This is a genomic window from Mesoplasma corruscae (genome assembly GCF_002930145.1).
Lineage (GTDB): Bacteria > Bacillota_I > Bacilli_A > Mycoplasmatales > Mycoplasmataceae > Entomoplasma > Entomoplasma ellychniae.
In genome coordinates this window covers 1-57671 of the sequence record NZ_PHNF01000002.1, presented here as the reverse complement: position 1 = coordinate 57671, position 57671 = coordinate 1, and the positions used below count along the sequence as shown (strand labels likewise).

Sequence of the window (57671 nt, the reverse complement as noted above, 5' to 3'; positions counted from 1 at the left end):
TTTTATTCCATAAGTTACATCATTTGCATTTACAACAGTTTTAATAGCATTATTAACATAAGAAGTTGAAACTTCTATTTTAGCTGTTAATCAAGTTGCAGTAAATGTTGTTTTAGCACCAGCTACAAATTTATAACCTGGACTAGGTTTAACTTTCAAAGTAATTGTATTTTCTTGATTGACAATTTTTCCATCAATAGATACACCGGCTTTAAATTTTACTTCTCTTGCGGCATTAGAAGCAGCTTCAGCATCAGCAAACTCTTGATTTTTAACAGCATTATCTAGTGATTCTTGAATATAATCAGTTGAAATATTTGAAGAAGAACTTTCATCACCAATTCATAATTTACGTGTAGTTCCATTTTCAAGATCACTAGCTAATTTGTAACCTGTTTTGACGTTTACTGGAATTTTGAAAGTTACTTCTCTATAACCATTACCACTAGAAGGATCATCGTAATTTAAAATTTCTGAAAACTCAAAACGTGAATCTTTGATATTTGTTATTGCTTCTACAGCATCAACTAAATTGTTAAAAGGACCTGAAATTTTTGCCAACACTTCATCAACATCTGCTTTATTAATTTCAATATCTTCTTTACCAATTTCTAAAACTAATGATGTTCCATTTTCAATATCAGCAGCTAATTTATAACCTGTTTTTGCACTAACTTTAACTGTAAAAGTAACGCTAGTAAATGCTCGGGTATTTGAAGTCACATCAACTACTAAAAATGTATCATTTACAATTGCTTTAATTGCATTAATAGCAAGTTCATTAGATTCATATGGTCCAGTAATTATTTTTAATGCATTATCAACATTTGCTTTATTAATTTCTAGTTCAGTAGGAACTTTAATAGTAATAGTTGTTTTACCATCTCAAGTTCCTAAACTATATTCATCATTAGGTGTAACAGTCACATTTAAAGTTACATCTTTTGTTGCTGTTGATGGAACTTCAGCAACAATTGTTTTGATTCCAGTAATTTTTTTACTTTGAACTTTATCAATAGCATCTTGTAAAGTTGCAAAATCTTGATCTTTAACTTTTTTTTCTAACTCAGCAATTGTAGTATCTTTATCAATTGGAGTAGATTCAACTAATCTTCATTCAACACTAAATTCAGTTTTAGATCCTTCAGTAAGATTGTAACCTGTATCAGCTTTAACTTTAATTGTAATAGTTTTTTCAACATTTGTTGGTTCACCATCTAAAATTAAACATTCAGCTAGTTTAACAGTTTTAGCTGCTTCAATTGCTTTTTCTACACTAGAAAATTCTTTATTTTTAATAACTGTATCTAATGCAGCTTGAACACCATTTGTACCAACTTCTGGTGTAACAACAGGTCCTGATAAAATATCTTTTAATTCAAACTCTTGTTTATCAATTTTATAACCTTTAATTAAGTCAAGTTTAAAATGCACATTTTTTGAACCAACAATTTCATTAGCTTTAACTGATTTAATACCAGTAATAAATATTTTTTTTAATTGTTCTTGTACAGCTTCTATTGAATCAAATGGTTGTTCACCTAATTTACTTGCAATTGCTTTACTTACTTCAGCTACATTTAATTCATATTTTTTATCATTTTTGCATTGAACTACTAAAGTTGTGGATGCAGCAACTAATCCAGCAGCAAATAATAATCCTAATAATTTTTTCATAATTTATCCCACTTTTTTTCATTTTTTATTTCTATAACTTCAAAAAAGAATAAAAAGTAGAATCTACAATATGTTGCTCACCACTTTTTTTATAAAATTAATAAAATTTGGTTGATAAGCTATATTCTTCTTTTGATACCTTTGAAAAATTATTTTATAAATTTATTATAAATGCCAAAAAAAAAAAAAAAAGCACTTTTTATGCTAAAAAGTGTTCTTTAACTATAATATTGAATTCTTTAGTTATTTCAGTTAGTTTATATAGTGCTGTTGCATTCTTTATAAAAGTAACACTAGTACCAAAATTATCATGTCTACCTGTTCTACCAATACGATGAACAAAATCTTCATTATCATCTGACAACTCAAAGTTAATCACTAGATCGATATCTTTAACATCAAACCCTCTGCCAACAACATCAGTCGCTACTAAAACACCAACTTTTCCTGCTTTAAATTTATTTACAGCTGATAACCTAGCAAATTGAGTTTTATCACCATTAATAACTTCTGCTGCTATATTATTTTTAATTAAATAATTATAAACATTAAATGATTCTAATTTTGTATTAACAAAAATAATTGTTTTTCTTGATTCTAACTGATCTATAACATGAATTAATGTTTTATACTTATCTAAGTTTTTCACAAAAATATATTTATTTTCAATTTGAGAATTAACTTTAAGTTCATTATTTAATTCTAATATTTTAAATTCTTTTATTTGCTCTTTCATTAGCTCATCAATTCTTTTATTTTTAGTAGCTGAAAATAATCCTATTTGGCAATATTTTGGGATTGCGCCAAATACAATGTCAATATCTTTTTTAAACCCGTATTTTAATATTTCATCAACTTCATCTAAAACTAAAGTTTCTACATTATTTAAATCAAACTTATTTTGGGATAATAGGTCAGTAACTCTTCCAGGAGTTCCAACAATAATTTGTGCATTTTTTAATTGTTTTAATTGAGGGTTATAACTAACTCCACCAATTAAAAGTGCTGTTGAAAGACTTTTCATTTCTTGACTAAAAATTTTTAATTGATCATAAATTTGTACAGCCAACTCCCTAGTTGGAGTCATAATTAATGATTGTATTTTTTCAGACTCAGTATTTATTTTATTTAATATAGGTAATAAAAAAGCAGCAGTTTTACCACTTCCTGTAGAAGACTTTATAAAAACATTTCCATTTTCAAGCAAAAAAGGAATCGATGCATTTTGAACATCTGTTGGTAACTTAAAGTTTATTTTAGTTAATGCTAAAAGCAAAGTTGCTTTTAATTTAAATTTTTCAAATGACATATTGATACCCCCTTTCTTAAAAACTGTTTATGTTTTAATTTTACAATAAAAAAGAGATTATTTAATCTCAATCAGCATTAGTATTCTTTTTAAATGCATTTCATTCTGTTTTTTTAAAATCAGTTTTTCTATCATTTCTTGATTTGTTGTCTCTTGAAGAATAGTTAACACTTCTTGATGAGCTGCTACCTCTTGAGTAATTACTATCTCTTGTTCTTCTTGAATCTCTAGAATTATTATTATCTCTAGAACCACGTGTGCTTCTAGAACCGCCACCTTTGTTTGACCCTGATCATGGACTTCTTGCTTCACCAGAATTACTTCTTGTTGCACTGTGAGAATCTCTTGAACCACGATTATCTCTAGAACCGCCACTTCTTGATGAAGAACTATTTTTTGATAATCTATCATTTCTTGATCTAGAGTTAGAATTGCGATCTGAAAAAGAAGTTTGTTGTTTTCTTTCAATGTTATATTCACTAATTTCAATTTCGTTAACTTCAATATTGAATTCTTTTTGAATATCTTTTAATTGACGCATAGTTCCCATATTATCAACAAAAGTTATAGAATCACCTTTTTTGTTATTTCTTCCCGTTCTACCAATTCGGTGAACAAAGTGTTCATTCTCTCTTGATATATCATAATTAATAACATAATCAACATCACTAATATCAATTCCTCTGGCAACAACATCAGTTGCAACTAGAATATTTACTTGACCATTTTTAAATGCATTAATTGATCTTGATCTTTGTGATTGGCGTTTATCACCATTAATAACAACAGATTTTAATCCAATATCATATAAAACATCAGCAATTTTATCTGTAAAGTTTTTAGTGTTTGAAAAAATAATTGCTTTTTTAGGTTTATGTAATTCAAAAACTTTTTTAAGTAATTCTTTTTTATCTACATTTTTAGTAAAAATAAAAGTATTTGTAATATTATTATTTACCTCTATTTGGTTTTCAATTTCAATCATTTCATATTCATTCATATATTTTTTAGCTAAAGATAACACTTTTGGGGTTACAGTTGCTGAAAATAAACCTACTTGTGAGTCTGGTGAGATTTGTTCAAAAATAGCATCCATTTCATTTTTGAATCCCATTTTTAACATTTCATCAGCTTCATCTAAAATAATTGTATTTACATTTTCTAATTTTAAGTTTTTTCGATTAATGTGATCATTAACTCTTCCTGGAGTTCCTACAACAATTTGAGATTGCTTCATTTTTTTAACTTGCTCTCTCATTTCAGTTCCACCAATTAGTGGTGTAATTGTTAAGTTATTAATACCACCACCAAATATTCTAATTTGAGTAACTATTTGCATAGCTAATTCTCTAGTGGGTGCCATGATAATTGCTTGGATAACTCTTTTATCACAATTAATATTATTTAAAATTGGTAATACAAACGCTGCAGTTTTACCAGTTCCAGTTGAAGATTTACCAAATACATTTTTATTTTCTAAAAACATTGGTATTGCTTTTTGTTGAATTTCAGTTGCTTTTGAAAAGTTATTTTTATCAAGCGCAGTTAAAACTCTGTTGTTCAGATTTAGTTCTTTAAATTTCATTTTTGTCTCTTTTCCTATTTAGGCTATCAAGATAAAAATGATTCTTCAAGCCAATGTAAATAATTATATCATAATTGGGAAGTTTGTGCATAATAAAACATATCTTGGATAAAATAGCGTTAAAAATGTTTTTTACTTTAATAATATGCTTTTAATTTTCTAACATATTTTCAATTATGTTTAGGTTAATATTTTCGTTTATAAGTCAGTTATTAATAATGTTTGGCATTGTTTTAGATAAGTTCTACCACCCATTGATTGTGTTTTGCATTCATATCTCCAGTTACTTGTGATAAATTTCAACCATTGTAGTAACTACTTCACTATCTTTTGGTATGTAAATAACTTTAGTTTAGGATGAATAATTAATACTAAATTATATTCTTTTAGTTTTGTTTCAACTCGTTGTTAAAAACTCAACTTTTAATAACTAGATTTAATAACTAGATTACTAGCACGCTTTAATTGTAATATTTTTAAAGGTAAATTATTATTTGTTGATGTTTCATTCAAAATCTTCAATTTGTTTTAAAACACATTCTGTAACCAGTGATTCAATAGCATCACATTGATTTTTTATTGTTGACAAACACTTACACTTAAATTTTCTATGAGCTTTTTCAAACATTTGATCAATTTTATTGTCTCATTCTTTACTATGATTAATACTTAAAAATCTACACATAGAGTTGATTAGACCAGCATAATAATCAGAATATCTGATAGTTGGATTAGTATAAGAATCCAATTGCACAATTTTAATTTTTGAATTGACAAATTTTTGTTCTTTAAACCAAGTTGTAGATATATAGCCCTCTAATGATTCTAATTTTAAATCTTTTTGATTTTTTATATTAGGTGTCAACTTTCTTTGATCTATAAAAACTTTTATGTCAATATCTTCGTTATTACCAACCCTTAAAGATATTAAAGCTCTTTCAATTAAATATGAAACCATTATGTTGTATACAAGATCAATATTAGCTTTTTTGCCATCTCTTGATATTCACTTTTTTAAATTACTAGTAATACTTATATTTTGTTGTCCAAAATTCTTTAAGTTATGTAGTAAAAATTCTTTATTATCAGTGGTTAGTCTAGATCATTTAACCTCTTTGTGAATGACATCATCATTCCCAATTAAAAATTGATCTTTGAAAATTTCTACATCTTTTCTAAATTCCTTAATAGATTTTTCGGTTTTTAATATATTGGATTTAATTTTAAGTTTTATAGAATTAATAGTTGAATAATCTGTTGAATAAACAAAAAAACCTCCAACAGTAAAAAAGGCTGAAGATGGAGATCCGCTTTCATCTAAATAAAAACTTATGTATTTTTTCATTCAATAACCTTTCTGTAATAAAAAAAGGATATTACTATCCTTTTCTGCATAAGGGTGCTCGTACTAAAATTACGATTAAGCTTGCTGCATTACCTTAAGTCTTACAAATATATATTAACAATTAAAAATTAAAAAAAGGTAAAAAATTTTATATTTTAGAAATTAAAGTTTCTAAACACTCACTTGTCAATTTATATATTGCTTTGGTAAAAAAATTGGTATTGCTTTTTATTGAATTTCAGTTGAATTTAAAAAATTATTTTTATCAAGTCAATAAAAAGTTTATAGCTTTTTTTAAAGTTTAATCTTATCAGCTATTTTATTCCTGCATGAAAGTTATCAACCCAATTGATCACATTTTTGAATAAGATTATATCCTATATTTTGTAAGTTCTAGTAGATCCCTTATCTTGTTCCGCCTTTAACCACAAATTAAGTATATAATTTATAATAACAAGAAAGGTTATTGTTGTATCAATGCCACAGGCTTCATTCTATAAGAAAAAATATTTTGTTCAATAAAATGGAGTCAAGATTATCGCAACTTTAGTCAAACAATAAGTTGCTATAATGACTGACAAGCTTTGAATTACCAACCTTATTAACGCTAACATTTTAATTAGTACGTTAAGTTCTTTTCAGGAGGTTATGATGAATAAAACATTAACATTAATTGCAACAATAATTTTTATTGCATCTGCTGGTTTAATTTGTACTTCTGCTGTGAATACAAATACTTATATAATGCTAGAAAAACAAAAAATAATTGAAAATAAATTAGAAAAAACTTCAATTAAATTACCTTATTCAAGAGAAATTGAAACTAAACTTAATTTAAGTGGGTATAAGGAAAATATTTTATCAAAATCTAAAGTTATGCACCCTTCAATTTTAAAAGAGATAACTAAAAAATATATAAAATCATTTGATTTAAGAAACTCTTTAGGGATTCATAGAGTTTATACTTATGATAAAAAGAATATTGAAAAAGAAATTTATTCATTTTTAAATTCAGAATTAAATGAAAAAGAATCAGGTGAATATGATTTTGATAACGAGGTTAGTTTTGTTAAAGATTATTTAAATATTGATTCAATCAATTATGACGATAACTTCAAAAATGAAATTAGCAAATTATATCTTAGAAAAATTGAGATGTCTGAAGATAAAGAAAAACATTTTTTATCTAATTACGCATGACCTAAATTTGAGCAATCTGTAAAAGATGAAACTGATCCTTTCGTTTTTTCACAATCAATTAATGGGTATAGTGAAGTTTATAGCTTTACAGATGATATTTTATTAATTGGTATATGATTTATTATTGCCGCTGTGATTTCTTTTACAGTTAGTGCAACCTTGGGATCAGGGGGTCTTTTAGCACCAGCAATACCTTTAGTTGCTGCTGGGTTGACCAAAATAGGTTTAACAATTTCAGAAAAAGTAGTTAAAGCACTCATTAAAAAAGTGATATCAAAAGCTGTTAAGAAACCTTTGAAAAAAGAAGTGGATTCAGGTATAAAAAAATACTTAAATTCTTTAAATTTACAACCTATTTTAGATAAAAGTAAAAAATTTATTATCAACGAGTACGGAGAGGATATATGAAGTAAATACAATGATTTTTTTATTAAAGGTTTTGATAATGGAATTTCTGGTAAGTGAAAATCTTTTTGAGGCGGACTAAGCGTTAAAGATAGAGCGGTACTTATTTTTGATTCTATAACAAATCCTCTTTGAAATTTGAAATCAATTAGTTCATATTCAACTGCTAAATTTCAAAACTTGTTACCTTGATGAAAAAAATATACTGAAGCAAGAAAATTTGAACACAATATTGATCAAGCTAAAAAATTAACATTTTTTACAGCTACAATAGCGACAAAAGGAACTTGAACTGGTACATATTATGGTGATGTAAATAATCCAATGGAAAATAGTTATGATTTAAATAAATCAGCTAATCCCTTGTTAAAAACCACTTTAGAATTAACACCAACTTTTTCAAAAAAAACTCAAGCTATAGGAAAGACTTTGTTTATTAATAAAAATTTAAAAGATACTAGAAAATTAGCTCAATTTTATAGAATTAATCAAAATGAGTTTAGTGGTCTATTAGACCAAAGAGATAAAGAAGTTTTATCTAATTACCCAACAAATTATTCAAACTATAATAATAAGTTTTTAAGTTTAGGGGAAATATTTGAATAATTTTTTATTAAAAATAATTAAAAGGAGATAAATTCACAATGCAAAAAGAATATTTAGAGAGCGTTAAGTTAGAGTTTGAAAAATATAGAAAAGCACTTATTCGAATCCATTTATTAACTGGTATATTATTAATAGTATTAATATTTCTTGCTTTATATTTAGGTACTTGTTATCCAAAATCATTATTGACCATAACATTAGTGTGCGTTGTATTAATATGTATATTGGTGTTGTTTCAAATAAACTTATTACAAATGTTAATATGGTCAGCAAAAAGAATTAAAAATGAAAATTATGTTGATGGTTGGCGATTACTTTCAACGCTTTTTCTATCAAAAGCGACATATAATAAAGTTTTTGCAGACAAAAATGATGATTTAGGTCCAATAGCATTTTTTTTAGATAGAAATAAAAAAGATGAAGACCCTTTAACTGGTTGGAAGGCACTTTTTAAAGATGTGTTTTTTACTATGTTTTTGATTGGAATCTGGTGTTTTTGATTTATATTTTCTTCATTTGTGTTGTTATTGATCAAATTAATTTTTTGTTGAAAAATACGTTTAAATGATAAAAAGATTTTGTTAATTATAAAAAATTCTGAAAACAATCAAACAGGTTCTAATAAATAAATTAGAAACATTTTAGAATAATCTAATTGCAGATTTATTTTTTAAAAGTATATGCTCAAAGTGCTTTAATGTTGGGCTATTTATTATATTTGTCTAATAAACTTATTTTATATACAAATTTATAAACAAGACTTAAAAAATAATTTAATGATTAAAAAGATTAATATACACTTGATCATCTGTTAATTTTTAAAAATAATGAAAGCATTTTAAAAATATAAGTAATTAAAAAACCCACACTTCTTAAAAAAGAAATGTGGGTTTTATTTTTTAGTTTAAATTTAAACTATTGTTTTTTTTACTTAGTCAATTTATAAATTGCTTTAGTATATATTTCTAACATCTTTTTAAGATGATCAATTGCAACATATTCATTATAAGCATGCATTGATGCATTTTCAATATCCATAGCAGCACCAAAAGCAATAATGTTTGGCATCGTTTTAGCATAAGTTCCACCACCCATTGATTGTGGTTTTGCATTCATATCACCAGTTACTTGCTGATAAATATCAACCATTGTAGTAACTAGTTCACTATCTTTTGGTATATAAATAGCTTTAGTTACTGGATGAATATTTAATCCTAAATTATATTCTTTTAGTTTTTTATCTAACACTGGTAATAAATCATTTTCAGGATTAGTAAATACTGGTACTCTAAAGTTAATAGTTACTTTGCTTTCTTCATTATTAATATTTAATAAACCAATATTTTGAGTTAAATCACCAGTTTCATCACTAATGTCTCCAAACACTTTTGACATACTAAAGTTTAAATGACATTGTGTAGCTACAAATTTAATTAAAGGATGATCATTTCCAAGTTCATATAAAGCGTTAGCAAGGTATGTAGCAGCATTTACTCCAACAAATGGAACACTAGCATGTCCCGGTAATCCTTTAACCACTAAAACACCATTTTCAACTTGAGTTGAAATATTTTTTACACCTTTTAATTTTTCTATTAATAATGCCATATTGTCACCAGTATATTCAGCAACATCACAAACCATATTAACAGCTTGTCCTGCTTTTATTTCAAAGTTAGGTTTTACATTACTTGTAATTTCAACAGTTGATATTCACTTTTCAGCATATACACATGGAAACAACCCATCTGGGACATACCCAGTTTTAGCATACCCGTGATCTGCTACATATTTTTCCATACATTTTCAGTTAGTTTCTTCATTTAGTCCAAAGATAACTCTTATTGTATACTTACTTGGATTAAATCCTTTATCTTTTAAATATTTAACAGCATATACATTCATCATTGTTGGGCCTTTATCATCAAAGCTTCCACGTCCTATTAATTTATTATCTTTAATAATGGGATCAAATGGTCCTGTAAATCATTTGGATAAATCACCAGCTGGTACAACATCTAAATGACATAAAATAGCAAAAATATCTTTACCAGTTCCAAAATCAAAGTATGCATATTTATTTGTATCATCTTTAACAGGATTAAAACCTAATTTTTTAGTTAGTTTAACAATATATTCTAATGCATCATGAACACCAAACCCAAATGGTTTATCACCAACTGGTTTTGATTCAACTGATGGTATCTTTATTAGTTCTTTAGTTGATTCAACAGCTTGGTCAAAATATTGTTCGATTAATTCTTTAGTGTCTATTTTCATACAATCTCCTTATTAACTTTTTATTTTTTTAATATATTCATATGCGTGATTAATTTCAACCATTTTATCTTTAGCTTCTTCATTCTTGTTAATATCTGGATGGTATTGTTTTGCTAGTTTACGATATTGTTGTTTAACTTCCTCAAATGTAGCTTTAGTATTTAACTCTAATGTTTCATATGCTCATTTTTCATCATCAAAATCATTTCAATGTGATTCATTATTTTGTTGTTTATTATGTGCTTTTTGTTCATGTCAACCATTTTGATGATAAAAATTATTCTTATTAAATGTTTGACCACTAACATTTTTTCTTTTTTCTTTAGCTCTTATAAGCAAATCGTTTATAAGTTCTGTTGTATTTTGTTTTAATTGTTCCAATAGTTTTTCAATAATAGGTTTTTCATTAAAATTTGCTGTTCCCAATATATAAGCAATTTTTCTTAAAAGAATTAACTTTACAAAACCATTTTTAATTATTAAATAATAATTATCTAAGCTTTTTGTATAGTAAGTCATTAAAAATGCTCTATTAGCACTATTATCAGCAATATTTGTTTTATCAAAATTAGTTAGCAGTCTTTTTTGTTGAATTCTAAATTCACTAAAAAATTGATCTTGTATTTTGCTCATATCCTCTATAAAAGTTTCAATAGTATTAAATGAAACTTTTTTATCAATTAAAAACTTTTTAGTTTTATTAAAATCTGTCAGATATGGGAATTGTGCAAATTCTTCTCTATATTCATAATTTCCAATTACTACAGTTCGTTTAGTTTTTCGCATTCAAATTGTTCGCTGATGTCTAACCGATTCTATATTCTTGGTTAATTGCTCTTGTGAGTTTGTAACTCTATTTTTATTATTAGTAAATAAAAATACTACTATTCCAACCAAAAAGATAGCGATCATGATTGATATGATAATGATTAAAAAAAATAACATGATGCTCCTTTTCTAAATTAATATAATTTTACATTTTTAGTAATAAAAAAAGATTAATCATAAGACTAATCTTTTAAATTATTTTATTAGTTTGCAAGTGGAACTACTTTAACTCTTTTACGGTTTTTGCCAAATTTTTCATATTTAACAGTACCTTCAATTAAAGCGAACAAAGTGTCATCTCCACCACGTCCAACATTTTGACCAGGATGGATTTTAGTACCTCTTTGTCTAAAAATAATAGCTCCAGCGGTTGTAAACTGACCATCAGCTTTTTTTGCTCCTAAACGTTTTGATTCAGAGTCACGACCATTTTTTGTTGACCCAGTACCTTTTTTAGAAGCAAAGAATTGTAATCCTAATAAGAAACGCATATTAGTGAACCTCCTTCATTTGTATGTTTTTTTTATATTGAGTTCAAATAGTAAATAATTGAACTCGTAACATTTCTAACATGACTTGTAAATCATGATTATTCAAATTTAAATTCTCAATTATTATTTCGTTTTCCAAAACTTGTAACTTCACATCTTTTTCAAAATTTGTATCTAATGCATTTAAAGCACCACTTACAATTCCTGTAACAGCTGCACAAACTAAATCTTGATTAAACTTACCAGCATTAGCATGGCCTGAAATATTTAATTGTTGAATTTTTTTATTAATGTTTTTAATAATGATATTTATCATATTAGTTATTAACCAATAATTTTTTCAATTTTAACTTTAGTGTAAGGTTGTCTGTGACCATAAACCTTATTAACATTTTTTTTAGGGTGGTATCTAACAACACGAATCTTTTTACCTTTACCTTGTTTAACAATAGTAGCAGTAACTTTAGCACCATTTAGTAACGGTGCTCCCACTTTGCTATCAATCATTAAAATTTCGTCAAAAGTAATCTGATCATCTACTTCACCATTTACTTTTTCAATAAAGATTTCGTCCCCAGCTTCAACTTTAATTTGTTTTCCACCTGTTTTTATAATTGCGAACATATTCTATATCCTCCAGTCTAGACTCGCCTTCATATGTGAGAAATTAAATACTTCTACTTAGTTACATACTTAGAAAAGAGCGGTTGAAACTTGATTTCAACTATATGATTATACCTTTTTTTACCAATGTGACAAGTAATTTATAAATTTTTATTTCTTAAATTTAATATTTCAAATATTTCTAATGTGTGTTTCTCAGCAATTTTTTGAATATTTTCACTCATGAAATATACTTCTTTGTTTATTTTATTGCAATTTATAACAAAATAATTGTTTAACTTCATGTCATTAATGTTTATTTGTTTAAATCTTTCTTCTAACAAATGCTTATAAAGGGTCAATTGTAAAGTTTCTTTTTGAAGATCAGGGTGTCTTGTTGTTTTTATATCACCAATTAAATACTGCTTTCTTTTATTATTGATAAGTAGAATGTCAAGAGTTCCAACATATCGTTCGCCCACCATTGATAGTTCACTTATGATTTCTCATCCATCTTCTTCATTATAGTCATTAGTAATCTTTTGTAGTATTTTTAATAATCATCTTTTCATTTCCAAATGACCATAAAGATTGCAACAAGTTCTTTCTTGGCGATCTTTTAATCAAACTTCTGCTATTTTGTGTAAATGCAAACCTCTAGTTATTGCATTTACCAAAATTTCTTTACCTTCTTGTGTTTCAGCAAATGAATCATCAAAAACATATTGTGGTAAATATTGCATAATAGTTGAAACACTTGGTCTGTTGATTTCAACACCTTTTAAATAATACTTATGTGATTCTTCATCAATAAATATTTCTTGTCTTAATATATTTTCTATTTTTTCCATAAATACCACCTTTAATTTATATTTATTATACTTTAAGATTTTAATTAAAAAGATTTAACATATAAAAATATTTTTATTATAAAATTTATTGGTGTTTAAACATTTAATACAAGAAAGTGAGAAAAAATGAAATTAAATAAAAAATATGGTTTTTGAACAGTACTTGTATCAACATTAGCAGCTGTTGTTGGCTCAAGTATAATAATTTCTTTTAATATGGTTTTTACTTTAGCTGGAAATAATCCGTTATTGATGATATTAGCTTGAGTTTTTGGAGCATTAATTGTTTTACCAGATGCTTTTGTTGTAATAGAACCTTCAATTGGTTATCAAGAAAGTGGTAATGGATATAGTTGAATTAGAAAGTGCAATTGAAGAATACTTGCATTTTGATTTGGATGAGTATTAATTTTATTTGTATCAGCAACTTCACTTGCTAGTTGTTGTTCTGCTATGAGTTCTATGATTACAATGATTGTTGAAATAGATGATAAAACAATTGGTGCTCAAACTTTACAAAAAGCATTAGCTATCATAATTCTTGTCAGTTTAGCAGCAATTCAAATTATGATTAAAAACAGTAATAAATATACTCAAATGTTTTTCTTATTTGTTAAAACATTACCAATATTATTAGTTTTTACATTAGCAATTATATATGGTTCAAGTGATGGGTTATTATCTAACAATGAAATGAATAAAAATTTAGGTAGTGCTTATGTTTCTTCAGCGATGTTAATTCCTGCAATAACATATACTGGTTTTGCATATTCAGGGCATGAATTCCCAACTTATATTACAGAGGAAATTGAAAATCCAAAAAAAACAGTACCATGAGTTATGATTAGTGCGATTTTAATAGTTTTAGTTATATATGTAACCTATGGAATTGCTTTATTATCTTTAGCAGAAAGTTCAAAAGTTGTAAGCGAAGGACAAGGGACTTCAGCTATTTTTGCTCAATATAAATGAGCTGTCTTAACTTTTAATATTTTTGCAATATTTTTATTTATTGGTTCAGTTAACTCTTTATTATTTTTTCAATCAAGATTAATTCATAAACTTTCAGAAACTGGTGACATGCACTCAATATTTGGCAAAGTGTATAATAAAACTAATCAACCTTATATGGCAATTATCTTATTGGGATTAGTGGCATGTTTTTACATACTATTTAGTTCTATTGCTGAAATCATTTCATCTTTTGCTTTAGCAACAAGTGCTTTAAAATTATTGTTAAATGCTTCAATCATTAAATTAAGATTAACTGATCCTAACTATAAAAGAATATATGATAATAAAACATTTTGAATTTTGATGATATTAAGTTTAGTGACATGTGTATTGACTTTAATTGGTTCAATTTATTTAATGGTTATATTCCCACAAGCTAGTGGGAAAAGTGCTTTTGCAGTTCTATGAAAACCCATATTAATGATATTTATTGCTTTTTTAGTTTATTTATTCGGAATTTTTAAATTTAATAATTTAAAAATTAAATAGTCACTATTAACTAGAAAAGGTTTATTAATGATCAAAATTATAAAAACTTTCAAAAATTTAAAAATAAATAATGTTAATGCATATTTGATAATTAATAAACAACTAAATAAAGCTATTTTAATTGATGGTGCTTATAGATGTGAAAGTATTTTTAAATATCTAAAACGATATAAAATTATTTTAACAGATATTTTTATCACTCATTTTCATCACGACCACACCATTGGATTAGATAAGTTAGCTTTATTAACTGGGTGTGCAATACATATACATAAGTTTGATTATCCTTATTTATTAGACAAAACAGTGAATGGAAGTCAAAATGGGCAAGTAGTTGATTTTGATAACCCAGAAATAAAATTTGAGATTTTTAAAAATGATGTTAAGTTAAATATTAACGGTTTTCAAATTAATACCATTCATAAAGGTGGTCATACACCAGGAACAACTTTTTATGAACTTGATAATAAATATTTATTTGTTGGGGATACTTTATTTATTGACAAAGTTGGGTTTCATAAAGCTATGTTTCATAATTTACAAAGTAGTGCCTTAAAATCATTAATTGATCAAACTTGTGATGATGATAGATTTTATGCTTCAATTGATTCTATTGTTAAAGACTATTCTAAACATTTAATCTACCCTGGTCATTGAAAACAAGGTTTTAAAACAAATGATGTTTTAAATAATAAAAATCACGTTTATAATAAGAAAATAAACAGACACTTTAATTAGTGTCTGTTTTAATAATTTCTACAAATTTTCAAGTTTTATTAGTCGTTTCATATTCAAATTTAAAAACTATGCAGTTGAACATATTTTTAGGTCTTTCAACTTTACTGTTTAATAAATGTAAGCCAGAAAATTCTCTTAAAATTCTACCATGTGATACAACCAATATATTTTCGTTAAAATCCTCTTCAGCTATTTTATTCATTATAAATTTTGTTCTTGATCTTACTTGCTGTTGGTTTTCTCCACCTAATTCAACAAAATAATTACCAAAAGGAAATTTAATATGTTCATGTTTGATTGCTGGAACACTTTCAGCTGATCCAAAGTTTCATTCATTTAATTCAACAAAGCTTTTAAACCCCAAATTCGGTGCAACATATTTTATTGTATTTTTTGTTCTATTTAATTTCTGAAGTATAACCACTACCAAATAATATATTATTTTTATTAAATCATTTACCAGCATTAATAGCTTGCTCTATTCCGTTTTCAGTTAATGGGGAATCACAAAAACCTTGCTTAATTTTTTTAACATTAAATAAAGTCTCACCATGTCGCATTAAATAAATGTTTTTTTCATAATTACCTCTTACTAAAATTATAGAGTATAAACCCCAACAATGATTGTTGGGGTTTATACTTTAAGCTATCCAAAGTAATTAATAGTTTCTTCTACTTCAGGATTTAATATCGTATATTCTTCTTGTTCATTGCTCATCAGAATATATTGATTATGTTCATTATAATCATTACTGATACTTTTTAAGGTTTGAACTTGCACAAAATCACTATCATGATGAGACAGCTTTGGTTGATTCTTAACAGATGCTGTATCATCAAATTCAATTGAAGTAGATCCTAGCTTAAATTTGGCTTTGTCGTGATTTTTTGATGATTCTATATAAACTAATGGCAAAGCTGCAATATCTAACAAAAAATCAGCCGCTTTTCCAATAATTGCTGCAACCCCATTTAGCAAAGCACCACTAGCACTAGCACCACCAATTATTTCTTTTGCTTTTTTAGTGTCAATTTTTTTAATTATATCACCTCCTTTCATTTCAAAAAGTATTTAATGTGAAATTTTTAAATAACGGAGTTTTTGTATAATGTTGCTAACAAAAGATAATGAAAAAATGCCTTTTTTGCCTTATTAATATGCTTTTTTTCCACAAGCATTTTACATATATGTATAATATTTGTGAACTTAATAATATTGTATCTAACTTACACATAGCAACATATTGGGTTGCTGTCCTGCCTTAGACCTATCTAAGACTGTAAGAAGAATAATGATATTAAATGTGATGGTGAAAATATAATTTTTATTGAGTTTGATATTAAACTAAGAAAGAGGAAAATTCAACATGAAAAAATTATTATTATCTTTAATGTCAGTTTCAGTTGTTGGCACTAGTGCAACAAGTGTATTAGCGTGTGTTTCAAAAAATGACACAGATATTTATTTAGTACAAGGAAATAGTGGGGAAATCAGAGATAAAAGTTTTAATGAATCTGCTTTTAATGCTGGCAACAACTTCTTGCAAGAAGTTCTAGGTAGAAAGAAAAATATTTCTTATGTCAGAGTTAAAGATTCAGAAACAGCAACTCTTACAAAAGCTTATAATAATGCTATTAGAAATAAACCTAAAACTTTAATACTACCCGGTTTTTATCATGCAGTTCCAGATAACGGGAATAATAGTGCCGCTGGTTTAATGAAGGGTAAAGGTTCAACAATCTTAATTGACGCTGCTGATCAAATAGAAAATCAAATTAACATTTCATATAGAGGAGATGTATCAGGGTTTTACGCAGGAATGGCTGCAATCGTTACTGAATTAGGTAAAGATGATGCTAAAGAAGTTAAATTAGGAGCATTTGGTGGAAACTCAAACCCTAAATCAGTGGATAACTTTATCGTTGGTTATATGTCTGCTATTAAAGTTTGAAATCAAACAAGTGTTGAAGATAAAACAAAACTATTTGCATCAATAGATGAACAAAAAGCATCAACATGAGCTAAAAGAGATATAACAGTTAAAACTACTCAAAAGATTAGTCCTGAAGCTACAATGAAAAAAAATGATACAGATTGATTCTCAAATTCATTTGTTGTTGGTGAAGCTGTCCCGCTTTTATCTAAATTAGATGCAACTGTTGTTATGCCAGTGGCAGGACCTCAAACAGCAGATGCTATTAGTGTTACTGGTAAAAATTTCAAAATTGTTGGAGTTGATACTGATCAATCTCTAGCATTTGAAAAAGGTAATTTTATAACTTCAGCTGAAAAAGCTATTGAATCATCAACTTTAATTTCTTTAGCTCATACTCCAGAGTGAAAAGATGTTAATTTAGGAGAAGAGACAGTTTTAACTAAAACTGCAAAAATTGTAAAAGAATCAGGATTGAGTTTAACTAGACAAGATAGCAAAGACGGAGAATTCAAAGACGTTGATCTTGCTGAAAACAAAGATTGAACTAACTCAGTATTATGAGCAAATGGTGACATGTCATCTGGTGGTAAAAATGCTTTAAGTAATGAAACTAAAAATGCTATTAAGGAAATTTATACACCAAAAGTTTTAACTGAGGCTTCAAAAGATTTATTTACTTACATCGATAGTCAAAATGCTGAATTTTATAATAAATATTCAATTATTAGTAAAGTTTCTATTGATGCATATGCAAATAAAATTGTTACTGGTAAACAAATGAAAAATTTATCAGATGATTTAGATGAATTAAACTTAGGTGAACTAAATGATAAAGAAGAAGCAACTATTCTTAATGCTATTTTTAATAAGAATAGCACAGTTTCTAAAAATGAATTAATTATTTCTGAAATTAAAGATAATGAAGCTAAAGTAAATATTAAAGATGGTTCTACAGTTTATAATAAACTTGATTCTCCTTTGGTTATTACTTTTACTATTAAATCTCCTGCATCTGGTAATAATATTAATTAAAACATTTTTTTAATAGGACCTTGGTTCTATTTTTTTAAAAATAACTATTAAACTAAATATTATTTACATCTAAATAATATTAAGTATCTTTGAAAGGTGAAATGCTTATGAATGCAATTGAAATGAAAAATATATCAATGATTTTTAACAAAAAAATTGTTGCTAACAAAGATATTAGTTTATCTGTTAAAAAGGGTGAAATTCATGCTTTGATGGGTGAAAACGGAGCAGGTAAATCAACATTAATGTCTATTTTATTTGGTATTTACCAACCAACAAAAGGAAAGATAATTATAAATGGTAAAGAAGAATATATTTATTCACCTATACAAGCAACTAAATTAGGTATTGGCATGGTTCATCAGCACTTTAAATTAATTGATATTTTTCCTGTTTGAAAAAATATAGCCTTAGGTGCTGAAGATGTTGGTTTAAAACAATTTATAAGAAAGAAAACAATAGTAAATGACTTAACAACAATTATGAACAAGTATAATTTACACGTTGATCTTTTAGCAAAAGTTAAAGATATCTCAGTTGGTATGAAGCAAAGAGTAGAAATACTAAAAGTTTTATACAGAAAAGCAGACATAATGGTTTTTGATGAGCCTACAGCTGTACTAACGCCAATTGAAATAGATGGTTTACTAAAAGTCATTTTGGATTTAAAAAAAGATGGCAAAACAATTATAATAATTACTCATAAAATGGCTGAAATTCAAAAAGTTGCTGATAGAGCTTCAATTTTAAGATTAGGTGAATTTAAAGGAACTTATGATGTCAAAAAAACTAATATAGAAACTCTGTCGATGGCAATGGTTGGAAGAGACTTAGTTGAAGTTAAAAATGATAGAAAAGTTATTGATCATAATGAAGTTATTCAAATTAAAAATATTAATGTTAGAAAACATCATAAGATTTTAGGACTAAAAAACTTTTCTTTAAATGTTAGAGCTGGTGAAATTGTAGGCATTGCTGGTGTTGAAGGTAATGGCCAATCAGAAATAGCAGAAGCCTTAACTGGTATGAAAAAAATTGAAAGTGGCACAATTCATATTAATAATAAAGATATCACACATTTAAGTATTAAAAAAAGATATAAAGATCATAAAATGTGTTTTATTCCCGAAGATAGACAAAAGTTTGGCTTAGTTTTAGATACCAATTTAATTGACAATATAGCTTTACAAAATATTGATGATACAAAGTATTCTAAAAATGGAATAATTAACAGATTGGCAATTCAAAAAGAAACACAAAAAATTATTAAAGAGTTTGATGTTAGAAATGCAAGTTCTGGGTTTGCTATAGCTAGATCTTTAAGTGGTGGAAATCAGCAAAAACTTATTGTTGGAAGAGAACTATCAAGGCAAAGTGATTTTATAGTTATTTTTCAACCAACAAGAGGTCTAGATATTGGTTCAATCGAATTTATACATACACAAATTTTAAAAGCAAAAACTGAAAATAAAGCAATAATTCTTATTTCTTATGAATTAAGCGAAATTATACAATTATCTGATAGAGTGTTGGTTTTAAATGCCGGTAGTGTAATTGGTGAACTAGTAGGTGATCAAATAACAAGAGAAAAATTAGGTAAAATGATGGTTTCATCTTTGGGGGCAGATCATGAATAATAAATTAAATGTTTTTGCAATAAAACAAAAAATGTATTTTAAGTCATCTATTTTTAAAGAAAAAGTCAGCAAAACAAAAGTAACGACTTTGGCAATCTTAATTGGTTTATTCTTGTCAAGTTTATTTGTTTTTGCAGTTGGTTCAAATGGATTTGAATTTGTACTTTCTAGTTTCATTGCTCCATTTAAATATATGGATAATTTAAAAGAAACACTTATTTGAATATCAACTTTTACTTTGCTTGGATTAGGAATGGGGTTAGGTTTTAAAATTAAACTTTTTAATATTAGTGGAACTGGGCAAGCAATCTTAGGTTTAATAGTAGCTTATACTATTTTGTATAAGATTGCTGGTTCAAACGATGGTATCAAAGATATTTCAGCAACCTATGGATTTCCAATATTTTTTATTTTTATATTAACAGGCGCTGCTTTATCTTGTTTAATTGGTTTTTTAAAAATATATTTAAATATTCATGAAGTTGCTTCTTCAATTGTGTTAAATTGAATTATTTGATATTCTTTTGAATTATATGTTAATAAATTTTTTGTTATTGGTGATATTTCTACTTCATCACCAGAATTGCTAAAACCTTTTGGCGAATATATTTGAGTTTTTGGGCTTGTTTTGACTGCTATTTGTGTTATTGGTGTTACTTTTGTTTACAACAAAACAACCATTGGATACAAATACAAAGTGATGGGACTACAAAGTGATGCTGCTATTTATTCAGGAATAAATGTAAAAAAATATTTACTTTTTGTAACAGGTATTCAAGGTTTACTAATATCTTGTGGAGCTTTTATGTATATATTTGGAATTAAATTCCAAATGGGATGAAAAGACACAGACTTTCCCACAATAGGTTTTGATGGATTACCGATTGCTCTAATTGCTTTTAATAATTTTTTAGCAATGGTACCTATAGCAACTATTTGATCATTTCAAAAAGTTGGAATGAAACTTTTAATTGATGGTGGGGCTTTTAATACAGTTCCAGAAGCAACTTCGGGTTTAGTTTTTGGAATTATTATGTACATTTCTGCTTTATATGTTGTCTTTGCAAGAATTGATTTAAAAGATTTATATTACAAGACTAAAATGAAACTTATGAATCCTGCAGTAAAATTAAATAACAAGCATATTAAAACTGAAAGTATGAAAGTTAAAAAGCAAATTAAATTACTTAAAACTAAATTAAATGTAAATGCTAATGAAAATCTAAAAATTGAACTAGATAATTTAAAAAAGATTTTAATCGATCTTAATACCTCTAAAAAAGATTTTAAAAATAGTCAATATAAAAAGTTTAGTAAAAACATCAAAATTAGTATTAAAGATGCTCAACAAAGTATATATGTTGAAAAAACATATAAGCTATTAGATGAAATTTCACTGCTTGATATTGATAATAATTATAAGCAAACAGTTAAAGATTTATTAGAACAATATGGTATAGAAAAAAAAGATATGTTTAAAAAATTTAAACTGCAGCTAAATAGTTATGATAGAGAAATAAAAATGTTATTTAAAAAAAGTAATTTTAAAATTAACAAGGATAATAAAAAACTTTTACAAAAGGAAAAATTTGATTGATTTTATTCAACAATTAATTTAAATGAAAAATTAACTTTTAATAAAGTAATAAAAGTTAAATTAAGTCGTCAACAAGAAAAAGTTATCAAATACAATAGGTATTTGGCTATAGGAGGTAAGTATGTCAGAAGCGTTAATTAGATATGCATTATCTTTCTTTGTTATTTTTTCTTTAGCATCTCTAGCTGCAATGATTTGTGAACGCTCAGGAGTTATTAATTTAGGTATTGAGGGTTTTATGATTATAGGTTGTATGATATATGCATTACTACCTAAAGCTTTAGCAATAATAAATGTTGATTATGATAGTTATTGAATAATTATATTTATAGCTAGTATAATACTAGCTATGTTAGGAACATTTTTATTCTCATTGCTACATTCTTTTATTGTTTTAAAATTAAAAACTGATCAAATAGTTTCAGGAACAGTAATTAACTTATTAGCGCAAGGAATTGGTTTTTTCTTAGTTGGGGTTGAAAATCTTGGTAGTTCAGGTAATATACAAGGAACAATAAGTCCTATTTTACAAGAAACCCCAGCTGTAAGCATTTATTTTATTATTACATTAATTTTCATAACAGGGTTATTTGGATATTTCAAATTTACAAAAACTGGAACAAGACATATTGCTGCTGGGGAAAACCCTAATGCTTTAGATACTGCTGGGGTTAGTGTTAATAAATATCGCTTTATAGCAATTTCTGTTTCTTCATGCTTAGCTGGTTTAGCTGGAATTATTTACACAATTAACATAAAAGTACAATTTGCTGTTCCTGATGTAAATGGAATTGGATTTATTTCATTAGCAATTATGGTTATTGGACAGTGAAAAGTATTACTAATTGTATTTGTATCATTTGTGTTTTCCATTTTCTTTACAATAGGGAAAATGATTAATATTCCAAACTTTACGTTTGGTCTAGCTCCATTGCTCCCATTCTTGATGTCACTAGTTGTAATGGTAATTGCATCAAAATGATCAATAGCGCCAAAAGAAGCTGGAATACCTTTTGATAAAACTTTAAGATAAAAAAATGCATGTGAAATGCATTTTTTTATCATTCTCATGTTTTTAATTTGTCAGTGTCCATAATAGCAATATATGGTAAATTTCTTAACTTTTCATCATAATCAAGACCATATCCAATGACAAACTCATTTTCAATAGAAAAACCTATAAAGTTAGCTTCAAACTCAATTTTTCTTCCTCCTGGCTTATCAACTAAAGTTACAACATTAACTGATGCAGCTTTTCTTGATTTCAAATAATCTTTTAAAAAACTTAATGTATGTCCAGTGTCAACTATATCCTCTACTATTAAAACATGTTTATTTTTAATATCTGAATTTAAATCCAAATTAATTTTTGGTTGTTTATTTGATTTTAAACCTCCAAGATATGAACTAATAACCATAAAATCCATAACTACATCTTGTTTAAAGTTCATAAAGAACTCTGCGTAAAATGGTACACACCCTTTCAAGATTCCTACTACAACAATATCTTTATCCTTAATATTGTTTTTTTTGTAATGTTCTGTAACTTCTTTTGCTAATTCTGCTACTCTTGTTTTGATTTGTTCTTCTGTTAAAAGTACTCTTTTAACCAATGGGTGTAATGCCATGACTTCTCCTTTATTTATTTATACTAAAACAATAACATAATTCAATTTTTAATTGTTATTTTTTATACTTTCAATGTACATTTCTAAAATAAGTTGTGCTGCTAATGTGTCTTTGTGCTCTTTTTGTTTAGCTCTTGATATTCCAGCTTCAATCATAATAGCTTTAGCCATCTTAGTAGTTCGACGCTCATCTACTTTAATTACTTGTGAATGTGATATATGTGAATTGTATTGCAAAAATCCATCAATAAAATAATCAACCATTTCAGCTCTTTCACCAATTGAACCATCCATGTTCTTTGGATAACCAAAAACAAATACTTTAAAGTTTTTATCTTTGATATATTCAGTTAATAAATTAACACCAGCTTCAAAGTCTCATTCTTCAAACTTTAAATTAATTTCTTTTTTAGCTATTAGACCATTTGAAGATGCTAAACCAATAGTTTTACTGCCAATATCTAATGCTAATATATTATTCATATGCTTTACCTTTTTTAAATTTTATACTTAATAAAAAACTAAAGATTAATATACTTATAATCATAGCACCAGTTACATCAGTTAAGAAATGAGCAGCTAAAACCATCCTTGAACCAGCAGTTAATATTGCAAATAACAACGCTATTGCAAAATTAACTGGTACAATCAAAGATTTTCTATTCATCACAAAAATTGGGGCTAATAAACTCATTGCAGAAGTAGTATGACCAGATGGGAATGATTTATTTTTTCCAAATGCATTTGATCAATCAAATTGCCACCAAGCATGATATTCATAAGTACCTTCCATTACATTTCTTGGTCTTGGACGAGAAACTACATTTTTTAGCATCTCAGTTGATAAATATATCAGCAATACAAACACAATTGATAAAATTATTTTTTTTACTAAATTTTTATCTTTTACAAGCTCAATGTTTTTATGTCAAAAATATGAAATGATTAGATCAAAAATAATGATTATAAGTGCATTAAATTGAAGAGGTAATAATTTATTACTTTGAAAAAAATTTGATTCAATCATTAAAAAAATGAATAAAACTAATACTTCAAAAATAATAATTATAAATGAACCTTGTGTTTTTGTAATCCCTTTGTAAAATACATAGTGGTAAACCAAACCTACAATAATAAAACTTAAAGGTATAACAATAGCTATTTTTCCAAATATATCAAATGTTTGTCCATATAATGATTCTTTGTTAACTAGTTTTTCAGCTATTTTAAGATCATAAAAACTACCAATAACAAAAACACTTATAATTAAGACTAAGCTTGAGGTGATTAGTGTACGCAACGTTGTATTATAACTTTTTGTTCTTAATTTTAAATTCATAATTACATTTTACACTAAAAGTAAAACTTAATAAACTTTTTAAATTCATAATTTAATTGAAAATTAGTTTTAAAGAGGTTCTTAAGATTATGAAAGAATTGTTAGTATTATTAGGTTTTATTGTTTTTACTACAAACTTTTTTCTAGTGACTATGTATGTTGATGAGTAATTACTGCTCACCATATTTTCTCAAGATCCTTATGAAACATATGGATGATTAAAAAACACTTTTATCAGAAGGATTAATTTAATTAAAAGAGCAAAATAGAGAAACATAAAGATAATCTTAATTAACACCAAAAGAAATAGGTAATTCTAAAAAGTTACACTTATTTTAAGTTTTTATGAAGAAAGTTGTAGATTCACTACAACGATTAGAGAATATGAAAGATTTTATCCAAAAGGTAAAAATGAAGAATATGCAAAACATGTTTTTAGAATTTCAAAGCTTTTTAACAATTGTTTTATAAACAAATAAAATTCCTTAATAATATTGAAGTTTTATTTACTTTTTTATTGGAAAAAAATAAATTTGAAATTAAAAAAACTAAGCTCTTGCTTAGTTTTATAAAAATTTATTTATTAATTTTTAAGTTGTAGAATGTTTTAAATCCATCGTAAACTGCATTTGCACCCAATTCATCTTCAATTTGTAACAATCTATTGTATTTTGCAATTCTATCTGAACGTGACATTGATCCAGTTTTAATTTGACCTGTGTTAAATGCAACAGCTAAGTCAGCAATAGTAGAATCTTCAGTTTCACCTGATCTATGAGAAACAACAGCAGTTCAACCAGCTTTTTGACTCATTGTAATAGCTTCGATTGTTTCTGATAATGTCCCAATTTGATTTAACTTAATTAAAGTTGAGTTTGCAGCACCTTTATTGATTCCTTCTTTAATAAATTCTGGGTTAGTAACAAATAAGTCATCCCCAACAATTTGAACTCTATCACCAATTTTTTGGTTTAATAGAACAAATCCATCTCAGTCTCTTTCGTGTAGTCCATCTTCAACTGAAATGATTGGATAGTTGTTTACTAATTTTTGTAAATAAGCTACCATTTCTTTAGTATCTAGGGCATATTCTTGTCCTGTTACTTTTTCAATTTTTTTGAAGTGGTATTTTTTATCTTCTTTATATAATTCTGATGAAGCACAATCCATTGCAATCATCACACCTTCAGCACCAGTTTTGTAACCTGCTTTTTCAATAGCTTCTAATAATAAATCTAGAGCTACTTCAGCTGGTGTTTTTTTCTTGAATGAAGCTAAATCTTGTTTAGCATAAGCTCAATGGAAATTTGGTGCAAATCCACCTTCATCACCAACTGCAGTAATATCTCCTTTATCATGTAAAATTGATTTTAAAGCTTGAAAAATTTCTGATGATCATCTTAATGCTTCTTTAAAAGTTGGAGCACCAACTGGCATAATCATGAATTCTTGGAAATCGATTGCTGATTCAGCGTGTTCTCCACCATTAATAACATTTAACATTGGAACTGGCAAGCGTTTTGCTTGTACTCCACCAATGTATCTATATAAAGGAACTTCTAATTCACTTGCAGCAGCATGAGCAGCAGCTAATGAAACAGCCAACATACCGTTTGCTCCTAATTTTTTCTTAAATGGAGTTCCATCTAAATCTAACATAATTTGGTCTAGACCTAATTGGTTTTGAACATCAAATCCAATTAAATTTGGAGCAATTTTAGTATTAACGTTTTCAACTGCTTTTAACACACCTTTACCGTTGTAACGTTTTTTGTCTCCATCTCTTAATTCTAAAGCTTCACTTTCTCCAGTAGAAGCTCCTGATGGAGATTTAGCTAATCCATAACCACCAAATTCTGTTCATAACTCAACTTCAACAGTCGGAGTTCCACGTGAATCTAAAACTTCACGTGCAATAATTTTTTCAATTCTTGACATTTTATATCCTCTCTTTTTTTTAACATAAACATGTTTTACATTTATAATTATATTCTTTTTTAATGAAAATAAAAAAATAAAATCATCAAATGTGTTATTATTTAAAAGTTATATATAAATACAAGGAGAAAAAATGTCAAACAAAAAAATAATTAACATTGCTGTGATTGCCCATGTTGATGCAGGTAAATCTACATTAGTAGATGCTTTGCTAAAGCAAGGTGGAGCTTTCAGAGATAATCAAGAAGTGATCGAACAAGTAATGGATTCAAATGACCAAGAACGTGAACGTGGAATTACTATTTATTCAAAAAACTGTGCTATTGAGTACAAAGATATCAAAATTAATATCGTTGATACACCAGGTCATGCTGATTTTTCAAGTGAAGTTGAACGTATTATGAAAACTGTTGACACAGTTATTCTATTAGTAGATTCCAGTGAAGGTCCAATGCCTCAAACTAGATTTGTTCTATCTAAAGCATTAGAATTGGGATTGAACCCAATCTTAATGATTAACAAGATTGACAAAAAAGATCAAAGAGCTATTGAGGTGGTAGATGAAGTTTTAGAACTATTTATGGAATTAGACGCTACTGATGAACAATTACATTTTAAAACAATTTTTGGAATTGCAAAAAATGGAATTGCTCAGTTCTCATTAGAAGATGAAGGTAAAAATTTAGATCCTTTATTTGAAACAATAGTTGAACAAGTTGGAACATATCCAATTGAATTAGCTGACAAACCTTTAAAAATGCAAGTAAGTTCATTAGCTTATGATTCATTTATTGGACGATTAGGAATTGGAAGAATATTTGAAGGTAAAATTGTTGAAGGTCAAACTGTTAGTGTTGTTAAAAATGATGGTGAAGTTAGACAAGGTAAAATTTCAAAATTAACTGTTTATCAAGGGTTAGCTAAAGTTGCAGTTAAAGAAGCTTTTGCTGGAGATATCATTAACTTTGCAGGAATTGAACATATTTCAATTGGTGATACAGTTAATGAACTAAACAACATTAATGCAATGGAACCAATCATTATTGAAGAACCAACAATGAGTATGAACTTTTTAGTTAACAACTCTCCTTTTGCTGGTAAAGTTGGAAAATTTGTAACTTCTAGAAATATCAAAGAACGTTTAGAAAAAGAAATGGAAATTAATGTTGGGTTAAAAGTTGAACCATTAAATAATCCAACTATTGAAGGTTTTAAAGTTTTAGGGCGTGGAGAACTTCACTTATCTGTTCTAATTGAACAAATGAGAAGAGAAGGTTTTGAACTTGCACTTTCAAAACCAGAAGTAATTTTTAGAAAAGAAGAAGGTTCAAAAGAATTATTAGAACCAATGGAAAGAGTTATTATTAACGTTCCAACCGAATATTCAGGAACAGTTATTAACAAGTTAAATCAAAGAAAAGGTTTAATGATTGACATGGATAGTGATGGAGTTAGAGATAAAGTTATTTATAACATTCCATTACGTGCATTAATTGGTTTTAGAAGTGAATTTACTAATGATACACATGGTGAAGGAATTATGGTTAGAAGTTTTAATGGTTTTGAACCATATAAGGGCGAAATTGAATCACGTAAGAATGGCGTTCTTATTTCTATGGCTAATGGTAAAACTTTACCTTATGCATTAGGCAATATTGAAGAACGTGGAACATTATTTATTGGTCCTCAAATTGAAATTTATGATGGGATGATCATTGGACAACACTCAAGAGACAACGATTTAGAAGTCAACCCAACTACTGGTAAAAAATTAACCAATACTCGTTCAAGTGGAACTGATGATTCAGTTAGATTAACTCCACCTAAACTAATGACTTTAGAAGAAGCTTTAGAATATATCGAATGAGATGAATTAGTAGAAGTAACTCCAGATAACATTAGATTAAGAAAAAGATGATTGTCTTCAACTGAAAGAAAACAACATCGAAACGATAACAAAAAAGCTATTGATTAATAAAAGTTTTAACAGCAATTTAATTGTTGTTTTTTTTGTTGTGATATTGCATTTAAAAAAGTTAAATGTTTTTTGGGTTAATAATTTTATTTAAATAACATTTAAGTTATTTTAGAAAGGAGAGTTCAAATGATAGATTTAAGTTTTTTAATATTGCCTTGTATTTTAATAATGTGAGAAATATTTTCTATATTTAAAGAAAAAAAGACGTCAACTATATTGAAACACATGTAAGAGCATCATACATAAGGTTTGTTTGTTTAGTTATTTCAATCATTAGTTGAGTTTTATTTTTAGTGGTTTGACCAGTATCAAATCATTTAATTATTTATGCATATTTTTTATTGGATTTAGTTTGATTAATAATTTTGTCTTACGAAAGCTTTGTGTTTGTTAACAAATTGCAAACAGAAATGAAACAATATGGAATTGAAGTTAAAAAGTGAGTTAAATTTTTTTCTTTTTTACCATTATTTAATTTAATATTTGACATTTTATATTCATATCATTTTAAAAACATTCAAAAAAATAAATAATAGGAAATGTTCCTTATTATTAAAAATTATTATTTTCATTGTTAGAGTTCATATGTTCTAACATTGCTATTTCATCATATCTTTCAATTATATTAACTTTATGAAATTGGCTTAGTGCTTCTTTTGATTCCAAAAATTGATATTCTAAATGTTCAGCTAGTAATATTAATCTGTCAAATAACAATTCATGCTGAATTAAAAGTTCTAAATTTTTATTAGCACTATCAAACTCAACTTCATCTAAATTAACTTCCATGTCATCAACATTATCAATCATAGAACTTAAAAGTTCCATTAGCATATAAGGCATATCTTTTAATGCATTCTTAGAACGTTTGTTTTTTGAGGCAAATTCAATAACACTAGTTTCAAAATATTTGAAAACATCTAAAAACTGAGTTTTTTTAACCTTTTCAATAAATTCTTTCAAATAAATTTGTGACAATTTTAAAAATGATTTTTCAATAGAAACATCAACCCCATTTTCATCAATAGCTTCAAATCCTTCAATATTAAAACTTTCATAAATTTTTGAAAAATCTTTGCATACTCTAAAAGTTGCTTCAAAACTCATAATAATTATTTTTTTTACAAATTGAATATCTGATTCATCACTATTTGTAATTTCAGCTCTTTCAAAAAAGTTAGATTTAATATCTAATATTTTTTCGTTTTTAACAATATTTCAATAACTTTCATATGATTCATCACTTTTTAACCATGATTGATACATGAAAAAAAGTAAATCAGCAGCTGATTGGTGATCTGGGATAGATTTTTGAATGAAAAATTCATTTTCAATGAATTGTTTTATGGAGTTTTTGTAATAGAATTTTTTCATACTTTTCCTTTCAATTAGTCGTCTAATTTTAAGACTGCAATAAATGCTTCTTGTGGAACTTCAACATTCCCAATTTCTTTCATCTTCTTTTTACCTTCTTTTTGTTTATTAAGAAGTTTTTTACGTCGAGATTTATCTGCTGCATGTAATTTTCAAGTCACATCTTTACGATAAGCTTTAATTGTTTCTCTGGCTAAAACTTTATTGCCAATAGCTGCTTGTATTGGAACTTCAAAATTTTGTCTTGGAATTAATTCTTTTAATTTTTTAGTTAAAGCGTTACCTCTTTGATAAGCAAACTGTTTGTTCACAATCATTGAAAATGCATCAACTTTATTACCATTTAATAAAATATCCATTTTAACTAATGATGATTCTTGATAACCAATAATATCATATTCAAATGAAGCATAACCTCTTGAAATAGATTTTAACTTATTAAAAAAATCAAAAATTATTTCTGCTAAAGGCATATCATAAATTAACATTCTTCTTTTATCATCAATTACCTGAATGTCTCTATATGTTCCTAATTTATTTTGACATAAACTCATTAAATCTCCAACTGATTCTAGAGATGTCATGATTTTAACATTAACAAAAGGCTCTTCAATATATTTAATTTTTTGAGGGTCAGGTAGTTTTGCGGGATTATCAATTGTAATATCACTACCATCAGTTAGATAAACTTTATAAATAACTGAGGGAGCTGTTGCTATTAGATTAAGATCATATTCTCTTTCTAATCTTTCTTGCACAACTTCCATATGTAATAAGCCTAAAAAACCAACTCTAAAACCAAATCCTAAAGCTTGAGATGTTTCTGGTTCATAAACTAGTGATGAATCAGATAATTCCATTTTTTCTAATGCTTCTTTAAAGTCTTGATATTGATTTGTATCAATTGGATAAATCCCACAATAAACCATTGGTTTAAGTTTTTTATAGCCTTCTAAGGGTTCAAGTGCTGGATTATTTTCGCTTGTAATAGTATCACCAACATTAATATCTTTAATTGTTTTAATTGATGCAGCTATTCATCCAACTTCACCAGCTTCTAAAGTTGCTTTTTTTGTTATTTTTGGTGTTTTAATTCCTACTTCAGTTACTTCATAAACTAAACTATTAGACATAAACTTTATTTTTTGACCAACCTTAATTGAACCTTGTCTAACTCTTATAGACATAACTACACCCAAATACTTATCATAATAACTATCAAATATTAAAGCTCTTAGTGGTTCTTGATCAACAGCATCTTTAGGAGGTGGAATATGACTTACAATCGCTTCTAAAACATCTTCAACATTTAGTCCAGTTTTTGCTGAAATTAATGGAGCATTACTACAATCAATTCCAATGGTATTTTCAATTTCTTCTTTCACTCTTTCAACATCAGCTGAAGGTAAATCTATTTTGTTAATAACTGGGATTATTTCAAGATTATTTTCTAAAGCTAAATAAACATTAGCTAAAGTTTGTGCTTCTACACCTTGTGTAGCATCCACAACCAAAATAGCACCTTCACAAGCTGCTAAACTTCTTGATACCTCATATGCAAAATCAACATGCCCTGGTGTATCAATTAAATGAAATACATAATCTTCATTATCTTTTGACTTGTAATGTAATTGAACTGAGTTTAATTTAATTGTTATTCCTCTTTCTCTTTCAATATCCATTGAATCTAGTAATTGTTCTTGCATTTCTCTTTTAGAAACTGTTTTGGTTATCTCTAAAATACGGTCTGCTAAAGTAGACTTACCATGGTCAATATGAGCTATTATGCTAAAATTTCTAATTTTTGATTTATCCATTTTATACCCTTTTAATCTAAATTTTTGTTAATAAATTCAAGCACATCTTTTATTGCATAAATTTTATCTTTATCACTAAAAATTCTGTTTCTTGATTTTTTGTAAATTTTAAAATCTACATTATTACCTAACTTTATAAATTTTGTAAATAATCTTCTAGTACTTTTAGAGAATTTTGTGTATGCGTCTTGTTCACCTGTCATTAACAGCATTGGAAAATCTTTATCGATCATATCAATATTTTTAATTTTAGAAAGAAATACTTGTCCTTCTAAAATGTCTTTATTTGCACAATTGGTCATTCAAGACAATTTAAGAGTGTCCTTATTAAATCTACTTACAAATTCTTTATCTGAAGATAACCATGCGTTTTGCATTGCTGGGTTTCTTTTATTACCAAATGAACCATCCAAGTTTTTAAAAAAATAATTACTTGGCCATTTATTAATTAAAATGCTTGCTGTTTTTAAATAAATATACTTAGGTAAAGTTTTTATATAAGAATGATTTTTAACACCACTTAAAATAAGACCAGATATAGTTTCACAATATTTAATAGCATATGCAAGGCTAAAATCTGTTCCAATTGTTTGACCTAGCATAAATATTGGTAAATCCATATATTCTCTTCTAATATATGTATTGACTGTTCTTAAATCTTCAATACTGTTATTTCAGCCTTGATGTCTAGCAAAATAACCTTTTTCTTTGCTTTCTAAAGAAGATTCACCCATTCCTCTTAAATCTGTTCCAAACACTAAAATACCATGTTTGTTTAACTCTTTAGCTATATCTTGATACATTGACATGTGTTCATCAATATTGTGAACTATTTGGACAATAGCTTTTGCTTGTTGATCAGGAGCTCATTCAAAATTAATTAATTCATTTCCATCAATCATTTGTAACTGAAATTTTCTCATTTTAAACCTCCTTATTCATTTCTTGAAAGTCAGCTTCAGCAGCCAAACGATCAGCTAGATCGTTATATTTGTCTCCACTGTGACCTTTGACCCATATGAATTTTAGGTTTACTTTTTCTTTTATTTTACTACAAAAACTTATATATTCTAAAGCTTCTGTATTTTTTGCACTTCATTCACCTTTAGCTCACTTTGCTATTCCTTCATAATCATGATATAAAGTTAAGTTTTTAATGTTATTTGCAAAAGCAAATAACATTGCTCTTTTAGCACCTTCAAGTTCACCACTCACATTTCACATTGAAGTTTCTTGCGAATCATCGAATCTTTTTGAAAAATGAAATTCTCTTGTGTTTCAAAGTACAACAGCACCATACGAATAAGTTTTATTACTTTTTAAAAAACTACCATCACTGTACGCTATAGCATGATTCATATCAATTATTAAAGTTTCAGATTTTTGCTTTAAAACATTTTTAGGTTTATCATGAAGTCAGGCTTCAGCTTCTTCTCAAGTTGCAAAAGATTTATAAATAGCACCTTTAAAATTAAGAATCTGTGCTTGGCACTCTTCTCATGTTTTGTAAATACCAACTTTTTTACCTTTTTTAACTGAATAATATTTCATATAGCCTCACTTAGTAATTAATATGCTCTAGCAAAATAAACTTGCATTTTTGTATCTTTATTGCAATTAAAGCATTTCATATTTTTATTTTCTTGTTCAAATGGAATACAACGTGAATTGGTTGAAGTCTGTTGTTTAACATCCTCTTCACATGAAACTTCCCCACAAAATGGGACAAGTATAAATCCTTGATTGGAATTTAAAACATCTTTATACTCTTGAATTGAATTTACTGAGGTTGTTCTTTTTTTTCTATTTTCTAAAGCTAAATTAAAAATATTTTCATCATATGCTTTAATCATTGAATCAACAATTTTTTCAACATCATTAATGTTAACTTCCATTTTTTCTTTTGTATCTCTTCTTGAAATCACAACAACTTTTTTTTCTAAATCTCTTGGTCCAATTTCAATTCTTAAAGGAATACCTTTAATTTCAGCTTCACTAATTTTAAATCCAAATGATTTATCTGTTTTATCAATATCAACTCTATATTTATTTGATAACATATTTTTAATTGATTCACTAATTTTAATAACTTCATCAGTGTCTTTGATTTGAATTATTCTAACTTGAATTGGAGAAATTTTAGAAGGTAATACTAACCCATTATCATCTGAGTGAGACATAATAATAGCACCAATTAATCTAGTTGATACACCTCAACTAGTACTATAACCATATTCTAATTTACCTTCTTTATTCTGAAATTTTATATCATAAACTTTTGAAAAGTTGTCTTCGAAGTAATGTGAAGTTCCACATTGTAAAGCTTGCCCATCATACATTAAAGATTCAATTGTATAAGTACTATGTGCACCTGCAAATTTTTCTTTTTGTGTCTTTTGCCCCATAATAACTGGTAATAATAAAAATTCTCTTACAAAAGTTTCATATATATTTAAAATTTTTAAAGTAAAATCATGTGCCTGAACTTTTGAATCATGAACAGTATGTCCTTCTTGTCATAAAAATTCACTAGTTCTTAAAAATGGTCTAGTTGTTTTTTCTCAACGCATAACATTTGCTCATTGATTAAATAAAAGTGGTAAGTCTCGATATGATTTAACTTCTGTTTTGAAAAAGTCAGCCATTAACACTTCACTAGTAGGTCTAATAAATAATGGTTCTGGTAATTGATTATCACCAACTCTTGTAACAGTGGCTATTTCTGGTGAGAATCCATCAATATGTTCTTTTTCTTTATTGAATAAAGATTCAGGAATCAATAATGGAAAATACACATTTTCTACATTAATTTTTTTAAATTCTAAATCAAGTTGTTTTTGAATTAGTTCTCAAATAGCATATCCATATGGTCTAAAAATAATAGTGCCTTTAACAGGAGCGTAACTGGCTAATTTAGCATTCAAAACAATATCTGTATATCATTTTGAAAAATCAACATCTCTTGGAGTTATTTTATCTAGTTGTGTCATATTATAATTCTCCTGTTCTTACCATTCCATCATGGCTTATATATATTTTAATTTGTAATTCTTCATCTTTTATAATTGTTTTGATTAAATCAAAATATTCTTCATCACGAATCAATATTCAATTAATGTCTTCGACTTTAATTGCTTCAACAACATTAATCATTCCATAAGCTCGGTTAAATATTCAATCATTTTTAGAACTTTTAGCAAGTTTCTCAGGATCAATACCAATTACCATAAACTCATTGTCGTTGATTGTTTGATCAGATAATCATTTTCAAAAATGTGCTCTTGATGATACATCAAAATCTAAATTTATTGATTCTTGTCTTTGATGATAATCTCAAACAACAAACTCTTCATTTGTTTTTAACTTTAATTCTTTAACTGGTCTTATTCCATGTCTTAAAATATTTGAAGCATTTTTAACATTTGTATAAAATAAAAAATGATTAATTTTTTTTGTTTTTGTTAATTCAAGTATTAATTCTTTTTCACTCCCAGCATTAACAAAAAGCGATTTAAAAAAACTATCTAGTTCATTTTCTTCTAAAATATCATCACTAAATGTTTTTCAAAATATTAACTTAGATACCATATTTTTTACTTTATTGTTCATGATTACTCCAAAACTATATTATATTATATATTTATTTACGATTTTATACATAAAAAACTACCCTTAAGGTAGTTATTTTTTTAAACTGGCGGGTTAAGAGAGACTCGAACTCTCGCGCCGGAAACCGACCTAACACCTTAGCAGGGTGTCCTCTTCACCAACTTGAGTATTAACCCATGAAAACACTTAAATATTATAACAATTAAGTGTGAATTTATTTGTAATTACTTGTGATATTTTTCATTTTTAATAATTTTGAAGCTTCTATATATTTGTTCTGCAAGAATTATTCTAAATAATTGATATGGTAATGTAATATTTCCTAAAGATATTTTTGTGAATTTTTGCTCCAATAATTCTTTAGAAAAACCATCACTTGGACCAATTAAAAATAATAATTTAGCTCTTTTAAAGTTTTTATTATTATTAATTATATTAGCTAATTCTTCACTACTAACAATTTTTGAATTAACGTTTAAGCAAATGATTTCATATTCAGAATAACTTTTAAGTTTTTCTAAAATCGCCTTTGAATTAATAATTTTATTATTTTCTTCTTCTTTATTAAATTCTTCTTTTAATTCAATAACTTCAAATTTTGAATAATTTTTTATTCTACTTTGATATTCGTTAAAAGATTTTATAAAAAAATCTTTGTCTAAACTTCCAAAGCATAATATTTTAATATCCATGTATTAAAAACCAAATCCTTTACCACCAAAATTTGGCATACGACCACTTTTCATTTGTTTTCCCATTTCAAGAACTTGTTTTTTTCCTTTTTCAAATGAATTAATTAACTCATTTAGTTCTTTTTCAGTTCTACCAGAACCATTAATAATTCTTGATTTTCTGGATATTGATTTTAGAAGTTTTGGTTCTCTTCTTTCTTTTAAAGTCATTGAACTCATTAAAATTGAAAACACAACTAATTTTCTTTGTGATTCTTCTATTTGATTTTCTGAAATCTTAGCACCAGGAATCATTTTCATTAAACCACCAATGTTACCCATTTTAGATACTTGAACCAATTGGTTTCTTAAATCTTCTAAATCAAATTGACCCATGAACATACGTTTCATTGTTTTTTGAATTGAACGTTCATCAACATTTTCAACTACTTTTTCAAATAAGGTTTCAATATCACCCATCCCAAGAATACGATCAGCCATACGTTTTGGATAGAATGGTGCTAATGCAGAAACACCTTCACCTTCACCAATAAATTTAATTGGTAATTTTGTCATATGTCTAATTGATAGAGTTGCACCTCCGCGAGCATCTCCGTCAAGTTTAGTAACAATAACCCCTGTTAGTTTTAACTGATTATTAAATTCATTAGTTACATTAATAATTTCTTGTCCAACCATACCATCAACAACTAATAAAATTTCTTGAGGTGATGTGTTTTTTCTCAAATCATTTAACTCATTCATTAATTCTTTATCAATTTGCAAACGACCAGCTGTATCTAAAATTATTAAATCATGATTGTTTTTTTCAGCAAAATCAATTGCTTGTTTAGCAGTTTTTACAGGGTTTTGCTTTTGTTTTTCAAAAACAGGGATATTGATTTTTTTACCCAATTCAACTAATTGATCAATAGCCCCTGGTCTATAAATATCTAATCCTACTAATAATGGCTTTTTTGCTTGTTTTTTTGATAAGTAATAAGCAAGTTTGCTTGCTGATGTAGTTTTTCCAGATCCTTGTAAACCAACCATCATAATAATTGCTGGTTTTTTTGATAAGTTTAATGGAGCAACTTCTTTTCCCAAAATGCTCATTAATTCACTATGCACTATTTTTAAAAGTTGTTGTTGAGAAGTTGCGCCTTCCTCGATATAACCACCGATAGCTTTTTCTTTAATTTTACTAATTAATTCTTTGACAACATCAATATTAACGTCAGCTTCTAATAACGCTAATCGTATTTCGCGTAATGTTTCTTGAATGTTTTCTTCATTCAGTGTAGATTTTGCTATATTTTTCTCCATTGAACGCTTCATGCGTTTTGCTAAAAAATCTCCAAATCCCATATGATACCTCCGATTTATCTTTTTTAATTATAAACAAAAAAAGTGTGTTTTGTAATATTAGAAAAATAGTAAGTTTAAAATTTAGTAAGGAATTTATTGAAAAATTGTTTTATAATGTTAAGAAATATATTACATTACAAAGTATGAACTTTTAATTCGAGAAAATAAAAAAAGCAGGATTTAGTTCTATTTGGATGTTCTATTTGGAAATTAGGTTTAATGACTAACCCACCAAACTCAAATTACTCACAATATTTTGTAAATAAAACATTTTAAAGCTTCATTCATATTTTTTAAATTACCAGTCAAAGGAGCTCAAAAACAATTTAGAGGACTAGTAAAATAACTTAAATAATTGCATAATCACTATTTTTGATTTAATCTATAATTTACCAATTGCAATTGAACTTAAACAACTTATTTGATAACTTTTCTGATAATTTAAATAAGTAATTATTACTTTAAAAATTATTATAATTAAGATAAGCATCTTTTTCTTTTAACTTTAATACTTGACCGATACTATCATATCGTTTAAATTCAATATATAAAGTCTGGCTTTTGACTAAAACATCTTCGACCTCTATTTGTATTAAAGAACTTATATTATTTTTTTATAGATAATAATTTAGAATCAGAATTAATTAGTTCTAAGATCTCTAATAATTCTAATTTTCCATAACTATTAGTTCCAAATGTATTCACAACCTATTCGATTTTAATGACTGCATGTAAATTTATTAATTAGCTCTTTTAGCTTTTTCTATTTATTGATTAGAAAGAACTTTTTTGTTTTTTGCCAGGGTTTTTAAACATTCTTTAAACTTATTTTCAACTTTTTGTTTACTGTCAATAGTTAAATAGAAATGCCCAAAAAAAGTTAAATTAAATACTAAACTTAAGAGTGGAGAATTGCTTTTTCCACTCTTTTTGAAAATAAATTTAGTTTGAATTTTTTCTTTATTACTATTATTTTAGTTTTATTAATTTTTGACACTTTTATATTTATATATGTATATCACAAATTTCTTGGCCAATTTCTATTAATGATTATGCCATTTTTAGCTATATTTTAGCTATTGATATTAATTCTTTTTAAAAATTTTTAAACTTAATGGTTAGACCATTTAAAGCATAGTGAGTCAAAAGAGCAAAATCTATATCAACTTCATGGGCTTCTCAAGGTACAATAAATTTTTGTCTATTTTAATGCATAGTTTTTATTTTAATTTCAATCAATTCTTTGATTCATTCGTTAGCTGAATTCATATCATTTATACAAGCTAATCTTAACTCTTGAGGAATGCGCTTTTGAAAGCTTCATCATAGCCTTTCAATCTTACCTTTTTTTGAGCCACTGATTGCAAGTTAAAGTTATTCATAATTGATTACACATAAACCCATATTGTGGGTTCGCATCATTTTGATGTGTTTTTCTTAGTTGAATAAAAGACTGTTCTTTTGTTTGTAAGCACTTCTTTTCATGTTCCATAGTTCTCAAACATTTGTTTTGTAGCCCTATAATAGCCGTTTAAAGTCTCTTGTTTATCAAAATAAGCAGAAAGTACTATTCCAGTTGAATCGTAAATAAAAGCATCTGCTTGTGCTCATTTTCCAAAAAAATCTTTTCTTGGTTGTAAAGGGTGAGCAGATTTGGAGTCTAAGATACACTCATTTAAAAAATGCTTAAAATCTTGTTGGTCAACGCTTTTATCTTCCATAATTTTCTTCCCATTTTCTTTCTAGTTGAACGGTGTGAAAAAGGTGAAATAATATACTGTTTTTCAAGAATAAAATTAATATTTTATAAGAAATCTTAAATCGTGATCTTGAATTAATTTTTCTCAAAAATGTATATAACTAAAATCATAATTAAATTTAATATCTTAGTTTTAAAATTTTGTTAACTACAACTTTATGTGTTGCTTATTAGATTTTTTATTACAGTTTTTATGAATAAAACCTTTTATACCATTTTATTTATATTTTATTATTTTTGTATTGATCGTTCTTATTGTGCAATTAAGTATGATTGCTACTTTTGTTTTGTAATCTTGCTCTTCACTACTTGTTCAATAACTTGAATGCGTTTCTTTTAATTTAGTCTAACTTTGTTCTCATTTTATTACCTCAAATTTAATTTTGAGGCTTTAAGACATTTTTACTTTCTAATTCATTGAGACATTATCACTTACAATTAGGCAGAAGGTTCTTATTTTTAGCTAAAATGCCTTGACAAAAAAAAAAAAAAAAAGAATAGAATGAAGTTAAATTAGTGCATTGTCATAAGTTAAATATTGAGATTATAAGGGGTAATATGAAAAAACGTAAGTTGATTTTATCATTATTATTTTCTGGGGCATCTTTAATAGTTATTGCGATTATTATTTATGAAGCTAAATCTTGTCAAAAGAAGAAAAATAATTTAATTCATGAAGTAGAAATATATAATTTAGCAGATTTAAAAACAAACCCTAATTTTAAATTACAACTTTCAAATGAAATAACAAAAGAAGAAATATTACAAGCTGTAATTATTGCGACTGAATTTGATAACTTAACTGAAGCAAATGATTTAATAATTACTATTAATAAAGCTACTTCTCAAGACAATGGAGCTATCGATATTACAGCGCGTAACTCAAAATGAGTAACTGGTAGTGTGCAATTTGAGATTCCCAAAATCAATTTATATAATCTAGCAGATTTAAAAACAAACCCTAATTTTAAATTACAACTTTCTAATAAAATAACAAAAGAAGAAATATTACAAGCTGTAATTATTGCGACTGAATTTAACAATTTAACTGAGGCAAATGATTTAATAATTACTATTAATAAAGCTAATTCTCAAGATAATGGATCAATTGATATTACAGCGCGTAATTCAAAATGAGTAACTGGTAGTGTGCAATTTGAGATTCCCAAAATCAATTTATATAATCTAGCAGATTTAAAAACAAACCCTAATTTTAATTTACAACTTTCAAATAAAATAACAAAAGAAGAAATATTACAAGCTGTAATTATTGCGACTGAATTTAACAATTTAACTGAGGCAAATGATTTAATAATTACTATTAATAAAGCTAACTCTCAAGACAATGGATCAATTGATATTACAGCACGTAATTCAAAATGAGTAACTGGTAGTGTGCAATTTGAGATTCCCAAAATCAATTTATATAATTTAGCGGATTTAAAAACAAATCCTAATTTTAAATTACAACTTTCTAATCAAACAACAAAAGAAGAAATATTACAAGCTGTAATTATTGCGACTGAATTTAATAATTTAACTGAGGCAAATGATTTAATAATTACTATTAATAAAGCTAACTCTCAAGACAATGGAGCTATCGATATTACAGCACGTGATTCAAAATGAGTAACTGGTAGTGTGCAATTTGAGATTCCCAAAATCAATTTATATAATCTAGCAGATTTAAAAACAAACCCTAATTTTAAATTACAACTTTCTAATAAAATAACAAAAGAAGAAATATTACAAGCTGTAATTAGCGCGACTTCTTTTGAATCATTAAATGAAACTGATGATTTAATTATTACTATTAATAAAGCTAACTCTCAAGACAATGGAGCTATCGATATTACAGCACGTGATTCAAAATGAGTAACTGGTAGTGTGCAATTTGAGATTCCCAAAATCAATTTATATAATCTAGCTGATTTGAAAAACAATTCTAATTTTAAATTACAACCTTCTAATCAAATAACAAAAGAAGAAATATTACAAGCTGTAATTAGCGCGACTGAATTTAACAATTTAACTGAGGCAAATGATTTAATAATTACTATTAATAAAGCTAATTCTAAAGATAATGGATCAATTGATATTACAGCGCGTAACTCAAAATGAGTAACTGGTAGTGTGCAATTTGAGATTCCCAAAATCAATTTATATAATTTAGCAGATTTAAAAACAAATCCTAATTTTAAATTACAACTTTCTAATCAAACAACAAAAGAACAAGTATTACAAGCCGTAATTAGCGCGACTTCTTTTGAATCGTTAAATGAAACTGATGATTTAATTATCGGTATTACTAAAGTAAACAACATCAAAGATGGATCGATTGAAATTACAGCGCGTAATTCAAAATGAGTGACTGGGGGTGTTAATTTTATTATCCCTCAAACAAATTTATATAATTTAGCGGATTTAAAAACAAATTCTAATTTTAAATTAGATCTAAATAATAATTTAAATAATTTTGATGTTTTAAAAAGTATTCATATGTTTTTTAATGATAATTCCATAAATGAGAATAATGATATAGCAATATCTATTAATAAATCTGATTATTCAAAAGATGGTAGTGTTATAATAAAATCTAAAAACTATTCAGAATTATGTACTGGGAATGTTAATTTTATTATTCCTAAACTAAAACCATTTGATATGACACTGTTAGACATTAAATATGATCAACAATGAGATATTAATAATTCTAATACAAATACATTAAAAAATTACTTTTTGAACTTATTACACCAAATCACCAATAATAATTTAATAACAATTGATAACTTTGATATTTCTATTTCCAAACCTTCTTGAATAGATATGGGTTATATTAATTTATCAGCTAAAGATGATAATAAATATTTGATAAATTCTTATAGAATTGATATCCCAAAAACAGAAAAATTTGATTTAGCTAAATTTAGTATGAATAATATTTCTAATACATATATTGAAGATGGTTATTCAAGGTTAATTCAAAAAATAAATGAATTTGCTAGCTTCCAAACTGAATATATAAGAGATTACACTATCACATCTCAACTAGGAACTATTGGAAAAGATGGTTATATTAAGATAACAACTAAAAAAGGTTCTCTATATTTAAAAGGAGAAGTAATTTTAACAATTCCAGCAAATCCCAAAATAAACCTTGGGTCATTAAAAATCGAAGATCAAGACTTCACCTATGATGATTTATCTGATGAAGGTAAAATTGTAAAACTAATTCGTGAAAAATATAATATTAACGAAGCAAAATTAGGAATTGATTTTACAATAAAACAAAACACTAAGCAAATTTCAGATTCTAATTATTATAATATAACAATTATTGCCACATCTGATTCGAATTACTTCACAGGACAAGTTACAATAAACTCAACAAATTATATTAAATTAGACATATCAAATCCAACAGTAGATACTGATAAAATAAAACAAATAATGAAAGATTATGATCATAAAGATTTCAATGACCCTTACACAAGTTATGGTTTAATACAAAGACTTTTCCCATTAAATTCACCGGGTGGCGTTGGGGATACTGTTGCGTCTGCATCGATGCCTTATTATGGTATTGATGGAAGTGTCAGAATTACTGCTAAAACAGAATCTACAAAAATCAAAGGAAGTCTAACTTTAAGATTTGAACCTTGATCACCATTAAATATAAACGACTTTGATGCAAACATTTTTTCTAAACTGAATGTTTCAAATTTCGGCTCAAATGACATAATAAACGAATTTTCAAAATTGTTAGGGACCGATAACAGAGGTTCTATCAAAGAAGGAACGGATTTCACATTTAGTAAATTGGGAGATAGAAGTATAAAAATTACTGCTGTAAAAAATTCCAAATATATCACTGGTGAAAAAATATTTGATCCAAATCCTCCTTATAATCCATATGGCTAAATTTTTTAGTGGCCTTAAAAAATATACATTTTATAAAAGTGATTAAAATTCACTTTTTATTTTTACATTTTAGATTCTTTTAAAAAATTTATTTTATCATTTGATTTGGTGTTGGTTGTTGTATTTTTCAATTCCTGTATTAAAATTAACTACTCTGATTGTTTATCGATTTGATTCTAGGTGTGCAAAAAATCAATCTATTAGTACAATAGTGTTTTTGGAGTTCTAGGAAAAGGGATAACATCTCTGATGTTAGCAGCTCCAGTAACATACATTATAAGTCTTTCGAAACCTAATCCAAATCCAGCTGATTTATAAAAACCATATTGTCTTAAATTATTATATCAATAAAGGTCTTCAGGGTTAATTCCACTTTCTTTGCATCTTAAAATTAGAGTTTCATAATTTGATTCTCTTTCACTACCTCCAATTAATTCTCCAATGCCTGGGACCAATAAGTCAACAGCAGCTACTGTTTTATTGTCGTTATTAACTTTCATGTAAAATGATTTAATTTCTTTTGGGTAATTAGTGACAAATGTTGGACATTTATTAACAATTTCACAAATATATCTTTCATGTTCTGTACCTAGGTCTAAACCAAAAAAAATGTTATTTTCTTCAAATTTGTGCCCATTATCAATTGCTTGTTGTAAAAGTTTTAAAACTTCTTCATAAGTATTTACTTTGAAATCAGCATTAACCATTTTAGTTATTTTTTCAATTAATCCAGATTCTAATTGAGATTCTAAAAATGTTAATTCTTTAACATTATGTTCTAAAAGATATTTAACTACATAAACTAGCATATCTTTCATTAAATTAATATTGTCATTAATGTCAGCAAATGCTACTTCAGGTTCTATCATTCAAAATTCAGCAGCATGTTTTGAAGTATTTGAATTTTCAGCTCTAAATGTTGGTCCAAAAGTATATATATTTTTAAATGCTTGAGCAAACGCTTCACCATTTAATTGACCCGACACTGTTAAATTGGCTTTTTTAGCAAAAAAGTCATCAACATAATCTTTGTTTAATTTACTTTCAGTTGTAGTTACAATAAACTCTTCTCCAGCACCTTCAGCATCATTAGAAGTTATGATTGGTGTTGTTACATATGTGAAGTTTTTTTCTTCTTGAAAAAATTTGTGAATTGCATAGGCAGCAGTTGATCTAACTTTGAAAATAGCTTGAAAAGTTCTAGTTCTTGCTCTTAAATGACTAATTTCTCTTAAAAATTCAGAAGAGTGTTCTTTTTTTTGCAAAGGATATTCTTCAATTGCTTGGTCAAGTAATTGAATTTCACTTGCTTGAATTTCAAATGGTTGTGGTCTTGATGGTGTTAGAGTTAATATTCCAGTTATTTCTACAATTGATGATATTCTAGCTTGTTTAGCATCTTCATACCCTAATATTTCTGGTTTATAAACAACTTGTAAATCATCCATATAAGTCCCGTCATTCAAAACCATAAAACTCACAGTTTTACCTTGTCTGTTTGATCTTATTCTTGCTATAATTGAAATTTTTTGATCAGTTAGTTTTTTATAATTATCATATATATATTTTAGTTCCATATTATTCCTTTATAATGTGTGTTTTAATAAATTGACCAACACCACCATTCATGTTAGTGTCAGTTATGTATTTTGCTTTTTGTTTAATAAGTTCGACTGCATTTCCCATAGCTACTGAATTTGGTATCATTTCAAACATTGATATATCATTAAGATTATCACCAAATATTAAAATGTCTTCTTTATCAATGTTTAATATTTCAGCTAGTTTTAAAACACCATAACCTTTATTTGACTCTATATGAATAAATTCATAGATTGGTGTTGACTCTACATTAGAGCGCATATGATTTAATTTATTTGTTAAATTATTTTTATTAATCCACTCTAACAATAATCTTTCCTGTTCTTCTTCTACAAATATCATTAATTGAACAACATCAATATAGTTTTTAAATGTTAATACATCCACTTTTTCTGTATTATACTTATCAACTCAATTTCTTTTAACCATTGATTCGACTTTAATATCAATCCCATTTCAATAAGCATGTGCAGGGATTTTAGTATAAGCTAAACAAGCTACATCAAGAATACTCATCATTTTCATAAACTCTTCAACTAACTTACTATCAATGCTTTGACAATAAATCGGATTGTATTCTTTTACTTCAGAAATAACTGCACCATTAGAAAAAACTGATAAATTAGAATATTTATCAACATTAAACATTTCAGCTCTTGGTTTAGCTGATGATCACCCCTGACCAGTTGATACAACAACATGAATGCCTTGCTCTGCTGCTAGTTTTAACATTTCTACATCTAATTTATTTGAAATTTTTCCGTGATTTAAAATAGTTCCATCCAAATCAGTAGCTATAAGTTTTATATTATTTAATTTCATTTACATCCTTATTATCTGATGAATTAAGATAAAAAGTATTAAGCTCTACTTTTTCATCAAAATCATCATTATCTTTAATTTTATCCAAATCAAAATATTCAAGAGCTTTTCTGGTCGCCTCATCATCTTTCATTATTTTATTTTCAAATTTTAATCATCTATATACAGTTTGCTTAAAGTGATATCTTAAACTTAATGCATGTCTTGAAGAATCATAAATTAATATTTCGTCATCTCTTGAGTGAATAGATCTTTTAATAAACAATTTTAAACTATCGTCAAAAGGAGTTACAATGTCATCTCTTGAGTGCATAATAAACATTGGAAACATGTTTTCAATTTTTTTATTATCATAAAACTTGAATACATCTATATTATTTCAATCAACACCAGTGTCTTCAGATTGAGCTTTAATAACACCTTGAATAAAGTTTTGAATTCTTTTTTTTCTTATAAATTCTTTTAGCCAAAAATTTCTTATTTGTAATAACAAAGTAGAAATTGAACCATATCCAGAATCACAAATAGCAAACTTAACATTATATTTTTTGAACTCTTCATTATATGTATTAATTCCATAATTTATTACAAATGATCCCATACTTACACCAAGCAAGCCAATTGTTTCTGGATGATGATTTTCTTGTAATCATTTCATTATAGCTAAAAAATCTTTTGATTCATTCAAGCCCATAGTAACATGTTTTACTTCTTCAGATTCACCATGATTTCTAAAATCAAATGAAACAATATTGTAACCTAATTCCATAAAAACTCTAGCATTATATAACCCTCAATATTTATGACCAGCAAATCAATGTAAACTAACTATTCATTTTTTTGAATTATGATCTGTTATATACTTAATTCCAGACAATGTTACACCATCTTCAGTTTCAAATTTAAAAGGTATTAAATTATCTGAAACTGTAATTTTTAATTTTGGAGTTTTATGAAATGAGTCCATAATTGAATTCATTTTTTTTATTTCAGGAAAATATATTGAGTTTCTATGTTTTAAACGCGTTAAATTTTCTATACCATTATAAAATGATATCAAATTTTTATTAACAGTTTTAAAAACTATATTACCCATTTTTAAATTTATTTTCTTATAAATTTTTCCCATGAAAACCTTTCGTTATTATTTTTTAGTATTTAGATAATGATATATCAAAAGATCATTAAAATAATGAAAAGGCAAAGTCTTTGAAATATAAATTTTTTTGTTTTGAAATTCAACACTATCAACAATTAAAGTATGTTTCACTAATGCATTTTCTTTAATTGATTTTGAAGGGACTTTTCCAGAAATAAAAATTGAATTGCCTTTTTTGCCTCCAATTGTTTCAATTACTTTAGATAGATGCGTTGATGTTCCATATTTAGTTATAAAGATAAATAAATCGTCTTTTGTTGAAGAATTAACGCGCTCATTGATTGAATCTCAATCTGAGTCAAGCAAATAAACATTTAATCCTTGTTCAAAAAAGAAATTAGATAAGTCCATTGCTGGCCCTTTAAGAACACCTTCTCAATAGCAAACAAAAACTCTTGGCGCTTTGTTAATCAATTCAATTGTTGCAACTAAATTATTTTTCTTGATAACAGTGTGATTTTGTTTAATAATATTTATATAAGCATTTGATACACACTGGTCATTTTGAGCAAAGTTTAATTCAGAATGCTCAACATCATTTGCTAAACAAATCATAAAATCTCTATATCCATCAATATCAATTTTTTTCAATAAACCATAAATTGCACTAAAACCCGTTTTTGCTCTTTTAGCTAATTCATCAATTTTAATATTAAATTCAACAATATCTTTAGAATTAGTTTTTATAAAATCTACTAAAACCTCTTCTCTTGAAGTTAAGTTTCCATCACCAACTGTTGATAGTTTTGCTAGAAATGATCGCATATCTTCTCCTTTGTTTTTATAAATTTTACAATATTTAGGAAAAAAATTCCACTAATGACTTCTTCTTTTGAATTAAATTGCCAAAAATTTTAATTTATCACAATAAACTTTTTTATCTTTTTATTTCAATTTTTCATATGCTAATTTTGCAATCATAGCAGCATTATCAGTGCAATATTGAAATTCAGGAATAATAGTATTTTTTATGTTATTTTTTTTACCTAATAATTTTATAACTTCTCTAAGTTCACAATTAGCACTAACACCCCCAGCAATTGTCAAAGTTTTTGGTTTAAATTCTTCAATTGCTTTTTGCAGTTTTTTTTCAATAATGTTTGTTGCTGCGAATTGAAAACTAGCACAAATATCATTTATTGGAATTTCTTTATGGTTTTGTTTTAAATTATGAATCGTATTTATAACATTAGTTTTTAAACCTGAATAAGAAAAATCATAACTACCATCATTTTTTGGTTGAGTAAAATTAAAAGCATTTTTATTTCCAACAAATGCTTGTTTATCAATTAATGCCCCTCCTGGGTATTTAAAACCAAGAACTCTAGCAACTTTATCATAACACTCCCCAATAGCATCATCAACAGTTGCCCCAATCACTTCAAAATCATTAGGCGAATAGACCATTTCTATTTGTGTGTGGCCCCCACTTACAACCATTGCTAAAACTGGATACTCAAATTTATTATTAATGTTAGCACCAAATATATGGCCTTCTATATGGTCTAAGGCAATTAAAGGTTTGTTTATGTATTCAGCAATACTTTCACCAACTAACTTACCAATAATTAAAGACCCAATTAATCCTGGTCTTTCAGTATAAGCAATATAATCAATTTCATTAATATCTAATTTTGATTCTTTTAAAGCAGCCAGTAAAGTATAATCAATACTTTCTAAATGCAATCTTGCAGCTAATTCTGGAACAACTCCACCAAAAGCTTCATGTTGCTTTATTTGAGACGAAATTATATTAGTTAATATTTTTTTATTATCAATGATTGAAATAGAAAACTCATCACATGATGATTCGATTGCTAATATTTTCATAAATACCTCTTTTATTCTTAAAGATTGTATAAAAAAAAGTTGTTTTAAACAACTAAATTTGTTTTTTCTTTCTTAATGAATTATTCATGAAACATTGATGTTGCAATTAATATGAATATAGCTGAAGTTGGAGCGAAAAATATACAAACAACACCAAGTACAAAATGATCTTTTTCTTTATCAGTACCACATTCTTCATATGCTCTTTTAATATTTATAAATAGCATTATATATAAAGCCATAAATACAAGTAAAAATATTATTGGAAATATAATTAACGCCTTTAAAATTATAATTGAAATTATTAACATTATAAGAAATATAAATATTAAAGCTGATATAGCAACCAATGAAATTAAAGAAAATATGTATCCGGCTTTGTACATTCTTTTTCTTTGTTGTTGTAAAGTTAACATAAAAAATTTCCTTCTTTGCCTTCTTAAATAATACTAATAATAACACATTTTTATTTAAAATTTAATTTTTAAATATTATTGATTCATAAATTGATAGCTTCAAACAACTTTTTTGAAAAATCTTTACTAATGTTTGCTTCTAAATAATCAATTTTAATTATTGGTTTATCTTTAACATATAAAACTACATCAAATATGTCTCCAACAAAATTAATTTTAATATCAAATATCTCTTCTAAACCAAACTGTTGTACTTCCACAAAAATGTCTATTTGCTTTTTAACAAGAAATAATCTCGACTGAGTAAAAGCAACCAAATAAGCTATTGATTCAATTTCACCAACAATTGAAGCTTTAATGGTTTCATTCTCAAATAAAAGTTTTTCAAGGTATTTATATTCTTTTGTATTAACTAAACTCATGATTTTAAACAGCCAATAACTGATTAGCTTCTTCAACAATAGCTAAACAATCTTCTATTGTTTCAACAATAGCACCGCTTGCTTGCAAGTGGCCACCACCACCTCATTTAATAGCTAATTCATTTATTGGTACTCCTGTTGATCTAAATTCAACTCTTCATTTACCATCAATTCTTGCTGAAAAACTTAATCAAATGTGAACATTTTCAATATCTTTTAAAAGATTTGAAAATTTTCCGTTATCATCATAATTTACTTCATATTTTTCCATTAATTCTTTGGTTAAAAAACTGTACCCAACACCATGTAGTGTAACATTAGCTGTTTGCATAACTTCTGCTTGAAGTTTTAGGTGTTGAAAATTTTTTTTATACATTGACTTATATAACTCATGAATATCAAAACCACTATTTAATAAATCTGAACAAACTTGAAAAGTTCTTGATGTAATCCCTCCAAAAGCAAACCTTCCACTATCAGTACATATCCCATGATAAATTACTTTACCAGCTTGTGGTGTTATTATTCATTTTGCTTGAATAGCTAATAAACCAATCATTTCACTAGCACTTGTAAATGTAGTATCCACTCATGAAATATCACCATATGGGGTTGCATCAGGGTGATGATCAATTTTAATTAAGGTTTTTCCTTTATTATAATTTTGATTGTCAATTCTCTCAACATTACCACAATCAGTTACAATAACTAAGGCACCATTAAATACTTCTTCATTTTCCATTTGATCAAAATTCCCAATAAATTTTAAATAATTAACTTCTTCACCAAAAGCATAAACTTCTTTTGTAGGATAATTAGTTTTTATTAATTCTTTTAACCCTAACTGAGAACCATAAGCATCTCCATCTGGTTGAATATGGCGTAAAAGTATTATTTTTTTATGTTCTTCTATTGCTTTTACAATTTTGCTTATCAATTCCATAAATCCTCATTTCTAATAATTATTATACTTATATAAAATGATAAAAATAAAAAAGTGACTAAATATCACTTTTTCAAAATGTTAAATTATTTAGCAGCTTTAGCAGCTTTTTTTTGCACTTTAGCAGCTTTTCTCATAGCCAATGCTTCTGCTTCAAAAACTTTTCTTAATTCTCTTGCAACTTTTGGTGATATTAAATTATTAATTAAAAATGATGACACTGAAAGATATATTCAGAATCCTATTAAAGTTACACCGTTAATTGCAACTAATATGGATTTAATAGTTTCACCATATTCAACAACTCATAAAGAATTACCTTGAATACCATATAAAGATATAAAAGTAACTGCAGTTGAAATAATTCATGCTATTAATGGTAAGATAATTCCATCAATCAATAATTTTGGAGTTAACACTTTATATGTTTTAAAACTATCTACAAGAGTAGCTAATACATAAAAAATTAAACTTGATGATAATACAAGATAGCCCAAAGCAGAGAATCATTCTCAGATTAAGCCTCCAGTACCTGGTTGAGAAATGTCTCCAACTCTTGCAAGTGCTACACATCCAGCAGATATTGTGATAAATGTTAGTAAATAAATACCATAATAAACTAATGCTGGTCTAATTAAAACTTTTTTCATGCTTGCGTATGCTGGATTTCTAAAAATAATTAATGCATGGACTAATATTGTTAATAATACTCAAGGAATTAAAAATGATGCAGCAACAGCTAAAGTTTTAACATCGGGTGAAGCATTTGTAGCTAACCCTGTTACTAAACCACCAACTAATCCTGAAAGAATAAATGATGGTAAGAAAGTTATCGCTAAGAAAAAATTGAATTTAAAAATTTCTAATGAGTAAATTTTTCAACCTAATGAATTATCTGCTTTTTGTTGCTGAGATTTATAATATGCTATTGAGTATTTTGAACCTTTAGCACAATACTCATAACCACGTTTTAGATCAAAGAATAACTCATCCCCACGGCCGTTAATTGATCTCATTCTTTCTTTTTCGTACATTTCAGTCAATGAGTTTTGAACAATTTGCGCTGGTTCTGCAAAAATTGTTAAATCTCTTTCTTTGATTAGTGCTGAACAAATTTCATCCATCATATTATTTAAAAATTCAGGTTTAAATGCTAATCCTGAAAAAGCAGCATATGAAGCTTTAACTTCTTCATAATTACCAGCTTCTAGTTTAGTTTTTAAATCAGAAACATAACCAATACTTTTTTGATAGTTATATAAAACATTTGATTGGCGATTTTTCATGTAGCTTTTCATTCCAATGATTGTTCCAAATAATAATTGTTTTGTAAGTGGAATAAATAGTGCAAAAACACCCCCAACTAATACCATTTTAAAAGGGTCTAATAAAGTTTTCATTAAAGAATTTGCTCCCATAAAACCATTTAGTGAGAAATTTACTCCCTCTGTTTTATTAGCATACTCAATAACCATTCTAATAACTTTGATATCTGACATAGCTCCCATTGAAAGCACTTCAGTAATTTTCCCTTCGCTTCCAATTATAAAAGATGAGTTGATGCTTTTTAAATTTTCAATAATCTTTAATTGGTCTTCGCTTGAAACTTTTAATCAAATTTCTTGCATTTGTGAATTTCAGTTTGTCCCTGACCCAACTTGCACAGAACCAATGTTGTAAATTGCAACTGAATCTATTCAAGCTGAATAACCAAAATAGATAATAGCAACAACTAGTAACAAAATAGATAATCTAATTGTTTTTCTCATTTTAAAATTTCCTTTCTTTAAATTTATAAATAATTTTATAATATTTGTTTATTTTTGTGTTTATTTAACTACAATATTAACAATTTTATCAACTACCACAATTTCTTTTATTATTTGTTTATTACTTATAAAAGACTTAACATTATCATTTGATTTAGCTAATAATAGTAATTCTTCTTTGGATGTATTTTTTTCAACTTCGATTGTGGCTCTTAATTTACCATTAACTTGAATAGCTACAATTATATTGGATAATACTAATTTACTTTCATCAACTGTTGGTCATGTTGATTTTAAAATAGTTTCTTTGAAGCCTAATTTTTCTCATAATTCCTCGCCGATGAATGGTGTAAATGTTGAAAGCATTTGTACAAAACCTTCAATGTAAGGTTTATAAATTGGTTTACCTTCTTGTTTGTAAATTGCATTAACAAACACCATAAGTTGTGAAATTGCTGTATTAAACTTTAAACTTTCAATCATATCAGTAACTTTTTTAACAACATCATTATAAATAAAATCTAAACTTTGGTCATTGTCATTAGTTAAAGTAGCATTATTAACCATTCTAAAGGCCCTATGCACTCATTTTAAAGCTGAATCTAATCCTTCTTCACTTCAAGGCAAAGAAGCTTCAAAAGGACCCATAAACATTTCATATAATCTTAAACTATCAGCTCCATGTGTTTGAACAACATCATCAGGATTAATTACATTTCCTCATCTTTTACTCATCTTACGATTATCAGGTCCAAGAATCATTCCTTGATTATAAAGTTTTTTAAATGGTTCTTTTCTATTAACAATTTTTAAATCATACAATACATGCATTCAAAATCTTGCATATAGCAAATGTCCAACAGCGTGTTCTTGTCCACCAACATAAACATCAATTGGTAACCACTTTTCAAATAGTTGCTTTGCTTGTGGTGAATCAATATCAATAAATTCGTTTTCAGCAATAGCTAAAATATAAGCTAAGAAGTATCATGATGGTCCAGCTGAATTTGGCATTGTATTAGTTTCTCTTTTATATTTAACACCATTAATTTTAACATTTACTCATTCATCAACTTTGGCTAAAGGTGATTGTCCATCACCACTTGGTTTAAAGTCTTTAATACGTGGTAGTACAACTGGCAAATCTTCTACTAGTATAATGCTCCCATCTTCTCCATGCAAGATTGGAAATGGTTCTCCATAAAACCTTTGTCTTGAAAATAATCAATCTCTTAGTTTGTAATTAGTTTTGACAAAACCAATTTTGTGTTCTTCCACATACTTAGTCATTTTTTCAATTGCTTCAATTCTGTTTAAACCGTTAATTAATTCTGAATTAATATGAATAGATTCTCCTACAAAAGCTTTTGATTGATCATCTGTTTTTAAAATAAATTTAATTGGTAAATTAAATTTAGTTGCAAATTCTCAATCACGAGTGTCATGAGCAGGCACTGACATAACCGCACCAGTTCCATAATTATTTAAAACATAATCACTAATTCAAATTGGCACACTTTCATTAGTTATTGGATTAATTGCATAACTACCTGTAAAAACTCCAGTTTTAGGTTTTGATTCATCTTTTCGATCTATTTCTGATTTATTTTTAGTAATTTTGATATATGCATTAACTTCTTCTAACTTGTCTTGAGTAGTCAACTTCAACACATCTTGATGTTCTGGGGCCATCACAACATAACTAACACCATAAATTGTATCAACACGAGTTGTAAAAACATTAATATTTATATTGTCGCTTTTAAATATAAGCTCAACACCAGTTGACTTACCAATTCAATTTCTTTGCAAATCTTTAATTGAAGAATTTCATTCCACTTCTTCTAAACCTTGTAATAAACTTTCTGCATACTCAGTAATTTTTAAAACTCATTGTTTCATGTTTTTTTTAACAACAGGATAATCTCCACGTTCACTTAACATTACTCCATCTTTTTCAACTATTTCATCATTCGCTAGAACAGTCCCTAACTCTTGGCATCAATTAACTTCAACATTTTTATATTCTGCTAAACCTTTTTTATACATCTGAACAAATATTCATTGAGTCACTTTGTAAAAATTCGGATTTGATGTAGATATTTCTTTATCATAATCATAAGTAAAACCAATCATCTTTAATTGCTTTTTGAAATTAGCAATATTTGCTAAAGTAAAATCAAGTGGATCATTGCCCGTTTTTAAAGCATATTGTTCTGCTGGTAAGCCAAATGCATCTCAACCCATTGGGTGTAATACATCATATCCCTGCATTAATTTCATTCTAGATATTACATCAGTGGATGTATATCCTTTAATATGCCCAACATGAATACCAGCCCCTGATGGATATGGAAACATGTCTAATATATATGATTTTTTATTAGAAGTATTACGGGTTTTAAATGTTTTGTTTTGTTCTCAATATTTAGCTCATTTTTTTTCTATTGCTTTGTGTGAAAACTCCATATTACTCCTTTAATGTTTTTTAACTATTATTTATTTTACTATTTTTCAAAAATAAAAAAAGCAACAATCAAAAGATTATTGCTCGTCTTTCTAAATGGTCGGAATAAATGGACTTGAACCATCGACCTCTCCGTTATCAGCGGAGTGCTCTAACCAGCTGAGCTATATTCCGAAAGCAAAATAATTATATGTTTTTTCGCTCTATAAGTCAATAAAAACTCGCTTTAATTAGAATGTTTATCGAATTGTAAGTAATAATGTCTCAATTAATTAAAAAGTTAAAATTTTTAAAGCCCTAGAATTATATTTGACGTTATCAAATGATAACAGAGCTAAACTATGTAGAAAGAAACACATTTGAAATTATTGAACAGGCGATGAATAACAAAAAGCAAGAATCATACTTAGTCTCACAATAATGAAAGATCATAGAAAAATAATAAGATATAAAAATTTAGTAGGAATTTAATTATATACATTTTTGAGAAAAATTAATTCAAGATCATAATATTAAGATTTCTTATAAAAATTAATTTTTATTCTTTAAAAACTGTATATTATTTCACCTTTTTCACAACGTTCAACTAGAAAGGAAATGGTCAAGAAAATTATGGAAGATAAAAGCGTTGACCAACAGGATTTTAAATAATTTTTAAATGATAGCATTTTAGAGTCCAAATCTAACTCTCCGTTTATAACAAAGAAATTCTTTTCGAGAATGCATAAAACAGATGCTTCTATTCATAATTAAATTGGAAAAAGTGAGCAGTACCAACTTTTATTGCAATTCAACTGGAATGGTAACTTATGTTTATTTAGATAAACAAGAGACTTTAAACGCTATTATAGGATTACAAACTGATACAGTGTTTAGAACTTGTAAAGCCAAAAGTAGTGGTTACAACCAAAAGAAAAATTTTGAAGACTATCAGGAAATTTTCAAAAACGTGTTCCTCAAGAACTAAGATTGCCTATATAAAAAATATGAATTTAGCTAACCAATGTTTATTCAAAATTATAATAAAAAGTATACGCTTAAATAGACAAAACAATAAATTTATTTGTGCTTTGTGAAACCCTTGAAGTTGATGTCGATTTTGTTCTTTCAACTCACTATAGCAGAAAGGTTTTAATAGATCAACCATTAAGTTTGAAAATAAAACTTAAACAACTAGCAATAAATGAAAAAATTTAAACCAATTCATTATCAAAAAAAGTAGAAGACTCCCACTTTTAAATTTAGTTTTTTATTTAACTTTCCTTGAGACATCACTTTTTACCTATTTACAAAACTTTATAGATTTAAATGTAAAAATAAAATTACAGTGAGGATATCTAGAATTTTAAAATCTTTTTTTCCTACACAGAAGTTATTTACCAATACACCGAGATATTCACTAAATTTATTTAATTAATTTTATATAATTAAAATATTTTAAAAATAATTGTTAGTTTTTACAAAAAAGTTAATATCTAATTTTTCATTCTCTTTGTTTACTAAAATTACTTATGAAAGTTTCTCCAACATAAAAATCAGTATTTATTGAAGAAACCTTAACATTGTAAGAGTAAAATCTACCAGCAGTATCATTTGATGATCTTATAAAATATAAATCGAAATTTAAATATTCAAAATTTTCATTAGGATATAGTTTTTTCATTACATCTATAACTTGTTTTTTTACTAAATCAATATTTTTAATTGCTTGCTCAGTTTGTGGATTTATATAAAAACTATTATATCTAGGATCAAAATCTTTAAATATTTCAACAATTTTTTTAGGAATTGCAAAAGTTAAATTAACTTCACCTTGATAATTTCCAACCCCAGTTGCTGTTGCTGAAGTAGTTGTGATATTAGATAATGTAAAATCAGCATCAGTCAAACCAGAATTATTATTGATAATTGCTTGTTTAATAGTTGATTCTTGATTATCTAATAAAGCATTAAGATTTGTTGTTATTAATTTTGTATTAAGCTGAGGAATAATTGTAAAAGTTACATTAACTGTTCCTTGATACCTTCCAACCCCAATTGCTGTGGCTGAAGTAGTTGTGATATTAGATAATGTAAAATCAGCAGCAGTGAAACCAGAATTATTATTGATAATTGCTTGTTTAATAGTTGATTCTTGATTATCTAATAAAGCATTAAGATTTGTTGTTATTAATTTTGTATTAAGCTGAGGAATAATTGTAAAAGTTACATTAACTGCTCCTTGATACTTTCCAACCCCAATTGCTGTGGCTGAAGTAGTTGTGATATTAGATAAAGTGAAATCAACAGCAGTCAATCCAGAATTATTATTGATAACTGCTTGTTTAATAGTTGATTCTTGATTATCTAATAAAGCATTAAGATTTGTTGTTATTAATTTTGTATTAAGCTGAGGAATAATTGTAAAAGTTACATTAACTGCTCCTTGATACTTTCCAACCCCAATTGCTATGGCTGAAGTAGTTGTGATATTAGATAATGTAAAATCGCCAGCAGTCAATCCAGAATTATTATTGATAATTGCTTGTTTAATTGTTGATTCTTGATTATCTAATAAAGCATTAAGATTTGTTGTTATTAATTTTGTATTAAGCTGAGGAATAATTGCAAAAGTAATATTAACTTCACCTTGATACTTTCCAACCCCAATTGCTGTGGCTGAAGTAGTTGTGATATTAGATAAAGTGAAATCGCCAGCAGTCAAACCAGAATTATTAGTGATAATTGCTTGTTTAATAGTTGATTCTTGATTATCTAATAAAGCATTAAGATTTGTTGTTTTTAATTTTGTATTAAGCTGAGGAATAATTGTAAAAGTTACATTAACTGTTCCTTGATACCTTCCAACCCCAATTGCTGTGGCTGAAGTAGTTGTGATATTAGATAATGTAAAATCGCCAGCAGTCAATCCAGAATTATTATTGATAATTGCTTGTTTAATTGTTGATTCTTGATTATCTAATAAAGCATTAAGATTTGTTGTTATTAATTTTGTATTAAGCTGAGGAATAATTGCAAAAGTAATATTAACTTCACCTTGATAATTACCAACCCCAATTGCTGTGGCTGAAGTAGTTGTGATATTAGATAAAGTGAAATCAGCAGCAGTCAAACCAGAATTATTATTGATAATTGCTTGTTTAATAGTTGATTCTTGATTATCTAATAAAGCATTAAGATTTGTTGTTATTAATTTTGTATTAAGCTGAGGA

The 57671-nt window shown here is 26.7% G+C and carries 47 protein-coding genes, 2 tRNA genes and 1 riboswitch (1 of these 50 running past the window's edge); of the genes, 10 read left to right on the top strand and 39 right to left on the bottom strand.

What is annotated here, in order from left to right; genetic code table 4:
* The 4 genes from MCORR_RS02775 to MCORR_RS02760 all read right to left on the bottom strand — a co-directional run.
* Positions 1–1677, bottom strand: the 5' portion of a protein-coding gene (locus MCORR_RS02775; protein WP_104208065.1) for a hypothetical protein. 204 nt of this gene lie to the left of the window's left edge; the window shows 1677 of its 1881 coding nt (coding positions 1–1677); the start codon lies at positions 1675–1677; its stop codon lies beyond the left edge, outside the window.
* Between the two features lie 199 nt (positions 1678–1876).
* Positions 1877–2986 (bottom strand): DEAD/DEAH box helicase, encoded by a 1110-nt coding sequence (locus MCORR_RS02770; RefSeq protein WP_104208064.1) that lies wholly within the window; start codon positions 2984–2986, stop codon positions 1877–1879.
* Positions 2987–3047: 61 nt separating this feature from the next.
* On the bottom strand, positions 3048–4571 hold the full coding sequence (locus MCORR_RS02765; RefSeq protein ID WP_104208063.1) for a DEAD/DEAH box helicase: 1524 nt from the start codon (positions 4569–4571) through the stop codon (positions 3048–3050).
* A gap of 490 nt (positions 4572–5061) precedes the next feature.
* On the bottom strand, positions 5062–5916 hold the full coding sequence (locus MCORR_RS02760) for a DUF3800 domain-containing protein (protein WP_104208062.1): 855 nt from the start codon (positions 5914–5916) through the stop codon (positions 5062–5064).
* 651 nt (positions 5917–6567) lie between these two features.
* Here MCORR_RS02760 and MCORR_RS02755 point away from each other — a divergent pair.
* Together MCORR_RS02755 and MCORR_RS02750 are read left to right on the top strand one after the other, a co-directional pair.
* A complete protein-coding gene (locus tag MCORR_RS02755) occupies positions 6568–8127 on the top strand; it encodes a hypothetical protein (protein ID WP_104208061.1) in 1560 nt (519 codons plus the stop codon).
* Positions 8128–8165: 38 nt separating this feature from the next.
* Positions 8166–8756, top strand: coding sequence for a hypothetical protein (locus tag MCORR_RS02750; protein ID WP_104208060.1), 591 nt, complete (start codon positions 8166–8168; stop codon positions 8754–8756).
* Between the two features lie 298 nt (positions 8757–9054).
* Here the strand turns inward: MCORR_RS02750 and MCORR_RS02745 are convergent, their stop codons facing one another.
* From MCORR_RS02745 to MCORR_RS02720, 6 genes are all read right to left on the bottom strand, one after another.
* Positions 9055–10407, bottom strand: coding sequence for a Sapep family Mn(2+)-dependent dipeptidase (locus tag MCORR_RS02745; RefSeq protein WP_104208059.1), 1353 nt, complete (start codon positions 10405–10407; stop codon positions 9055–9057).
* Positions 10408–10419: 12 nt separating this feature from the next.
* Positions 10420–11352, bottom strand: a complete 933-nt coding sequence (locus MCORR_RS03955) for a J domain-containing protein (RefSeq protein ID WP_281254021.1) — start codon at positions 11350–11352, stop codon at positions 10420–10422.
* 86 nt (positions 11353–11438) lie between these two features.
* Positions 11439–11726 (bottom strand): 50S ribosomal protein L27, encoded by a 288-nt coding sequence (gene rpmA, locus MCORR_RS02735; RefSeq protein ID WP_104205593.1) that lies wholly within the window; start codon positions 11724–11726, stop codon positions 11439–11441.
* Position 11727: 1 nt separating this feature from the next.
* Positions 11728–12042: a ribosomal-processing cysteine protease Prp gene (locus MCORR_RS02730; protein ID WP_104205592.1), complete on the bottom strand. Its 315-nt coding sequence runs from the start codon at positions 12040–12042 to the stop codon at positions 11728–11730.
* An 8-nt stretch (positions 12043–12050) separates the two neighbouring features.
* Positions 12051–12350: a 50S ribosomal protein L21 gene (gene rplU / locus MCORR_RS02725; protein ID WP_104205591.1), complete on the bottom strand. Its 300-nt coding sequence runs from the start codon at positions 12348–12350 to the stop codon at positions 12051–12053.
* Positions 12351–12490: 140 nt separating this feature from the next.
* Positions 12491–13180 carry a PD-(D/E)XK nuclease family protein gene (locus MCORR_RS02720; RefSeq protein ID WP_104208058.1) on the bottom strand — a complete coding sequence of 230 codons (690 nt, stop codon included), beginning with the start codon at positions 13178–13180 and terminating at the stop codon, positions 12491–12493.
* A 126-nt stretch (positions 13181–13306) separates the two neighbouring features.
* Between MCORR_RS02720 and MCORR_RS02715 the strand changes: the two genes are divergently transcribed.
* Both MCORR_RS02715 and MCORR_RS02710 read left to right on the top strand, forming a co-directional pair.
* Positions 13307–14683, top strand: coding sequence for an APC family permease (locus MCORR_RS02715; RefSeq protein ID WP_104208057.1), 1377 nt, complete (start codon positions 13307–13309; stop codon positions 14681–14683).
* A gap of 27 nt (positions 14684–14710) precedes the next feature.
* Positions 14711–15421 (top strand): MBL fold metallo-hydrolase, encoded by a 711-nt coding sequence (locus MCORR_RS02710; RefSeq protein ID WP_104208056.1) that lies wholly within the window; start codon positions 14711–14713, stop codon positions 15419–15421.
* Here MCORR_RS02710 and MCORR_RS02705 read toward each other — a convergent pair.
* The 3 genes from MCORR_RS02705 to MCORR_RS02695 form a co-directional block, all read right to left on the bottom strand.
* Positions 15414–15785: a histidine phosphatase family protein gene (locus MCORR_RS02705; protein ID WP_181021218.1), complete on the bottom strand. Its 372-nt coding sequence runs from the start codon at positions 15783–15785 to the stop codon at positions 15414–15416. The two genes, MCORR_RS02710 and MCORR_RS02705, sit on opposite strands and share 8 nt — an antisense overlap.
* A gap of 34 nt (positions 15786–15819) precedes the next feature.
* Positions 15820–15981 carry a phosphoglycerate mutase family protein gene (locus tag MCORR_RS03725; RefSeq protein WP_146063414.1) on the bottom strand — a complete coding sequence of 54 codons (162 nt, stop codon included), beginning with the start codon at positions 15979–15981 and terminating at the stop codon, positions 15820–15822.
* An 86-nt stretch (positions 15982–16067) separates the two neighbouring features.
* Positions 16068–16481, bottom strand: coding sequence for a hypothetical protein (locus tag MCORR_RS02695; protein WP_104208054.1), 414 nt, complete (start codon positions 16479–16481; stop codon positions 16068–16070).
* Between the two features lie 165 nt (positions 16482–16646).
* Positions 16647–16707: riboswitch (nucleoside riboswitch) on the top strand.
* Between the two features lie 81 nt (positions 16708–16788).
* On the opposite strand from MCORR_RS02695, the gene MCORR_RS02690 reads away from it, so the two are divergent.
* From MCORR_RS02690 to MCORR_RS02675, 4 genes are all read left to right on the top strand, one after another.
* Complete coding sequence (locus tag MCORR_RS02690; RefSeq protein WP_104208053.1) at positions 16789–18390, top strand: hypothetical protein; 1602 nt, start codon at positions 16789–16791, stop codon at positions 18388–18390.
* 107 nt (positions 18391–18497) lie between these two features.
* Positions 18498–20027 (top strand): ABC transporter ATP-binding protein, encoded by a 1530-nt coding sequence (locus MCORR_RS02685; protein WP_245851778.1) that lies wholly within the window; start codon positions 18498–18500, stop codon positions 20025–20027.
* Positions 20020–21765 carry an ABC transporter permease gene (locus MCORR_RS02680; RefSeq protein WP_104208051.1) on the top strand — a complete coding sequence of 582 codons (1746 nt, stop codon included), beginning with the start codon at positions 20020–20022 and terminating at the stop codon, positions 21763–21765. The genes MCORR_RS02685 and MCORR_RS02680 overlap by 8 nt, the downstream gene beginning before the upstream one ends.
* Positions 21746–22657, top strand: a complete 912-nt coding sequence (locus MCORR_RS02675; protein ID WP_104208050.1) for an ABC transporter permease — start codon at positions 21746–21748, stop codon at positions 22655–22657. Before MCORR_RS02680 ends, MCORR_RS02675 begins: the two co-directional genes overlap by 20 nt.
* 25 nt (positions 22658–22682) lie before the next feature.
* Here the strand turns inward: MCORR_RS02675 and hpt are convergent, their stop codons facing one another.
* The 4 genes from hpt to eno all read right to left on the bottom strand — a co-directional run bounded on the left by hpt (position 22683) and on the right by eno (position 26529).
* On the bottom strand, positions 22683–23252 hold the full coding sequence (hpt, locus tag MCORR_RS02670; protein WP_104208049.1) for a hypoxanthine phosphoribosyltransferase: 570 nt from the start codon (positions 23250–23252) through the stop codon (positions 22683–22685).
* A gap of 48 nt (positions 23253–23300) precedes the next feature.
* Positions 23301–23735: a Holliday junction resolvase RuvX gene (gene ruvX / locus MCORR_RS02665; RefSeq protein ID WP_104208048.1), complete on the bottom strand. Its 435-nt coding sequence runs from the start codon at positions 23733–23735 to the stop codon at positions 23301–23303.
* On the bottom strand, positions 23728–24591 hold the full coding sequence (locus MCORR_RS02660; RefSeq protein ID WP_104208047.1) for a phosphatase PAP2 family protein: 864 nt from the start codon (positions 24589–24591) through the stop codon (positions 23728–23730). Before MCORR_RS02660 ends, ruvX begins: the two co-directional genes overlap by 8 nt.
* A gap of 576 nt (positions 24592–25167) precedes the next feature.
* Positions 25168–26529: a phosphopyruvate hydratase gene (gene eno, locus MCORR_RS02655; RefSeq protein ID WP_104208046.1), complete on the bottom strand. Its 1362-nt coding sequence runs from the start codon at positions 26527–26529 to the stop codon at positions 25168–25170.
* 133 nt (positions 26530–26662) lie between these two features.
* Between eno and typA the strand changes: the two genes are divergently transcribed.
* Complete coding sequence (gene typA / locus MCORR_RS02650; RefSeq protein WP_104208045.1) at positions 26663–28504, top strand: translational GTPase TypA; 1842 nt, start codon at positions 26663–26665, stop codon at positions 28502–28504.
* Between the two features lie 555 nt (positions 28505–29059).
* Here typA and MCORR_RS02645 read toward each other — a convergent pair.
* The 10 genes from MCORR_RS02645 to MCORR_RS02600 form a co-directional block, all read right to left on the bottom strand.
* On the bottom strand, positions 29060–29881 hold the full coding sequence (locus MCORR_RS02645; protein WP_104208044.1) for a hypothetical protein: 822 nt from the start codon (positions 29879–29881) through the stop codon (positions 29060–29062).
* Positions 29882–29895: 14 nt separating this feature from the next.
* Complete coding sequence (gene lepA / locus MCORR_RS02640; protein ID WP_104208043.1) at positions 29896–31698, bottom strand: translation elongation factor 4; 1803 nt, start codon at positions 31696–31698, stop codon at positions 29896–29898.
* Positions 31699–31709: 11 nt separating this feature from the next.
* On the bottom strand, positions 31710–32621 hold the full coding sequence (locus tag MCORR_RS02635) for an alpha/beta fold hydrolase (protein WP_104208042.1): 912 nt from the start codon (positions 32619–32621) through the stop codon (positions 31710–31712).
* Position 32622: 1 nt separating this feature from the next.
* On the bottom strand, positions 32623–33249 hold the full coding sequence (locus MCORR_RS02630) for a ribonuclease H1 domain-containing protein (RefSeq protein WP_104208041.1): 627 nt from the start codon (positions 33247–33249) through the stop codon (positions 32623–32625).
* 17 nt (positions 33250–33266) lie between these two features.
* Complete coding sequence (proS, locus tag MCORR_RS02625; protein ID WP_104208040.1) at positions 33267–34688, bottom strand: proline--tRNA ligase; 1422 nt, start codon at positions 34686–34688, stop codon at positions 33267–33269.
* Between the two features lies 1 nt (position 34689).
* Positions 34690–35307: a hypothetical protein gene (locus MCORR_RS02620; protein WP_104208039.1), complete on the bottom strand. Its 618-nt coding sequence runs from the start codon at positions 35305–35307 to the stop codon at positions 34690–34692.
* A gap of 86 nt (positions 35308–35393) precedes the next feature.
* A tRNA-Ser gene (locus MCORR_RS02615) sits at positions 35394–35483 on the bottom strand.
* Positions 35484–35531: 48 nt separating this feature from the next.
* Positions 35532–35999 carry a 23S rRNA (pseudouridine(1915)-N(3))-methyltransferase RlmH gene (locus MCORR_RS02610; protein ID WP_104208038.1) on the bottom strand — a complete coding sequence of 156 codons (468 nt, stop codon included), beginning with the start codon at positions 35997–35999 and terminating at the stop codon, positions 35532–35534.
* Positions 36000–36002: 3 nt separating this feature from the next.
* Complete coding sequence (ffh, locus tag MCORR_RS02605) at positions 36003–37346, bottom strand: signal recognition particle protein (protein ID WP_104208037.1); 1344 nt, start codon at positions 37344–37346, stop codon at positions 36003–36005.
* 1388 nt (positions 37347–38734) lie between these two features.
* A complete protein-coding gene (locus MCORR_RS02600; RefSeq protein ID WP_104208036.1) occupies positions 38735–39067 on the bottom strand; it encodes a hypothetical protein in 333 nt (110 codons plus the stop codon).
* Positions 39068–39663: 596 nt separating this feature from the next.
* Here MCORR_RS02600 and MCORR_RS02595 point away from each other — a divergent pair.
* Positions 39664–43029: a hypothetical protein gene (locus MCORR_RS02595; protein ID WP_104208035.1), complete on the top strand. Its 3366-nt coding sequence runs from the start codon at positions 39664–39666 to the stop codon at positions 43027–43029.
* A gap of 200 nt (positions 43030–43229) precedes the next feature.
* On the opposite strand, the gene asnS is transcribed toward MCORR_RS02595, so the two are convergent.
* The 12 genes from asnS to MCORR_RS03790 all read right to left on the bottom strand — a co-directional run.
* Positions 43230–44606 carry an asparagine--tRNA ligase gene (gene asnS, locus MCORR_RS02590; RefSeq protein WP_104208034.1) on the bottom strand — a complete coding sequence of 459 codons (1377 nt, stop codon included), beginning with the start codon at positions 44604–44606 and terminating at the stop codon, positions 43230–43232.
* 1 nt (position 44607) lies between these two features.
* Positions 44608–45453, bottom strand: a complete 846-nt coding sequence (locus MCORR_RS02585) for an HAD family hydrolase (RefSeq protein ID WP_104208033.1) — start codon at positions 45451–45453, stop codon at positions 44608–44610.
* A complete protein-coding gene (locus MCORR_RS02580) occupies positions 45440–46582 on the bottom strand; it encodes an alpha/beta hydrolase (RefSeq protein WP_104208032.1) in 1143 nt (380 codons plus the stop codon). Before MCORR_RS02580 ends, MCORR_RS02585 begins: the two co-directional genes overlap by 14 nt.
* Before the next feature lie 15 nt (positions 46583–46597).
* Entirely contained in the window at positions 46598–47377 is a 780-nt protein-coding gene (locus tag MCORR_RS02575) for a MurR/RpiR family transcriptional regulator (RefSeq protein WP_104208031.1), read from the bottom strand.
* 120 nt (positions 47378–47497) lie between these two features.
* Positions 47498–48442: a tRNA (adenosine(37)-N6)-threonylcarbamoyltransferase complex transferase subunit TsaD gene (tsaD, locus tag MCORR_RS02570; RefSeq protein ID WP_104208030.1), complete on the bottom strand. Its 945-nt coding sequence runs from the start codon at positions 48440–48442 to the stop codon at positions 47498–47500.
* An 80-nt stretch (positions 48443–48522) separates the two neighbouring features.
* Positions 48523–48858 carry a hypothetical protein gene (locus MCORR_RS02565; protein ID WP_104208029.1) on the bottom strand — a complete coding sequence of 112 codons (336 nt, stop codon included), beginning with the start codon at positions 48856–48858 and terminating at the stop codon, positions 48523–48525.
* A 68-nt stretch (positions 48859–48926) separates the two neighbouring features.
* Positions 48927–49280, bottom strand: coding sequence for a hypothetical protein (locus tag MCORR_RS02560; protein ID WP_104208028.1), 354 nt, complete (start codon positions 49278–49280; stop codon positions 48927–48929).
* Positions 49281–49284: 4 nt separating this feature from the next.
* Positions 49285–50223, bottom strand: coding sequence for a DHH family phosphoesterase (locus MCORR_RS02555; RefSeq protein ID WP_104208027.1), 939 nt, complete (start codon positions 50221–50223; stop codon positions 49285–49287).
* Between the two features lie 86 nt (positions 50224–50309).
* Positions 50310–51992, bottom strand: a complete 1683-nt coding sequence (locus tag MCORR_RS02550) for a hypothetical protein (protein WP_104208026.1) — start codon at positions 51990–51992, stop codon at positions 50310–50312.
* A gap of 60 nt (positions 51993–52052) precedes the next feature.
* Positions 52053–54461: a leucine--tRNA ligase gene (leuS, locus tag MCORR_RS02545; protein WP_104208025.1), complete on the bottom strand. Its 2409-nt coding sequence runs from the start codon at positions 54459–54461 to the stop codon at positions 52053–52055.
* A gap of 95 nt (positions 54462–54556) precedes the next feature.
* Positions 54557–54633, bottom strand: a tRNA-Ile gene (locus MCORR_RS02540).
* Between the two features lie 1294 nt (positions 54634–55927).
* The coding region (locus MCORR_RS03790; RefSeq protein ID WP_181021217.1) for an autotransporter outer membrane beta-barrel domain-containing protein at positions 55928–57671 on the bottom strand (1744 nt) is incomplete at its 5' end.